Annotated in this window: 45 protein-coding genes, 1 rRNA gene and 2 pseudogenes (2 of these 48 cut by a window edge); 24 read left to right on the plus strand and 24 right to left on the minus strand. The window is 55.0% G+C overall.

All coding sequences use genetic code 11. From position 1 onward, the window contains the following. On the minus strand, positions 1 to 339 hold the start of the coding sequence (locus tag PFER_RS11285; protein ID WP_048152430.1) for a DEAD/DEAH box helicase. The gene continues 2,349 nt to the left of window position 1, outside the view; 339 of the gene's 2,688 nt are visible here — the first part of the coding sequence; it begins with the start codon at positions 337 to 339; the stop codon falls past the left edge of the window. A gap of 265 nt (positions 340 to 604) precedes the next feature. On the opposite strand from PFER_RS11285, the gene PFER_RS11290 reads away from it, so the two are divergent. From PFER_RS11290 to PFER_RS11315, 6 genes are read left to right on the plus strand one after another with little or no spacing between them, the layout of a single operon-like run. Continuing rightward, entirely contained in the window at positions 605 to 988 is a 384-nt protein-coding gene (locus PFER_RS11290) for a DUF2178 domain-containing protein (protein ID WP_048152432.1), read from the plus strand. Continuing rightward, positions 988 to 1,353: a DUF2178 domain-containing protein gene (locus tag PFER_RS11295; protein WP_245612557.1), complete on the plus strand. Its 366-nt coding sequence runs from the start codon at positions 988 to 990 to the stop codon at positions 1,351 to 1,353. The genes PFER_RS11290 and PFER_RS11295 overlap by 1 nt, the downstream gene beginning before the upstream one ends. Beyond that, positions 1,354 to 1,554 (plus strand): helix-turn-helix transcriptional regulator, encoded by a 201-nt coding sequence (locus tag PFER_RS11300; RefSeq protein ID WP_048152440.1) that lies wholly within the window; start codon positions 1,354 to 1,356, stop codon positions 1,552 to 1,554. Next, positions 1,554 to 2,249, plus strand: coding sequence for a CPBP family intramembrane glutamic endopeptidase (locus PFER_RS11305; protein ID WP_048152445.1), 696 nt, complete (start codon positions 1,554 to 1,556; stop codon positions 2,247 to 2,249). The genes PFER_RS11300 and PFER_RS11305 overlap by 1 nt, the downstream gene beginning before the upstream one ends. Further along, a complete protein-coding gene (locus PFER_RS11310; RefSeq protein ID WP_048152686.1) occupies positions 2,236 to 2,991 on the plus strand; it encodes an ABC transporter ATP-binding protein in 756 nt (251 codons plus the stop codon). The genes PFER_RS11305 and PFER_RS11310 overlap by 14 nt, the downstream gene beginning before the upstream one ends. After that, positions 2,991 to 4,262 (plus strand): ABC transporter permease, encoded by a 1,272-nt coding sequence (locus PFER_RS11315; protein ID WP_048152450.1) that lies wholly within the window; start codon positions 2,991 to 2,993, stop codon positions 4,260 to 4,262. The genes PFER_RS11310 and PFER_RS11315 overlap by 1 nt, the downstream gene beginning before the upstream one ends. Here the strand turns inward: PFER_RS11315 and PFER_RS11320 are convergent, their stop codons facing one another. The 5 genes from PFER_RS11320 to PFER_RS12320 all read right to left on the minus strand — a co-directional run bounded on the left by PFER_RS11320 (position 4,263) and on the right by PFER_RS12320 (position 21,943). Further along, on the minus strand, positions 4,263 to 5,246 hold the full coding sequence (locus tag PFER_RS11320; RefSeq protein WP_048152455.1) for a metal ABC transporter solute-binding protein, Zn/Mn family: 984 nt from the start codon (positions 5,244 to 5,246) through the stop codon (positions 4,263 to 4,265). A gap of 50 nt (positions 5,247 to 5,296) precedes the next feature. Continuing rightward, positions 5,297 to 5,713 (minus strand): DUF371 domain-containing protein, encoded by a 417-nt coding sequence (locus PFER_RS11325; protein WP_048152688.1) that lies wholly within the window; start codon positions 5,711 to 5,713, stop codon positions 5,297 to 5,299. A gap of 79 nt (positions 5,714 to 5,792) precedes the next feature. Further along, positions 5,793 to 8,066 (minus strand): helix-turn-helix domain-containing protein, encoded by a 2,274-nt coding sequence (locus tag PFER_RS11330; protein WP_048152460.1) that lies wholly within the window; start codon positions 8,064 to 8,066, stop codon positions 5,793 to 5,795. A gap of 75 nt (positions 8,067 to 8,141) precedes the next feature. Further along, positions 8,142 to 21,776 carry a CARDB domain-containing protein gene (locus tag PFER_RS11335; RefSeq protein WP_281175731.1) on the minus strand — a complete coding sequence of 4,545 codons (13,635 nt, stop codon included), beginning with the start codon at positions 21,774 to 21,776 and terminating at the stop codon, positions 8,142 to 8,144. Further along, positions 21,773 to 21,943: a hypothetical protein gene (locus PFER_RS12320; RefSeq protein WP_170218370.1), complete on the minus strand. Its 171-nt coding sequence runs from the start codon at positions 21,941 to 21,943 to the stop codon at positions 21,773 to 21,775. Before PFER_RS12320 ends, PFER_RS11335 begins: the two co-directional genes overlap by 4 nt. A 144-nt stretch (positions 21,944 to 22,087) precedes the next feature. Between PFER_RS12320 and PFER_RS11340 the strand changes: the two genes are divergently transcribed. After that, positions 22,088 to 23,374, plus strand: a complete 1,287-nt coding sequence (locus tag PFER_RS11340) for a 2,3-diphosphoglycerate synthetase (protein ID WP_048152464.1) — start codon at positions 22,088 to 22,090, stop codon at positions 23,372 to 23,374. Between the two features lie 2 nt (positions 23,375 to 23,376). Here the strand turns inward: PFER_RS11340 and rrf are convergent. Next, a 5S ribosomal RNA gene (gene rrf, locus PFER_RS11345) occupies positions 23,377 to 23,498 on the minus strand. Positions 23,499 to 23,634: 136 nt separating this feature from the next. On the opposite strand from rrf, the pseudogene PFER_RS12490 reads away from it, so the two are divergent. The 3 genes and pseudogenes from PFER_RS12490 to PFER_RS11360 form a co-directional block, all read left to right on the plus strand. Next, positions 23,635 to 23,910 (plus strand): annotated as a pseudogene (locus PFER_RS12490) (NfeD family protein); the annotation flags it as partial. A gap of 69 nt (positions 23,911 to 23,979) precedes the next feature. Beyond that, the gene (locus tag PFER_RS11355; protein ID WP_048152694.1) at positions 23,980 to 24,408 is read left to right on the plus strand and encodes a CoA-binding protein; all 429 of its coding nucleotides are present in this window, start codon (positions 23,980 to 23,982) and stop codon (positions 24,406 to 24,408) included. A 4-nt stretch (positions 24,409 to 24,412) separates the two neighbouring features. Then, the gene (locus PFER_RS11360; RefSeq protein ID WP_048152469.1) at positions 24,413 to 25,759 is read left to right on the plus strand and encodes an RsmB/NOP family class I SAM-dependent RNA methyltransferase; all 1,347 of its coding nucleotides are present in this window, start codon (positions 24,413 to 24,415) and stop codon (positions 25,757 to 25,759) included. On the opposite strand, the gene PFER_RS11365 is transcribed toward PFER_RS11360, so the two are convergent. The 4 genes from PFER_RS11365 to purB form a co-directional block, all read right to left on the minus strand. Then, entirely contained in the window at positions 25,756 to 26,214 is a 459-nt protein-coding gene (locus PFER_RS11365) for a 6-pyruvoyl trahydropterin synthase family protein (RefSeq protein ID WP_048152473.1), read from the minus strand. The two genes, PFER_RS11360 and PFER_RS11365, sit on opposite strands and share 4 nt — an antisense overlap. 47 nt (positions 26,215 to 26,261) lie before the next feature. Then, positions 26,262 to 26,609, minus strand: coding sequence for a hypothetical protein (locus tag PFER_RS11370; RefSeq protein ID WP_052696246.1), 348 nt, complete (start codon positions 26,607 to 26,609; stop codon positions 26,262 to 26,264). Next, complete coding sequence (locus tag PFER_RS11375) at positions 26,606 to 27,559, minus strand: hypothetical protein (RefSeq protein WP_157255241.1); 954 nt, start codon at positions 27,557 to 27,559, stop codon at positions 26,606 to 26,608. Before PFER_RS11375 ends, PFER_RS11370 begins: the two co-directional genes overlap by 4 nt. Positions 27,560 to 29,465: 1,906 nt before the next feature. Next, the gene (gene purB / locus PFER_RS11380; RefSeq protein WP_048152482.1) at positions 29,466 to 30,830 is read right to left on the minus strand and encodes an adenylosuccinate lyase; all 1,365 of its coding nucleotides are present in this window, start codon (positions 30,828 to 30,830) and stop codon (positions 29,466 to 29,468) included. A 138-nt stretch (positions 30,831 to 30,968) separates the two neighbouring features. On the opposite strand from purB, the gene PFER_RS11385 reads away from it, so the two are divergent. Then, positions 30,969 to 31,436 carry an HIT family protein gene (locus PFER_RS11385; RefSeq protein ID WP_048152486.1) on the plus strand — a complete coding sequence of 156 codons (468 nt, stop codon included), beginning with the start codon at positions 30,969 to 30,971 and terminating at the stop codon, positions 31,434 to 31,436. Here PFER_RS11385 and PFER_RS11390 read toward each other — a convergent pair. Next, positions 31,412 to 31,858: a hypothetical protein gene (locus tag PFER_RS11390; protein ID WP_048152489.1), complete on the minus strand. Its 447-nt coding sequence runs from the start codon at positions 31,856 to 31,858 to the stop codon at positions 31,412 to 31,414. The two genes, PFER_RS11385 and PFER_RS11390, sit on opposite strands and share 25 nt — an antisense overlap. Before the next feature lie 129 nt (positions 31,859 to 31,987). Here PFER_RS11390 and PFER_RS11395 point away from each other — a divergent pair, with 129 nt between their 5' ends. The 4 genes from PFER_RS11395 to PFER_RS11410 all read left to right on the plus strand — a co-directional run bounded on the left by PFER_RS11395 (position 31,988) and on the right by PFER_RS11410 (position 35,293). Continuing rightward, positions 31,988 to 32,671 (plus strand): DUF4152 family protein, encoded by a 684-nt coding sequence (locus tag PFER_RS11395; protein WP_048152491.1) that lies wholly within the window; start codon positions 31,988 to 31,990, stop codon positions 32,669 to 32,671. Between the two features lie 11 nt (positions 32,672 to 32,682). Further along, the gene (locus PFER_RS11400; RefSeq protein WP_245612559.1) at positions 32,683 to 32,967 is read left to right on the plus strand and encodes a hypothetical protein; all 285 of its coding nucleotides are present in this window, start codon (positions 32,683 to 32,685) and stop codon (positions 32,965 to 32,967) included. Between the two features lie 155 nt (positions 32,968 to 33,122). Next, positions 33,123 to 34,958 (plus strand): indolepyruvate ferredoxin oxidoreductase subunit alpha, encoded by a 1,836-nt coding sequence (gene iorA / locus PFER_RS11405; RefSeq protein WP_394297006.1) that lies wholly within the window; start codon positions 33,123 to 33,125, stop codon positions 34,956 to 34,958. A gap of 47 nt (positions 34,959 to 35,005) precedes the next feature. Next, a complete protein-coding gene (locus PFER_RS11410; protein ID WP_048152501.1) occupies positions 35,006 to 35,293 on the plus strand; it encodes a hypothetical protein in 288 nt (95 codons plus the stop codon). A 2-nt stretch (positions 35,294 to 35,295) separates the two neighbouring features. Here PFER_RS11410 and PFER_RS11415 read toward each other — a convergent pair whose 3' ends face one another. Continuing rightward, on the minus strand, positions 35,296 to 35,622 hold the full coding sequence (locus PFER_RS11415; RefSeq protein WP_157255243.1) for a hypothetical protein: 327 nt from the start codon (positions 35,620 to 35,622) through the stop codon (positions 35,296 to 35,298). A 55-nt stretch (positions 35,623 to 35,677) separates the two neighbouring features. Between PFER_RS11415 and PFER_RS11420 the strand changes: the two genes are divergently transcribed. Continuing rightward, positions 35,678 to 36,682, plus strand: coding sequence for an AI-2E family transporter (locus PFER_RS11420; protein ID WP_048152507.1), 1,005 nt, complete (start codon positions 35,678 to 35,680; stop codon positions 36,680 to 36,682). Here the strand turns inward: PFER_RS11420 and PFER_RS11425 are convergent. After that, on the minus strand, positions 36,671 to 37,213 hold the full coding sequence (locus PFER_RS11425; protein ID WP_048152510.1) for a nicotinamidase: 543 nt from the start codon (positions 37,211 to 37,213) through the stop codon (positions 36,671 to 36,673). The genes PFER_RS11420 and PFER_RS11425 overlap by 12 nt on opposite strands. A gap of 72 nt (positions 37,214 to 37,285) precedes the next feature. Next, complete coding sequence (locus PFER_RS11430; RefSeq protein WP_048152512.1) at positions 37,286 to 38,530, minus strand: methyl-accepting chemotaxis protein; 1,245 nt, start codon at positions 38,528 to 38,530, stop codon at positions 37,286 to 37,288. A gap of 163 nt (positions 38,531 to 38,693) precedes the next feature. Here PFER_RS11430 and PFER_RS11435 point away from each other — a divergent pair, with 163 nt between their 5' ends. Then, positions 38,694 to 40,310, plus strand: a complete 1,617-nt coding sequence (locus tag PFER_RS11435) for a DUF4932 domain-containing protein (RefSeq protein ID WP_048152515.1) — start codon at positions 38,694 to 38,696, stop codon at positions 40,308 to 40,310. A gap of 2 nt (positions 40,311 to 40,312) precedes the next feature. Here PFER_RS11435 and PFER_RS11440 read toward each other — a convergent pair whose 3' ends face one another. The 4 genes from PFER_RS11440 to PFER_RS11455 all read right to left on the minus strand — a co-directional run bounded on the left by PFER_RS11440 (position 40,313) and on the right by PFER_RS11455 (position 45,795). Then, on the minus strand, positions 40,313 to 41,464 hold the full coding sequence (locus tag PFER_RS11440) for an MFS transporter (protein WP_048152518.1): 1,152 nt from the start codon (positions 41,462 to 41,464) through the stop codon (positions 40,313 to 40,315). A gap of 42 nt (positions 41,465 to 41,506) precedes the next feature. Beyond that, the gene (locus PFER_RS11445; protein ID WP_048152520.1) at positions 41,507 to 42,679 is read right to left on the minus strand and encodes an MFS transporter; all 1,173 of its coding nucleotides are present in this window, start codon (positions 42,677 to 42,679) and stop codon (positions 41,507 to 41,509) included. Between the two features lie 221 nt (positions 42,680 to 42,900). Next, positions 42,901 to 44,382, minus strand: a complete 1,482-nt coding sequence (locus tag PFER_RS11450) for an S-layer protein (protein ID WP_048152521.1) — start codon at positions 44,380 to 44,382, stop codon at positions 42,901 to 42,903. Between the two features lie 81 nt (positions 44,383 to 44,463). Beyond that, positions 44,464 to 45,795: a leucine/methionine racemase gene (locus PFER_RS11455; protein ID WP_048152523.1), complete on the minus strand. Its 1,332-nt coding sequence runs from the start codon at positions 45,793 to 45,795 to the stop codon at positions 44,464 to 44,466. Positions 45,796 to 45,920: 125 nt separating this feature from the next. Here PFER_RS11455 and PFER_RS11460 point away from each other — a divergent pair, with 125 nt between their 5' ends. Continuing rightward, positions 45,921 to 46,370, plus strand: coding sequence for an Lrp/AsnC family transcriptional regulator (locus PFER_RS11460; RefSeq protein ID WP_048152525.1), 450 nt, complete (start codon positions 45,921 to 45,923; stop codon positions 46,368 to 46,370). On the opposite strand, the gene PFER_RS11465 is transcribed toward PFER_RS11460, so the two are convergent. Then, positions 46,367 to 47,077 carry a maleate cis-trans isomerase family protein gene (locus PFER_RS11465; protein WP_048152527.1) on the minus strand — a complete coding sequence of 237 codons (711 nt, stop codon included), beginning with the start codon at positions 47,075 to 47,077 and terminating at the stop codon, positions 46,367 to 46,369. The two genes, PFER_RS11460 and PFER_RS11465, sit on opposite strands and share 4 nt — an antisense overlap. Positions 47,078 to 47,172: 95 nt before the next feature. Between PFER_RS11465 and PFER_RS11470 the strand changes: the two genes are divergently transcribed. The 6 genes and pseudogenes from PFER_RS11470 (at position 47,173) to pfkC (ending at position 51,651) form a co-directional block, all read left to right on the plus strand. Beyond that, complete coding sequence (locus tag PFER_RS11470; protein WP_048152528.1) at positions 47,173 to 47,781, plus strand: nitroreductase family protein; 609 nt, start codon at positions 47,173 to 47,175, stop codon at positions 47,779 to 47,781. 35 nt (positions 47,782 to 47,816) lie between these two features. Next, positions 47,817 to 48,146: a hypothetical protein gene (locus tag PFER_RS11475; protein ID WP_048152530.1), complete on the plus strand. Its 330-nt coding sequence runs from the start codon at positions 47,817 to 47,819 to the stop codon at positions 48,144 to 48,146. A gap of 28 nt (positions 48,147 to 48,174) precedes the next feature. Further along, positions 48,175 to 49,110 carry a tRNA 4-thiouridine(8) synthase ThiI gene (locus tag PFER_RS11480; RefSeq protein WP_048152532.1) on the plus strand — a complete coding sequence of 312 codons (936 nt, stop codon included), beginning with the start codon at positions 48,175 to 48,177 and terminating at the stop codon, positions 49,108 to 49,110. Next, positions 49,110 to 49,691: pseudogene (locus PFER_RS11485) on the plus strand (7-cyano-7-deazaguanine synthase); the annotation flags it as partial. The gene PFER_RS11480 and the pseudogene PFER_RS11485, both read left to right, overlap by 1 nt. Then, the gene (locus PFER_RS11490) at positions 49,691 to 50,215 is read left to right on the plus strand and encodes a DUF998 domain-containing protein (RefSeq protein WP_048152536.1); all 525 of its coding nucleotides are present in this window, start codon (positions 49,691 to 49,693) and stop codon (positions 50,213 to 50,215) included. The pseudogene PFER_RS11485 and the gene PFER_RS11490, both read left to right, overlap by 1 nt. A 47-nt stretch (positions 50,216 to 50,262) precedes the next feature. Further along, positions 50,263 to 51,651 carry an ADP-specific phosphofructokinase gene (gene pfkC / locus PFER_RS11495; RefSeq protein ID WP_048152538.1) on the plus strand — a complete coding sequence of 463 codons (1,389 nt, stop codon included), beginning with the start codon at positions 50,263 to 50,265 and terminating at the stop codon, positions 51,649 to 51,651. A 76-nt stretch (positions 51,652 to 51,727) separates the two neighbouring features. Here the strand turns inward: pfkC and xerA are convergent, their stop codons facing one another. The 4 genes from xerA to PFER_RS11515 all read right to left on the minus strand — a co-directional run. Continuing rightward, positions 51,728 to 52,567 carry a site-specific tyrosine recombinase/integron integrase gene (gene xerA, locus PFER_RS11500; RefSeq protein WP_048152540.1) on the minus strand — a complete coding sequence of 280 codons (840 nt, stop codon included), beginning with the start codon at positions 52,565 to 52,567 and terminating at the stop codon, positions 51,728 to 51,730. Between the two features lie 11 nt (positions 52,568 to 52,578). Next, the gene (locus tag PFER_RS11505; RefSeq protein ID WP_048152542.1) at positions 52,579 to 53,412 is read right to left on the minus strand and encodes a toprim domain-containing protein; all 834 of its coding nucleotides are present in this window, start codon (positions 53,410 to 53,412) and stop codon (positions 52,579 to 52,581) included. Positions 53,413 to 53,477: 65 nt separating this feature from the next. Then, positions 53,478 to 57,143: a DNA topoisomerase I gene (gene topA / locus PFER_RS11510; RefSeq protein ID WP_048152545.1), complete on the minus strand. Its 3,666-nt coding sequence runs from the start codon at positions 57,141 to 57,143 to the stop codon at positions 53,478 to 53,480. Between the two features lie 110 nt (positions 57,144 to 57,253). Continuing rightward, positions 57,254 to 57,671 carry the end of an ADP-dependent ribose-1-phosphate kinase gene (locus PFER_RS11515; protein ID WP_048152547.1) on the minus strand. Its footprint extends 461 nt past the window's final position, so the window shows 418 of its 879 coding nt (coding positions 462-879); the start codon falls outside the window, past its right edge — the gene reads right to left on this strand; its stop codon occupies positions 57,254 to 57,256.

Raw genomic sequence — 57,671 nt, forward strand, 5'->3', positions numbered from 1 at the left:
CTGGAACTTCTCAAGCTGGTTGTTTATGAGCGCCCTCGTGGGGTAGACCAGCAGGTAGGTCTTTCGGGGGTCGGAGAGGTAGGAGTCGAAGATAGCTAAGCGGAAGATTTCACTCTTACCGCTGGCCGTGGGCGTTGTAACGACGATGTTTTTGCCAGAGTAGAGCTTCTCCAATGCCTCAACCTGGTGGCGGTAGAGGGAAAAGCCCAGCTCGTCAACGAGGGCGTTTATCTCGGGGTTTTTGAACATAAACTCTCCAAACTCGCCCTCCTTCGGAGGGAAAACGTGGACTCTCGCCATCTCTGACTTTAAAGGCTTGAGGGCTTCGAAGAGGGACATGGAGGAATTTTGGAGCTGGAGGCTAAAAAGGTTACCTCTCTCCCAAAGTCTCGGCCGCCGGGCAGGAACTCACTCCCAAATGCTCAAACGCCACTTTAAGTCCACGGAAGGCGGTAACTCGGGACTTTTTTCTTGTATCAGGGAATCCCAAAAACGTGGGAGCTTCGCAAGTGGGGCCTTTTGGGACTTCGCCCCTACACCGCCGAAACACTTATATACATGTAAAGGAAGCTTTACGTAAAGGAAACTTTACACGGTGGATGCCATGAAGACAAAACACTGGCTCGGGTGGGGTGTGATATTCGTTCTCCTCCTCGTACTGTTCGTTGAAGCCTCCAACAGGAAAAGCGTGGCTCTTGCCGTTGGGAGCCTTTTCCTTGGAGCCATCATCGCCACAGCCTACGAACGCTACCTCGAAAGAACTGGAGAGGTAATCGTTGATGAGCGGATTAAGGTGATCGAGGAGAAGAGCTACGCCCTGACCATGCGCGTCCTCGGCTTCACCATAGCGCTCACCTTTGTCTCAACGAGCATAATCTCCCAGAGCGACCCATTCTGGAAGAGCGCCTCCATCGTGAGCGGGCTTTTTCTGGCAATCATAGCCCTCCTCCCGCTTTTCGCGAGGGCGCACTACGAGGAGGTGATGTGATGTTAAAGTACGAAGGCCTGCTCGCGGTTTTGATAGCCGGCATTGTGATCGGCCTGGCCTACTCTACGAAGTCGGGGAGGGGCTTGCTTGCGGTCGGGATATTCCTAATAGGTCTCTCGCTGACATACGCCCTTAACTGGTACTACAACTCTCGGGTGGAGAGGATAGAAGACGAGAGAACCGAGATGATAAACGCCAGGAGCACGAGGAACGCCTACGCCCTGATGAGCGCCCTTCTCTTTGCAGAATACCTCTGGGAGTACAGCAAAGGGAACACTGAAACGGCAACCATGCTCCTCATCCCCCTGGCCGTGGGTGCATTCGTGCTCCTCGTCTCCCAGTACTGGTATGGGCGGGTGATGTGAATGCGCAACAGGCTCCGCGAGCTCAGGGAGTGGAAGGGCCTCACGCAGGAGGAGCTTGCGAAGGCGTTAGGCGTAACCAGGCAGACGATAATAGCGATAGAGAAGGGCAGGTATGATCCCTCGCTGAGGCTCGCCTTCAGGATGGCAAGGTTTTTCAAAGTTAAAATTGAAGACATCTTCATCTACGATGGTGAACCGTGATGCTGAAGTTCCTCCTTGTCGTGTTTGCCCTCTCGTGGCCCCTTCAGTTTATGGGATATCCTCATGCCTCCATGCTCGCGGTGGCCCTGGGGACGTTTGTGGTTGTCCACCTCGAGGGGGGAGTTTATCCGGGCATCACCCTCAGGAGAGGTTCCGAGCTCCTCAAGGCGGCGCTCTTTGGCATTGTGGTATTTCTTCCGGCGTTCTACGCTTCCCCTGCTTTCAGGAGGTGGTTCATGGGACAGGGCGCAATCCACGCTCTGGTGGCTCTACTCCTCCAGATTGCGCTCTACGTGATATACGCCTACGGCGAGGAGGTGGGGTGGAGGGGGTACCTGTTCCCGGTTCTCGTTGAGCGTTTTACCCCCATGAGGGCCCTCTGGATTCACAACGGGGTCTGGGCGCTGTGGCATGCCCCACTCCTGCTCGTGCTGGGGGGAGGGATGGTTGAGTTCATCGCCAACCTGCTTGGGGCATTTGTTCATGCCTCTCTCTTCGCCTACTTCTACCACCGTGGCGGTCTGGCGGTATCGGTGCTTTATCACGCTCTTTGGAGCGGCTTGAGGGATGTTGTGCTGTCCACGGGAGGCGTTGAGGGGCTCTACCTCCCCGGAATGGTGGTTGTCTTCATCGGGACGTACCTAACTCTGATGCCAAACGTATGGATGGGAGGTGGTGAAACTGCCCGCTGTTAAAGTTGAGAACCTTGAGAAGGACTACGGTAAGGTTAAGGCCCTGAAGGGCATAAGTTTTGAGATTAAAGAGGGCGAAATCTTCGGCCTCATAGGTCCAAACGGTGCCGGAAAGAGCACCACGCTCAAGATCCTCGCAACGCTCCTCAAACCAACGGGTGGGAGGGCGGAGGTCTTTGGCCACGACGTTGTTGATGAAGCGGATGAAGTCCGCGCCCTCATAAGCTACCTCCCCGAGGAGGCCGGCGCCTACAAAAATCTAACGGGCAGGGAGTACCTCCAGTTCATGGCTAGACTCTACGCGAAGGACGAGAATAAGGCCAGAAAGATGCTTGAGCTTGGAATGGAGCTCTCCGGCCTGGGGGAGCGCCTCGGGGACAAGGTGTCCACTTACTCGAAGGGAATGACGCGGAAGCTCCTCCTCGCGAGGGCCCTCATGGTGAGGCCGAAGTTAGCTATACTTGATGAGCCGGCGAGCGGCCTGGACATTGTGAACGCCTACGAGATAAGAAAGACCATAAGACGCTTTGCCCGCGAGAAGGGCGTTACGTTCCTCGTCTCCAGCCACAACATGCTCGAGGTGGAGTTCCTCTGCGACAGGGTTGCCCTCATCGAGGCCGGCAGGATAGTGGAGAGCGGAACACCGGCGGAGCTTAAGGATAAATACAGCGCGGAGAACCTCGAGGAGGTCTTCATGACCGTCGTGGGAAGGAAGCTCGAAGAGCCCGTGGGGGGTGCCTACTGATGTCGGACTTCTGGGTGCTCGTGAAGAAAGAGCTTAAGGACATGCTCAGGGACAAGGGCCTCATATTCGGCATACTCATCGTGCCCCTGATAATCTACCCGGCCCTTGGCAACCTCATGCAGGTCGGTTTCGAGCAGGCGCAGGAGGAGACGAAGGTCGTCATAGCGAACTTCGATGAGGGCTCCTACGGCCAGCTGCTCATCAATAGCCTTAAGCTCGCTCCCAACATCACGGTGACGGAGATAGAGGCCTCGACGCTGGAGGACGCGATGCGCGAGGCCGAGGAGCGGCAGTACAACATGATAATCGTCATCCCCTCGAACTTCTCCGCGAGCATAGAGTCCAACAGGAAGGCCGTGATCGAGGCCTACGGAATCTTCAGGGGGATGAGCATGGGAATGCGCGAGAGCGTGAGCGAGGGCAGGATTCAGGCGGTTGTGAATGTACTCAACGAGTACCTCGCCCAGCTCAAGATAAAGGGCCTCCTCGAGGGCGACCCGGAGGCGGTACTCCACCCGATAGAGCCGAAGAGCTACTCCGTTATCAAGGGCAGGGTCGTGGACGTGCCGCCCTCGCTCGTTGCGAACGTCCTCGCCGCGCAGTCCTTCTCAATACCCATAGTCATATTCATAATGATAATACTGGTCTCCCAGATGGCCGCGGGAACCATGGCGGCGGAGAAGGAGAACAAGACGCTGGAAACACTCCTAACTCTCCCCGTGAGCAGGATGGCCATAGTGGGCGGCAAGATGGTCGGGACGGGCGTGATAGGCCTCATAGCGGCGGTGGCTTATATGGTGGGCATGCGCTCCTACCTCGGCTCCCTGAGCGGAGGGGAGACGTCCGTAGGCCTGGCCGACATAGGGCTCTCGGTAACACCCCAGGGAGCGGCCCTCTTCGCCATCATCATGTTTTTGGCGCTTCTCTTCGCCCTAAGCTTCTCCATGCTCCTGGCCATATTCGCAGAAGACACGAAGAGCGCCAACACCGTTGTCAGCGCCGGCATAATGCCCCTCGCCTTCCCGACTTTCGTGCTGATGTTCGCGGACATAAACTCCCTTCCAACGGCGATAAGGTACATCCTCCTCGCGATACCCTTCAGCCACCCGGTAATAGCCTCGAGGGCAATGCTAACGGCGGACTACTCCGGGATGTACTTGAGCGTCCTCTACCTCGGAACCCTCTCCTTTGTGATGCTCTACATAACGGCGAGGTTCTTCACGACGGAGAAGATAATGACGGCAAAGCTGAGGTTTGGAAGAAAGAGGTGATCACTCCCTGAGGAAGGTGCCTATCGCGAACCCGAAGGTGAGCCCCACGATGCCGCCGAGGAGCACGTAAATGGGGCTCAGTCCGCCGCTCCCCCTCACAACCCTTTCCTTTTCTCCCTTCGCGAGGGCAGCTATGACGGAGGCGGCGTTCTCCTCCAGGACGGTGGTGTAGGGTTTTCCACTCCACATGTAGGTAACATCCGCTATGGGTTTTCCGCTCCGCTTTGAGAGCTCAAGGGCCGCTTCCCTGAGGGAATCGGGCGAGGAAGAGGTGTAGACTATCAGGTCCGCTTTCTCCGCCACCGGAAGGAGGGAATCAACCTCCCTCGCCGGTAGCTCCTCCTCGGGTTTGACCGCGGCGACGCTCTCCACCCCCATCCACTCGAGCACGTACTGGTGGGCCGGGAGTTCAACCACCGCGCTTTCCTTTCCGAGCCTCTCGAAGACTTCAGAGTACGCATCCACAATCTCCTCCACCCTCTTCTCGAAGGAGGAATAGGCCTCCATGTAGGAGGGAGCGTTGGAGGGGTCTGCCTCACTCAGCGCCTCCACGGTTGCCCTGGCTATCGCGAGCGCGTTCGTGGGGTCCATCCACGTTCCGTGTTCGTTCCTTCCCTCCATCCACCCCTTGTTGAGGAAGCGGAAGCCGTAGCGCGTGTAATCGTCCAGCCACAGGACTCTTGCCTCGATTTCTCCATTTCCCTCCAGCTCCCTTAGCTTCTTCTCCGCGGGGAGGTGGCCGCCCGTTGTCACTATGACTGCCGCTCTTCTCGCCTTCTCCACCTGCTCGGGGGTGAGCTGGTACTCATGCGGGTCAACGCCCATCGGAACGAGTACTTCCACCTCGACGCTGTCTCCAAGGGCCTCCTTCACTATCTCACCGAGCGGGGCTATGCTCACAATCACGACGGGCTTCTCCGCCCTAGCCCAGGGAATCCCTGACAGTAAGATAAGAACCATCAGCAGAAACACCGCTCTCCTCATTTTAGGTCACCCTAACGAAGGTTCGGGCTTCATCTTAAAAACTCTTTGCACTACTCCACTATGAGCTCGACCTCCACTTGCGTGTCGGGCCTCTTCAGGAGCTCCACGAGGTCTCTCCTTATGTCCTTGGCAGCTTTGTTCGCCCTCAGGGCAAGGGTTCTCCCGTCCACGTACTCGCTCTTTCTCACCACCATCGAGAGAGGGTGGCTTAGGATAAGCCTCTCATCGCCCCACGCTATCACCTCATCCTCAATGTCTCCAGCGCGTATCACTATTCTGAGCCTCCTTCCCTCCCGGAGCGCTCTTTTAAACTCCTCGCTCAGGTCGTCCATGCCCTTATCGGCCTTTATGCAGAGGATGCAGTCTCCCCTTGGGGTTAGGTAGTCCTCCTTCGTGAACTCAAGCGTAGAGCGGTGAGTCGCCCTAACGTTCTCATGACCCCAGCAGGTGATCTTTTCAACCATCATGCTCGCCCCTACCCTCCCCGGCTTATAACCCTTTGGGGATTCAAGGGGCACCTGCGAACTACTCACCCGGCTCCATGGTCTAAGACCTGGACGTTATTGGAATTTTGTCCAGGTCAATGACCTTCCCGAGCTCCTCCATGATGGCGTCGTATAACCAGAGCTTATCTTTTAGGTGCTCCTTTCCGAGTTTGAAGTACTTACCACCGTCTTTTCCTCTAAGGACTTCTATAACCCCCAGAAATATGTAGCCCGCCCATGAGAGGGGGTACCTCGTTGCCTGCCCTATCTTCACCATCTCACGCGCTTCTTTCTCCGCTTCGTCTAGGGCGCGGAGTCCTATCAAGGATACGACGAGGTAGGCGAGCGAGTCCACCGCCCTGCGGTAGTTCCTCACTCTGAGGAAGTACTCTGCTGCATTTCTGGCGAAGTGGGAAGCCTCTTCAAAGCGCCCTAGGTGGTAGTAGGATTTGGCGAGCTCGAAGTACGTTATGTTCGCCCTGAATGATACATTATGTGCCTCGCAGAGCTCCTTTGCATCCAGGTAATACCTGAGGGCCTCCTCGTTCCTTTTAAGGGCGCCGAGGATGTCCCCGATGTGAAGAAGAACCAGAGCTTCTGTGTCAGGGCCGGCTTTTGCCTTCCGGGCAAACTCAAGCTCCCTGAACGCGCTTTCCAGGGCCTCTTCTATACGGCCGGCAAAGTAGAGGTACTTGGTCTCCTCCATCACGTGCCACAGCCAGACAAGGGGCTCGTTGAGCTCTTCGGCAAGCTTTCTGCTCTCTTCGAGGTATTCCCTGGCTTTTTCAATCTCCTCCTTCTCGAGGTACAGGTCAGCCAGAAAGGTCAGGACGTTGGCCTTCTGGATTCCGCCGAGTGCGTCCTTGACACGGAGCCACCTCTCCTCGGCCTTCTCAAAAAGGCCCCTCTGGAACTCTATCTCTGCCTTTTCAGCCTCTATGTACGGATTATCCTCCGCCTCCTGGAGTATTTTCATGTACGTCTTGGGGAACTCAACAACGACCTCTCTGAACCTCCTGAGCCTTATTCCGGTCAGCTCCTTAAAGCGTTCCGCAGCATTGACCCTTACCACGTACCTGAAGGCTCTTAAAAACGCTTCTGGAGAGTCTTTTTCCAGGAGGTAGTCCGCGTAGGAGAGGTAGTAATCACCAGGCGAAAGGCTTGAGGTTTCGCGCGCAAAGCTTCTCACAAGGTCGTGCACGGCGTAGCCCTCGCCGATCCGCTCCACTAGCCCCCTGTTGAGGAGAGAATGGAGTGCGGGAAAGAGCCCCCTGCCAGGGTACAGTCGTTTAAGGGCCTCGTATTCAATCGGGTCGTTGAAAAGCGACATGATTCCGAGAAGGCTCCTTTCCGGTTCGGAAAGGGAGCGGTAGACCTCTTCAAAGAGGAACTCGAAGAAGTTCTCCCTTCCCCACGCTTCCCCTCTGGCGGTGCTCTCGAAGAGGAGGTTGAGCGCCAGGGGGTGGCCCTTCGTTATCCTGTAGGCCTCGGCGAACTCTCCGGGCGTTATGGAGCCCTTCCTGAGAAGGGCGAGGTTATAGGCCTCTTCCGGCCTGAGTCCCCGGAGTCTGAGATAAAAAACACCCTCAACGCCTAGTGGTGGCTTTATCCTCGACGTGACTACAATCTTCCCTCTTCTCATTCTCCTGGCCAGGAACCTTAAAACCCTGAAAAAGCCCTCGTCGTTGCACTGGTGCAGGTCATCCACTGCTATGGTTGCGTTTGTGTTTTCTACCCCCTCCTTCAGAAGCTCCAGAATTGTTTTTTCATCGTTTCCGCCGGTACGGAGGTACTCTATTAGCTCACCACGCCCCAGCGACTGCAGAAACATCCCGGCTCTCCAGAAGAAGTGTTCTACGCCCTCCGTTCCCGTAACGTGGTGCCAAAATGCTCTAGGGAACGCCTTCGCGACTAGAGTGGTCTTCCCAATACCGGCTATGCCGTACACCACCAGCACAGCCTCTCTCCTGTTTTGGAGCTCCTCAATCTCCTCTTCTCTGCCGACAAATACGCCAACACTCGGCCTTTCCTCCTCTAAGGGTAGGGTGTATTCTTCTTCCCTGCCCTCGACATGGATCTCTCCGGGGTTGAAGCGGATCTTCAGCTCATCAACCTTTAGAGAGTACATCCTGACGTTTTTGCCGCCAACGCGGCCCCATCTTCCCTCCACAAGACCGGCCTTCTCAAGAACCCTCAGCCTCCTGGAAACGTCGCTCTCGTCCCGATTCAGGAGCCTGGCCAGCTCTCGGGGGTTCATGGCCCTCGTACTGAGAAGGGATAGTATCCTAAGGTTCGCCTCACTGGAGAGTATGCGGAGGAGTGATCGGAGATCCATGGCTCTCTCCCACCTTAGAAGTTCTGTCGCCATCGTATAAATCGTTTAGGGTCAAAAAGAGGGAAAGACCGACCCTCAGGAGTAATCCATGAGGACTCCGACCGCCTTCTTTTCGAGAATGTAGGCCTTTCTCATGTATATGGCGTAGTACACCGGGTTCGTGGGATAGTAGTCCCCCGCCATTCTAAAGTAATTCCTTGCTTCTTCGTGGAGTGTGATAGCGTTCTGGAGAACGTCTTGCGGCCCCTCAAAGCCTTCAGAGAGCTCCTCGAATTTCTCCATAAGCTCCGAGTACTGGTATTTCCAGTAGAAGCCTAGCCCTATCCACATTTCGGAACGGTACTGAGCGGTTAGCGTCGGGTCAAACTGTCTGAGGACAACCTCCACCACCGGGTCACCCCTAAGCACAATGTAGATGTACCCCCCTGCGGTTCCATAGTAATTCTCCGCCGTTGGATCCCTCCCAAGGTCCAACCTCTTGCCGTTCTTCTCCAGCGTTACCGAGACGACTTCCCTGCCGTTTAAGGGGATCATGAGGACAGTGTATCCTCTCTCTTCAATAGTAACCCTCATCCTTTCCGAGAACATTCTGTAAACTGTGGTCCCGTCTCTGGCGATCCATTCCGAACTTCCCAGTGGGTATATTTTCGCCCTGAACCTCACTAGACTCCACAATCTGCAGTAGGGCCCCGCGTCTATCCACACACTCATGCCTATGGGGAACTCGAAGTTCAGGTTGCCGTTCCCATACCTCCATCCAATCACTAGGGTCCCATTTCCATAGTGTACCTCAGTATTTGCTTCACCGGGGATTACAAAGACCGTGCTGTTGTTCCCATGTATTACCCTGATGCTGGTATTGATGGTGAAGTTAATGAAGGTGCTGCCAACGTTGCCCCAGACATCCGATGCAACGACGGTTAGGGTGTGATTGCCGTCTCCAACGTTCACTGAAGCTACCCACGTACCGTTGAAGGTCATGTTGTACTCGAAACCGTCTACAAGGGCCTTGACCCACCTTATCTCCGACTCGTCTTCCACGGCCGCCCTGATCTCGGTTACGTTGGTGTCGTAGGTGGTGCTCTCCGGGTAGAGTATCATTATTACCGGAGGCTCCGTGTCTGAGATGTGGGTTGCGCTGCCGAAGAGGTTGACCCGCTGGTTGAGAAGCATTCTCGTTTCGTTGTGTCCGATTCTCCCGTGGACTACAATGGTTCTCTCGTAGGTCGCGTTTATCCAGCCTGAGGGGGCGCCATGACTGAGGTTCTCGATGAGGGAAACCCGACTCCAGTTTTCCATGGAGACGCTGTAAACTTTATCAAAGCCTGCCGTGCTGATGTTGATGCCCTTCAGCACCGTCTCACTCCAGTTCTCGAAGTCTTCCCTGAACGGTTCCCATGAGGTGGTGTTGTAGAACCCAAAGTCCCTCTCAAAGGCGTAGTTCTTGTTTCTCGCTATTGTGACGTTCGCAAACACCTCAACGCTCCTGTTAACAGTCGAGCTGAGGTTGTAGACGTCCCAAACGATTAGGGTAACAGTGTAAACGCCGCCTCTTGGGTATGTGTGGACGGGGTTGACTTCATTGCTTATCTCTCCATCGCCGAAGTCCCAGAGGTATCTGACTATGCCGTCCGGGTCGCTGACGTTCGTGGTAAAGCTCACAACTAGGTAGCTCGCGTTCCACGTGAAGTTTACAGCAGGAGGCTCGTTTATCCTGAAGAGGACGGTCTTGCTGACGTTGTGGCTCACGTCCCATGCAATGATAGTTAGGTTGTGCCACCCGTAGTCAAGGGTGACCTTCCTTGAAAGGCTGGCATTCTCGCTCAGCAACTCACCGTCGAGGTACGCCCTGACACCGAGCAGGTCGGTGTTCACCACAGTGTAGTTCACCCACACTTGCTCCGTGTTGTAAACCTCTTCAAGGGGACTCTCTATCGTTATAATTGGGGCACTCGGGTTCAGGTACACCCAGAGGGTCTCGTTTGCCCTGTTTCCGTACTCGTCCTCCGCGAAGATGACAACGGTGTTGTTGCCGGGCGAAAGCGGTAGAGTGCCAGTCCAGATGGAGCAGTTCCCTTCCTTGGCAATAAGGTCAAAATTCCTCGTGGTGTTGCCGACCTCGCCCCATACGGTGACGTTGCTCTCATCACAGGCGGTTACGTTGAAGATCGGAATTGTCTCGTAAATCCCGCTCGCCGGGTTTACGTGAATCACCGGGGGCTCTGAGTCGGCCACCTTAGTGGCGTTCGCGAATACGTCAACCCTCTGATGGATTGTCAAAGTCATATAGTTCCAGCCGGCCGTTCCGGTCACCGTGACGTTCCTCGCGTAGGTCGCGTTTATCCAGCCGTAGGTGTTCCCCAAGTTCTCCGAATAGCTCAGAAGCATCCATTCGGTGGCGTTCATCAGGGTGACGTTCAGACCGCTCGCGTTCACGGGTATTGAGGCGAGACTCTCCGCCGTCCAGTTCGCGAAGTTCGCCTTAAATGCTCCCCATGACGTCGTATTATAATGGCCGAAGTCCCTCTCAAAGACATAGCTTTCGTTCCTCGAGTTCTCTATGGCTCTATAGGCTTCCACAATCTTTTCCATTCCGTTGACTCCAACCCTGTGCTCTCCGGGCTCGTTTATTTCGATGGCCGTAGTTAAGTACTTCCTTTCCCCCGGGAGGGTCTCAATGGTGAGATACTCTACAGTCCTGCCATCGAGGGTAAAGTTAGCGGTGTAGTTTGCGGGGGTGTCGCCGATGTTAGCTATCGTGAGGTTGACCGTCACGTTGAAGGGCACTATTCCCCACTCGGGGCTCACCGTCAGGTTTTCCACGAACTCCGGGCCGAGGTAGACTGTTAGAGTCTTCACAGCGGAGGCGTTGTCGCCTTCATCGTCCCAGACCGTCAGGCTTACGTTGTAGGCACCGGGCTTGGTGAAGGTGTAGTTGAGCACAGGCCCCTCAAAGCTTTCATTTCCTATCCTCCAGAGGTATCTTGTTATCTCCCCATCCGGGTCGTAGCTGAGGGATGCATCGAAGATAACAGTCCTGTTCACTATTATCTGCTCGCTAGGTGTTATAACCGGAACGGGCTTCCTGTTGCCCTTGAGGACGTAGAACTCCGGAGTTCCGGCGTCGAGTATGTGGAGTGCCCCGTTGCTTATCCACTGGGCAACTGGCTCTTTTCCGTCGCTCCTCACTGCCTTCGTGTAGCCGGTAACCGGAACGCTTAGATAGTACCAGTCGGGCGTGGAGATCTGGGGGATCACCTTCATGAAGCCCTTCTCTTCCTCCTCTGTGAAGTTAACGGCCAATACCGCAAAGTTTTCGCCGTTCGAGTCAAGTATCATCTCCGGAATTCCATCGCGGTCATCATCAACGAGGAAGTCCATCATGCCGTCGTCGTTCGCTGTATCGTTGAAGGCCCTGAAGAGCCAGTGGGTTCTTACCTCTTTTATCAGCGACGTCTCGTTGCCTCCGAGTTCATCGCTGTGCCTGAAGGTCGCGTTGTAGTATGTGAAGTCCCCCGTCACCTGAGCCGTCATGAGCCAGGCTGCTGTCGAGCTCTCCCCTGGTTTGAGGTCGCCAAAGTCCACGGTGAGGCTGTTCGGAACCTTCTTCCCGTTGACGAGCGTTCCTATTATCCTGAAGTCTATGTAAACGCCCGGATAGTTCGAGCGCTCTATCTTCGGCTGGGCGGACTCTATCCTCAGCTTCCGCGCCTCCCCGTAGCCTGTGTTCTTAACCCTAACTCCAAAGACGAACGGCACGGACGGCTCTATCTCGGGCGTGTACGGGTCATCGCCGTAGACCTTCGTAGGCATGATATAGTCGAGCTCGAGCTGTGGGACGGGGTCAACCTCTATCACCGCCGGCCAGGTCTCGTAGACGAGCGTCGTGTTGCCGACCCTAGCGGTTATGTTCGCCATGACGTAGTAGCGCGTCCTGAACCTTTCCGCCGCACCAACCTTCGGGATTATGAGCCACCTCATCCTTGCCGTCTCTCCAGGCCCGAGGGAAGTTCCCGTTAGCCCGCTCTCCTCGTCGAGCCTCAGGAAGAACTCCTCGTTCGCTTCGTTGCCCTCGGCATCGAAGAACAGCACAGTTACGTTCACGTTCTCAAGGCTGTAGTTGCCGTTGGTGTTGGTGAACTTCAGAGAAGCCCTGAAGGCCTGCCTCTCGAAGGTCACCCTCTGCTCTATAGTCAGGATTAGGTCAACGCACATGTGGAGGGTGTTGCTCGGATAGTCGCCGTCCTGCTGGAGGGGTTTGAGATCCCGGGGTGAATCGATGGGTCTCAAACTAACGGCTTTGCAAATCTTTCCACCGGCAACGCTTCCGGTCTTCCCGAAGGCCCGGACAGAGCATGATGGACAGCCTATTGATTTGGTCGAGCCTCCCGAGCCGCTTGAGGACTTGTGGACCGTTGGAAGGCCCTTACAGTCGAAATGTCCCACGCTGGTTCCGCCGCCACCTCCACCGCCGCCACCGGCGTAGGTGACGGTGTATCCGTAGAGGGAGCCGCTCGCTATGATCTGGATGGGTTTGGGAGCGGTACCGGTCGGTGGGCTACAGTCGTTGTGCATCAGGCAGATTGCGCAGTTCAGTCCTGCCTGGAGTAGGTAGGGCGTCAGGTCGCTTACGGCCTTGTCAATAAGCTGGAGGACGTTGAGGGCACCCACAACGCTTGACCCGACGCTTCCGAGCTTTGAGAGCGCTCCTGAGAGCAGGTTGGTGGCGATGCCAGCGGCCTTCTTACTGTCAACCTTGATCTGGCCGTTCGTGATGCTGACGACCCCCATTCCATAGACGTAGGTCGGGTTGGCGCTCATCGTTGAGCCGAAGCCGATGACGTTCCCCTTCGAGTCCTTCACAACCGTGAGCTGGTAGGAGGATATCTCGTTGTATATCTGCCTGTACACAATTGGATTGGTGGCGAACGGGCCGGCCAGGAGCTGGGCGAGGTTGTTCTTGACGGAGTTGAAGGTTTTGGCGAAGTTCTCGTAGTTCTTCGCCGTCGGGTTCATTGCAAACTGGGCATAAGCATCGTAGAGGCTCTCAAGGTTGTTCATTGATTCGCCGGCCACGGTGTTCGCGAGGTTCGTGTCGTCTATGTTGCCAAGCGCGTTCCCTATCTTCTGACCGATGAACAGAAAGGCCAGCTTTCCGCTCAGCAGGGCCATGGATTTCCAGCAGCCGTCGCACGTTGGTTTGACGACTATCTGATGCACCTTCTGGGCCTTGAGGGTTATCTTCCCCGCTTCCTCGACACAGACGACACCCGCCTTAAGCTGGAAGACCTTCGTTTCGTGGAGGCACGGGTTCATCGGCGGAGAGCGGTGGTGGTATATCCTCACCACGTACGGAACCACGACCGTCTGGCCAGGCTTCAGCTCGTCTATCCTGCCGACAGCGAACTTGACGTCTATGTAGTGGCTTCCGCTGCTCTCGAAGGTTACATTGAATACCGAGACGTAGGGGTGGGTGTTGGTTACCACCAGCTGACCCCTAAGCTCGACGACACCCGCCTCAGCCAGCTTTTCGTAGTCTATGTAAACCTCCATGTCGCCGCCGTAGCTCTTTATCTCCGGCGCTGGGACGTGGGTGGAGTAGCCTATCTCGTGTCTGACGTAGTATACATCCTGAATCGTTACGGGCACTACCTCCCACTCGACCTCGAGGATCGAGGGCATTAGAACGACGCTAACGTTCTTCTCGATGCCGGCATCTACAGTTACCGTCTTACTGCCGGTGTAGTAGCCCTCCTTCGAGACGAAGAGCTTGTAGTCTCCCATAGGAACGTCGGTGAAGGTTATAGTACCGTTTTCGTCCGTCTCCCCCTGGAAGTGGGCATAGCCGTTGTAAATCTCAACTTCAGTGTTGGCTAATCTCGTGGCGTTCGGGTCCATCACGATTACCCTTATGATTCCGGTGGCGTTGGGCGTGACCGTGACCCTGATGGGGATTTTAATCGTCCGGTAATCGGTGGAGTTGATGGTTATCTCGCCCTCGAAGGTCCCCGTGAGGTTTGCCGGTGGGGCGACGTAGACGGAGATAGCCTTCTCCTCCTTGGGATTGAGTTCGGTGAAGTTGGCAACGACCCTCACCCATTCTATTGAAGAGCCAACGCTCACGTTCCTCAGCGAGTCAAAGCCCACGTTCCTGACGGTTACGGATGTACTGACTGTCTCGTTCGTGAGGACGCCTATATCGAGAACCCTCGGCTCGGTAACTACCACCGGTTCCGGCGGGAGAACATTCAGCTCAATGGTGAGGTTCTTCTCTATCGTTAGGCCGAGCTGGGTCGTCCTGAAGGTGATAGTTATCGTGCCGTTGACCGCGTTCGTGCTCGCCAGCCCTATATCGAGCCTGTTCGTACCGCTCTTCAGGAGAAGTCTTGAGGGGACGCCCACGCTGTACTCCGGCGGGGCCGAGACCGAAACAGAGACGTTTGAGTCCTCCCAGTAGTTGATGAGCCTAACGCTTATGGTGCCGTTGAACTCCTTGGTAACGGTGAGCCTGTAAACGTCTGGAACCACCTTCAGGCCCACGACGTCGAACTCCGCGTCGTTTTCTATGGCGACAACGCTTGGATGTGTTGCGCTAACGACGAAGTGTCCAGCCTCTCCCGGGAAGGGCGTGAGGGTGAGGTTGAAGTGCCCTGTGTCGTCGGTCATAACCGCGTACTCCCTCACGAAGCCGCCCCTAGCTATCGCGACCTTGACTAGGACGTTTGGCAGGTAGCCGCTGGAGTTGTAGGCGAAGCCAGTGATGGTGATCTCTCTTCCCTCCTCGAAGACAGGACTTACCGTTACGTTGGCGTTGTAGGGAGGCTTTTCGGTGGAAACTATCGCGGTTCTCGTGAACTCTCCGACATCGGTTATCACGGTGGCGTTGAAGACCATCTCACTCGGGGCATCGAGCGGGACGACGTAGTCGAAGGACGCTGTAACGGAGAGGTTTGCCGGGAGGACTATGGAATATCCCTTCCTCATCCCGAGAACTTCAACCGCGTTGACCCTCAGCGGGGCCGAACCCGTGTTCCTGAAGGTCACGTAGATTCTCGCCCTTGCTCCTCTCACGAAGTCCCTCGTTGAGACCATGACAGGATTGACGACGGGGTCCCTCACCTCAACGCTCTTCTCAACAGTTATTTCTCCGAGGGTGAAAGTGAGTACGTGGGTTCCCCTCTCCGAGGGCACGACGCGGAAGCTCAGCGTGGCTTCCTCATCGGGCAGCAGGAGCGGAAGCGGACCTATGGCTTCTCCGGTGGTGTTGTCGAGCTTGATAATCGCTCCAAAGGTGTCGAGCGGGGCCGAACCCTGGTTCTTGATGGTTACCTCAACGAGCCCCGGAAGCCCCGTTCTGAGGTCGTGGACTGTTATCACGGGCTCTTCGGCCTTGTCCAGCCTCACCGGAAGAACGGTCTGGGTAGATGAGCCCCCAACGGTTAGCACTGCCCTCAGAGAGCCTAGGCCGTCTGAGATGGTTATCGTAAATGCCTTGCTCGTCCTTCCGGGGGTCAGGGTTACGTTCCTCTCAACGGCCCCCATAACCTCTCCAAAGATGTCCACGAGCTCTAGGACCAGCGTTCCGTTCGCTGCACCATCTAGGTTCTCGATAGTGACGTTCACGAGCGCTGGATAGCCAGTGACGAGCTTTCCTGTGCCTATGGTGAGCCTTGCGGGGAAGAGGTAGGCAGGATCACTCTCCAGGCCGGTGAAGTCCACCGCCGTTACGCTGTAGTTCAAGCTCCCCGCGTAGAGGTCGCGGAAGTGGGTGACCTCAACCGGCTCGTCGTTGAGTTTCTTCCCATCGCGGTAGACGTAGTAGCCGGCTATATCTGAATCTCCACTTGGAAGCCAGCTCAGCTCCACGTAGGAGCCGTTTATGCTGGCCGTTAAGCCGCTCGGCGGGTGCGGGATTCCGTTCACCGTGAACCTCAGGGTAAGGTTGGCCCTGTTTCCAGCTTTGTCAACGGCTTCAACTGTTAGCGTGTAGGTTCCGTCAGTCCTTATGACCCCTCCGCTGAAGGGCTCGCCGTTGACTTCCACCCTGTACCCCCTGAGGTTCTCGTCTGTGACGCTCACCCACGGGACAACGCTTCCGTTGTAGAGGGCTCCGTCGGTGATGTTCGTCTCTATCACAGGTGCCTTCCTGTCGAGGACGAAGCTCCAGGTGTAGAGCTTTGAGTTTCCAGCCTTGTCTAGGGCCGTAACCACCGCGGTGTAGTTGCCGTCCACGAGCGGGCTTGAGTTCTGAAAGATGAGCCAGCCCATTATGAACCCTGAGGTGCCGTCAATCGGGCTTCCGTTGAGGTAGAGCTCAAGCTTGCTCGCCGAGGTGTCAACACCGGACCCCTCGTCCCTCAGGAAAGCTCCAACAGTTGCTTCGTTCGTGAAGCTGCCGTTCTCCGGATAGAGCTGGAAGATGTAGGGTGGCTGGTCGTCAATTATGGTTAGGTTAAAGCTCGCCTCGTTGTTGTCCTCACCCCTCTCCTCAACCTCGTTAAAGGGATCAACGACAGCCCTCATGGTGTATCTTCCGTAGTTGGCTTTCCATCTCAGCTCTACCGTTGCATTTTCTCCTGAGTCGAGGCCGTAGAGCCTCTTCAGGGCAACTAGGGAGTTGTTGGCGTAGACTCCAACGTAGAACGGTAGCCCGGTCTTCTCGCCTATGTTCTTCACGGTGATCCTGAAGGTGATAACGTTTCCAACTTTGAGGTCTCCGGAGTGGGTGACGGTTACGACCGTGAAGTCCGGTGCGGGGACATTTACCAAAGCTATCGCGATGTTGTTGCCCTCGTCCAGCTCGCGCACCGCGTTACCCGGGTCGGCAACTGCGCTCAGGTTGTAGGCACCGGGTTTTGCCGTCCAGTTTACGGTAACGTTCCTTTCCTCTCCAGGCGCTAGGGAGGGGACGTAGATGCCACCGAGGGTCTCGGAGTCTTTCCTTATGGCGAGGTAGAACGTCCCCGTTGATGAGTCTCCGGAGTTCCTGATAAGAACCCTTGCACTCACGGTCTCTCCGGAGTAGCTCGGGCTTCCCGGTGAGAGGGAGACGACCTCTATGTCCGGGGCCTTAACGTGGACGTTAACGGTGAGCTCGTTGTTGTCTTCGTTCGACTCGAAGACGGCATTGTAGTAGTCAACCACGAATCTCAGCGTCCCCTCCCCCGGATATGGCCTTACGGTTATGCCGACCGTTCTGCTCTTTCCGGCCCCCAGCGACTCAACGTAGGCCCCTCCGATATACCTATCCCCGTCGAAGACCGCTATGAAAAAGCTCCCCTCAACACTTACGCTCCCACCGTTCTTCACCGCCACGTTTATCGTTGCATACCTGTTGGCATCGAGCTCAGGGATTGAGACGTTATCAACGGTGAGATCAGGTAGGGCTATGTTGACCGGAATCGTAACCTCGTTGTTGCTCTCGTTCTTTTCCGGGATGTAGTTCCAGGGATCAACCTTTATCGTGACGTTGTGCCTTCCACCAACGTTGAAGCGCCATCTCAGGGTTACCTCCCTGGTTTCTCCCTTCATGAGGGAGCCGATCCAGGCGGAAGCTTTTGCCGAGCTCCCGTTGTCGAGGAACATGGAGACGTAGAAGGGCCTGTAGTCGTCTCCTCCAGTGTCCGTGACGTTCACCCTGAAGGTCAGGTAGCCCTTGGCGATGTCCTCGCTCACCCAGCGGTAGGAGGTTATGTAAAACTCCGGCGCCTCTACGTAGGCCCATCCGGAGACCTCGTTGTTACTCTCGTTTGACTCAACTATCTGGTTGTTCGGGTCGGCTATGGCGGTGAAGGTGACGTTTTCGAGCTGGTAAATGTAGAAGCTCCACCTAATCTCCTTAGTTTCGTTTGCTTCTATTCCGTAAACCGTCGTCCAATAGAAAGTCCCGCTGACGTTTAGAGCGACGCTGAAGGGTCTGTAGATGGAATTCCCGAGGTTTGTGAGGTTCGCTCTCACCATGATGTACTTTCCGTAGGCAGGCTCGTCAAAAGTCAGGCCATAAACGTAGAAGTCCGGCGTTCCGATGGAGCCTATCTCCGCCGTCATGTTATTGTTCCCCTCGTTGGCCTCAGGAATGTTGTCGTAGTAGTCGGTGATGACCTTGAGGGTGAGGTTCCCCGGTTTGGCGTTGTACCATGTCCACGTAAGCTCCTTTGTGGCGTTCTCACCGAAGTACCAGTCTCCTGGATATGCCCAGCCGTACGCTATTCTGCTGCTCCCGTTCCATACCTCAACCCTCGTCGAGAAGCTCCGGTAAAAGGCCTGTCCGTGGTTCTCTACGTAAACCGTAAATCTAACGTTCTCTCCGGATGTGAAGTTGTATGGCTCCCAGGTTACTCCTAGGGGTTCAAGCTCGGGATTTTCGAAGGAGGTGTTGAAGGCCTCCTCATTGTTGCTCTCGTTGACCTCCACCCACCCGGTGTTCCTGTCGAGTATCACCCTCACGCTGTGGTTTCCTGGATCGGGGTAGTAGGTTAGGGTTGCGGTCTTGGTTTGTCCCTTTGCAAGGCCGTTTATTGAGGTTCCTGACTCGTAGTGATTATCTTCGTAGAGGTAAAGGTAGAGCGTTCCCGTGAAGTTTCCACCAAGGTTGGTGACGTTCACCTTTAGCGAATAACTCTTCCACAGGTAAGCGGTGCCGTCCAGAACTTCATCCGGGATGGAGATGCCCGTTATCGTGAAGTCAGGCTTCTCGATCGTGAAGTTGATCTCGTCAGCGTTGTTGGTCTCGTTCAGTTCCTCCCACTCGTCGTTGTAGTCTGCGGTAGCGGTGATGACATTAAGGCCCCCCTGGACATCGAGGTTGTAGGTCCTTGTCACGTTCCCCCCCGGCGGGATCAAGCCGTAGTAGGAGAGGTAGGAGGAACTGTCCCCAGCTTCACTCGTATAGTTGAGCCTTACCCAGACGTTTGCATCCCAGTATGTGCTGTTAAAGGTGGCGTTCCCCCTGTTGTAGAGCACGACCGTTACAGGTACTCTGTCCCCGGCCTCAATCTTCTCAGGAAGGAGTACCTTGGGAACAAAGTCCGGGTGGCCGGTGGTGTAGTTGAAGACCACAGAGTTCTCGTAGGATGACTCCAATGCCTTCCTCTCCGGGTTCACGGTAACGTTGACTTCCCCTCCCGGCGGGTGGACTATGGGGTAGAAAGCCGTCTCAAAGACCTCACCTGTCTCGAAGACATCACCCACGTCGTAACTCCCAATGTAGTCGTAGTAATTTGAGCCGGCGAGACCGAGGACGATAGGTAGAGAGTAGCTGGTCACGTTGAAGGGCGCACCTCTGTTTATGACCCTAATCCTAACCGGAATCCTGCCAACAGTGTTGTTGGGTACGGTGACGTTCGCTATGACGAAGTTCGGGAGAGGTACGTCAAGCGGATAGAGGTAGTCGTTGTTGCTCTCGTTGGACTCCATGATGTAGTCGTAAACGTCGGCCCTGAAGGTTAGGTTGTAACTCCCACCGTTGAGGGCCGGCTTGAGTAGAACCCACGTGCTCTCGTTTTCACCGAGGCCGCTGGAGATGTACCGGGAGTCGTCCCAGAGCGCTCCCCTCGTCCCAACGTAAAAACCGGTGGTGAAGGCCTTTCCACCGTTCCTTACAGTTACGTTGAAGACCGCCCTGCTCCCGGCGATGCCGTCGAAGCTCACTAATGTAACGTTATCTATCACCAAATCCGGTCCCCTGACAAAGACCATCTTCGTGAGCCCGTTATTGAAGTAGTTGGACTCTGGAATCTCCCCATAGGGGTTGATCCCTGCCGTTAGGTTAACCAAGCCGAGGTGGGATGGGTAAAACCTTAATCTCACGATTCCGCTCTCGTTTCCAGGAACATAGGCTGAGTCCTCGGTGTAGCCGTTCTCGTAGAGCTTGAGGTAGACGTCCCCAATGTAGCAGGTGCCGAGGTTGGCATAGCTCACGTTGACCGTGTAGGTGTTTCCGCTCGTCAGGTCGGCGGGAACCGAGATGTTCGTTATCACGAAGTCTGGATAGCCTATATCAACCCCGTAAGTCCTGTTGTATGTGTTGTCGTCCTCTCTACTCTCATCCACCCTGTTGGATGGGTCTGCGATTACCCCTATCCATTCGAGCCTTCCGGGCTTCAGCTTAATGGCCACCGAAACGGTGGTGTTCTGACTGGCAGGAAGAGAGCTGACGTATGTACCCACTCCACTTGTTGTGTCATTGTAGGCGACTATGAAGCTCATGTAGAAGCCGTCGCTCCAGTTCGCCTCCCCGTCGTTTATAAGGGTGGCGTTGACTATTAACTCATCATTGATACAGCTCGGGATTGAGGCTGTTATTCCGATCACCCTGAAGTTAGGGCTCGGGAAGGAGAAGGTGCCCATGAAGCGGGAGTTGTCGGAGAGGTTGAGGTCGTGCTCCGGCAGGATGGCGAGGGTGAGGTTGTAGTTCCCCCCCTGGACGAGCCAGCGGCCGCTCCAGAGGGCGGTGCCGTTGACGAAGTCCTCAGGATAGAGCCAGTCCCAGAGCACCGGGCTTTCGTTCCTCAGCAGGACTATTTCCACCTTTTCTGGGTGAAGGGAGGTCGTTGAAATGGTGGCGTTTATCTCAACACTCTGCCCGACCACCATCTTCCCGATGGAAACGTTCTCAATCCCGTAGTTCCCGGGCCAGACGTGGAGCTCTTTGACGTTGTCCCCCCTGTAGGTCTCGTTGAGCTTTTCCTCCCAGTCTGCCCTGACTTCCGCGTATAGGTTCTGGATAGGGACGACCACATAAGGCTCTACCCAGCCACTGGAGGCCAGGGAGCCTATAGGGACCTTTGCGAAGGACGGTTCAACGCTTGGAATGGTGAGAACAAAGGTGGAATCCTCGGTTGCGTTTATCTCCACCTCGTCCATGGAGACCTTAGAGTAGTAGCCCGAGAAGAGGTCGTAGTCATAGCCAGAGTACCGGAGGAGGCGGTAGCTGAAGGTTATTGTACCGTTCTTGAAGATGACGACCTGGAAGTTAATGGGGTTCGAGGACGGATCGCCATCTGCATACGTGCAGCCGAACCACTCAACGACAACCTTATCTGGAAAACCTACCACCGCGAGGTAGCCATCGTTGGTCTTAAGATCGTCGTCGAGAGGGAAGAGAACGTCCGAATACCTATAATACCCATCGTAATGCGTTCCGTAATAGTCCTTAATCCTGGCCTTTTCCCACTTCTCAAGGAGCTCAACGTTCCCGTTCGTGCTTACGGAAATTCTGGTTATCTCCCTGCCGAAGTAGTTGAGCGTGAAGGGGAGCTCGTAGATGAAGTAGCCGTCGTCCTCCTTTATCACGGCACTCCCGTTGTGGACGACCTCGCCTGAAGAGACAAGTGTGGCGTTCTCTATCTCGTCCGAAACGTTGAGCCAGCTGAAGGCCGTCTTCGTGGGCGTTGGCAGGGATTGAATTGGGATTAGCGCGAAGGTCACGTTGAAGGGGCCGGAAGAACCGCCGTGGTTTGTAACGTTGGCGTATACCCTCATGTGGGTGGAGTTTACGAAGGCGTAGTCGAGGGTATGAACGCCGATGTCGGGAGAGGGAGCGGAGTTTTGGGCTTCACTTAGAGCTTTCGGGTTTGGAGGTGAATTTTTAGGGGGTGTGGTAGGACTATGCTCCAGGGGGTAAAGGTTTCCGGCTGTGACAATAGGGTATGAGAACGTGGAGATCACAAGGAGAAAGACCATGAAAATGGCCTGAAATTGCCTTTTCATGGATATCCCCTCCTGTCTTTCCCGCTACCTGGCCTATTCAGGGCATTCTCAACCTCTCTCGCGAAAAACACCTCTTCCGCTTTGAGAACCCTAATTACTGTCTCCCTGTCAATCTTGGTGTTTTCCACTATGAATTCAACGAGCTTGCCGTTTATCCTCCCCATCATCCAATCCCCCTTTCAAAGCTCATTACTAAGAACGCCACCCCACTACTTACAGAGTGGGTTTGAGGAAAATTGTCAAACCCCGAATCCCATGGGACATCAGCCAATCTTTTATACAATGGGAGCCCACTGATTATGGGGAGGGGCATGAGACTTGCGCTGATTGATGGGGAACACTACCCGGAGGTTACGCGGTGGGCCCTCAGAAAGCTGAACGCAAAGATCGCGGTCTTTCTCGGCGGGAGTGAGAAGATAGGCTCCCTGGAGCAGCTTGAGAGAGAACTCGGCGTCATAGTGCTCCACGGTGGGGACTACCTTGAGACCCTAAGGAGGGCCCTTGAGAGCTTTCCCGTGAGCGAGGTCGTTGATTTGAGTGATGAGCCGGTTCTGAGCTATGAGGACAGGTTCAGGATAGCTTCGCTTCTGATGCGGTACGGCGTCCCGTACAGGGGGGCCGACTTCGAGTTCAAACCCCGGAATTTCAAAAAACTCCTCAACAAGCCATCAATAGCGGTCATAGGCACGGGGAAGCGCGTTGGAAAAACCGCCGTGAGTGGCTTTGTAGCCAGAACCCTACGGGAGGTGGCCAAACCCATAGTGGTCACCATGGGGCGCGGCGGGCCCGAGAGGCCGGAGGTGATAGAAGGCGATAAAATCGAGATAACCCCCGAGTTCCTCCTTAAGCTCCTCGAGGAGGGGAAGCACGCTGCTTCGGACCACATAGAGGATGCCCTCACCTCGCGTGTCCTCACCATCGGCTGCAGAAGGGCCGGCGGCGGGATGGCGGGCTTTTCCTTCTTCGACGTTGTTGAGGAGGGCGTTAGAATAGCCAACGAGCGCGAGGGGGATGTAGTTATCCTCGAGGGCAGCGGGGCCACGTTTCCGGCCGTGAAGGCGGACGCTTACATAACGGTGGTTGGGGCGACCCAGCCCATCGAGTACGTGAGGAGCTACTTCGGCCCCTTCAGGGTGGGGATGGCCGACCTAGTCGTTATCACCATGGCGGACATGGCGGAGGAAGAGAAACTCCGCGCCCTAAAGTTGGAAGTTGGGGGGATAAATCCGAACGCGGAGATTCACGTAACCATCTTCCGCCCGAGGCCCCTCGGTGAGCTTGAGGGAAGGGTCCTGCTCGTGATGACCGCTATAAAGGAAGCGGCCGAAAGGGTGGCGCGCTACATCGAGGAAACCTACGGCGTGGAAGTGGTTGGCATAAGTCCAAACCTCTCCAACAGGCCCCTCCTTAGGGAAGACATGAGGAGGTACGACTTTGACACCGTTCTCGTGGAGCTGAAGGCTGCCGCGGTTGACGTGGTGACTAGGGAAGCCCTCGCGAGGGGCAAAAACGTTGTGTACATGGACAACGAACCCGTGAACGTGGATGGAAAAGACCTCGCTATAGCTGTGAAGGAACTCTACAGAAGGATTGGTTGAGTGGCCGGCGGCGTCCCCGGGTTCCCGCCCCCTCTCGGAGGGCAGTACAACCGGGATCGCTGGCGGGCTTAACTTCCGGGGTCGAAACGAGTCCGGGTGTGACCCCGCCGCTATGACCGCCGTGCCAACCACTACTCTCCAAGGAGGGTTTATAAACTTTACTCATGGTGGCCCCCATGTGGAAGAAGATACTCGCGGTGCTGGGGATACTCGCGGATGAGATGGCGGTCCTGGTTATCCTCGCCTTCATCCTTCCGGCCATGGGGATAAGGGTTCCGCCCAAAATAATCGTCCTCGTGATCGCAATTCTCCTAATCAAGGACATAGTGTTCATCCCTCTCCTCCTTCCGGTGCTTGAAAAGAGGGCCACCACCGGCAGGGAGGCCCTCCTCGGGGAGAGGGCGAGGGTCGTCGAGGAGCTCTCCCCCCAGGGCCTCGTCAAACTGGGAAGCGAACTCTGGCGGGCCGAGTGCCTCAACGGAAGCGCTCGAAGGGGAGAAGAGGTCGTGGTGGTCGGAGTTAGGGGGAACGTCCTGCTCGTGGAGCGCCGTGCCCGTAGGGAGATGTTTAAAAAGGCAGCCCCTGAGGGGAAAGGGGGTGTGGTTATGGTAAGGATAATGCCCGTTGACAGGATGGATGACGAGGAGGTTAGGGAAATACTCACAAATTACCGGAAGATAGCGCTCGTTGGGGCCTCACCGAAACCGGAGCGCGACGCCAACAGGGTCATGCGCTACCTCCTGGAGCACGGCTACGAGGTTTACCCCGTGAACCCGCGCTACGACGAGGTGCTCGGGAGGAAGTGCTACCCGAGCGTGCTTGAGGTTCCCGATGAGGTGGAGATAGTTGACCTCTTCGTTAGGCCCGAGTTCACGATGGACTACGTCGAGCAGGCCGTGAAGAAGGGGGCGAAGGTGGTGTGGTTCCAGTTCAGGACGTACGACAGGGATGCCTTCAAGAGGGCCAGGGAGATGGGGCTGACCGCCGTGGCCCACCGCTGCATAAAGCAGGAGCACGAGAGGCTCTTAGGGTGATTGGATGGAGATAACGATAAAACTCACCCTCCAGGAGTTCATAGCCGAGATACTCACAGAGATAGAGGAGCTCAACCTCTCGGCAAAGCACGCCCTTGAGAGGGCCTTTCGCAACGTCGTCGAGAGGGAGCGCTTTCGCCCCATAGTCCACTCCTACGTCTTTGAAATCCTGAAGTGGAAGAAGAGGATAGACTTCACCATAAATTCCGTCCTCAGGGGCTCCACCCTTGAGAACCTCCCTCCCTTCTTGGCGAACCTCATGAGGATAGGCGTCTACGACATGAAGTACCGCAAAACACCGGCCCCGATAGCCACGGACTCCGTGGTCAGGGTGGTTAGGAAGCGCTACGGTAGCAAGAGGGCCAAGTTCGTCAACGCAGTCCTACGCTCCGTCGAGGGCTTTAACGAGGAGAAGGCGCTAAGGAAGCTGAAGGAGCGCGACCCGATAGAGTACCTCAGCGTCAAGTTCTCCCATCCAAGGTGGTACGTGGAGTACGCGATTGAGCTCCTCGGGCGGGACAGGGCGATAGCCCTCATGATAAGCAACAACCGCCCACAGCGCTACTACGTTAGGGTGAACCCACTGAAGACGGATATAGACTCCCTCAGGGACTACCTCGAGGAGAACGGGGTCAGGACGGCGCTAACGCCGCTGGATGACGTGCTAAAGGTTCTCGACTACGATACTCCCCTAACGAGGCTGAAATGGTATAGGGGGGGCTACTTCGTCATTCAGGACCTCGCGAGCGCTTACGTGGCCCACGTCCTTGCTCCCGAAAAGGGAGAACTCATCCTCGACCTCGCCGCCGCCCCTGGGAGCAAGACCTTCCACATGGCCCACCTCATGGAGAACACGGGGAAGATAATAGCCGTTGACTACTCCCGTGACAGGCTCGAGAGGATGAGGGAGAAGATGAAGCTCCTCGGCATTAAAAACGTCGAGCTCGTCCACGCGGACGGGCAGAGCTTCAGGTGGAGGGAGAAGTTCGACAAGGTTCTCCTCGATGCCCCCTGCTCCTCCTCGGGCACATACAGGCAGTTCCCGGATGTAAAGTGGAGCTTCGACGAGGAGAAGATAAGGAAGGTCATAAGCGTTCAGAGGAACATGCTCCTCAACGCCTACGAGAACCTCCGCGAGGGAGGCGAGATGACCTACTCAACCTGCTCCATAAGGGTGGACGAGGATGAGGAGAACGTGAAGTTCGCCCTCAGAAAGGGCTTCGAGCTCGTTGACTACCCCTTCTCATGGGGTTCCCGCGGCTTCACGGAAATAGGGGAAAGGGTCTTCAGGGCTTGGACCCACGAACACGACTGCAACAGCTTCTTCATAGCCAAGCTGAGGAAGCCCTAACACTCGAGGGTCACCTCGGCGTAGCTCCTTGGGTCCTCCCATACCTTTACCCTTATCCTCCTCACGTTCTCCCCTGCCTTCTCCGCTATTCTCTCCGCGAACCACTCCGCTATGTACTCGGCAGTGACGTTGGGCTTGTCCAGAACAACGGCCTCGTCCTCTGGGAGCTCCAGTCTCTTCCCGTTCTTCTCGATAACGAGAACGCCGTCCTTCCTCTTCGCTACCCACTCCCCGCTCACGAGTATCCTGTGGTCGAGGAGTTTTATCAGGTTGCTGAGGTGGTTGAAGTCAAACACCATACCGTTCTCGTTGAGCTCGCCCCATATCTCAACGTCCACGTTGTAGGTGTGCCCGTGTATGCGGAGGCACTTGCTCTCATAGGGGAGGACTAGAAAGTGTGAGCTGTCAAAGTCCTTGTGCCATCCTATCTTTCTCTCCGTAACCTTGAACCCCATACACCTCACCACCCGTGGCTCTTCAGGGGACTACTTAAACCTTCCCTTCATCCCTCAAAGGCCTCGTAAAGCCTCTCATTCCCCCTCTCTTCCACGAGCCTCGCCTCGTAAGTCCTGACGCGCCCGTTGGTGCTGACCTCCACGACAACCCGGCTCGGATTACTCTTTACCTTCTCCTCGAAGGTTCTTGTCTCTATGGCCTGGGTGAAAACATCACCGACGCGCTCGAACTTGAAAACAATCGTGTCCCCTTCCAGCTCGTAACCCCTATAAACCGCTCCGCCCATGCGGAACGTCATCCGTAGCTTTATCACACGCTCACCCCCGTACGTGTAGATCATCCCCACAAGCAGGACCGCCAGAACCAGCCCCGCGACAAGTGCAATCCTCCTCATACATCTCCCCCCAGCACGCTTATTATCTCCCCGTCTATTGGGGCATAACGCGCTATCCTCGGCCCGTCCCTCACCTTGAGGTACCTGAGCCCGAACTCTCCGAAGACCCTCCCCAGCACTTCCGAGCCCTTGTCCTCGTGGCCTTTAATGAGCTCCTCCACCCTTGCCTCGTCCACTTCCACTCCCTTCTCGCGGAGAACCATCGTCACTGCATGCGCGTCCAGCAGGTAATCCTCAATCTCGCCCCGCTCCCACACGTGTACCCCTTCCATAGGCCCATCGAAGTCCCCGTCCACGACCGCTTTTGCTCCCCTGGGGAGTTCGCGAAGGGATCTGAGCACGTCCTTCCCTCCCAGCCGTACGAAGCCAACCCTGAGCCCGAGCCTCCCCGCGAATACCTCCAGGATTCTCTCGTCGGACTCCCCCTCCACGAGAACCACCCTCTCAGAGAGGGATTTCATGAGCTTCACCTTCCTATCGAGCCCCAGGGAGTCAACGAAGACCAGCTCGCTTCCGTTGAAGAAGTACGCCCTCTCTCCTTCGGGCACGGAGTTTACGTCCACCTCTACGAACTCCTGAACCCTTCCCTTGTGCTCGATTTTGAGGGTTTTCTCTTCCCTAACCACGGCCATTTTCCCAAAGAGGGCCACCAGCTTTGGCAGATCCCTGATGATGGCCTTGCCCCTCCGGCTCACGAGGGTGAATCGGGCCCCCCTCTCTGCCAGCTCTACTACAATGTGCCCAGGAACCTTCGTGCCCGTCAGAAACTCCACCTCTCTTGGGCTTAATTCAAAGCGCAAACGTGCGTACAACCCAGCTTTCCGCCGCCTTTTGACGAGCGCCTCCAGTGCCTCCTCTATGTGCGCTAAAACGTCCTCCTCCGTTGGGTTTATTATGTAGTTTCTTCTACCGATAATCGGGAGGGACAGTGTGATTTTACGCATTGGCATCCCCTACTTAGTTACACCCGGCCCCTTTTATCGGTTTCTTTGGATAGAAAAAAACGACGTATTTGGGGCTAATTGGCAATATCCAACGTTTTAAGCCTCGATTGGGCAAAAAGTTCCTTTATCTTCCTCCTTAATATTTTTAGGTTGGCCTAACTCCTGCGCGGGTTGTCTCTCAGATTTTTCAGAGATTTGTTACGTTTAATCGGAATATCGTATTTTAAGTTTATTAATAGTATTAACATTGAATTATAAAATCATTAGAAAAATTACCTATTTAACTACTCAATATTGTAGTACCTTATTTTGTTTTCATCTCCTGTATTGTATTTTTATCCAATTAATATTAACTAAAATAGTAAAAAATAATGATTTTTTACCACTGCATTTGATGGATGCTCCCGGGGAGATGCCCACGGCCCTACCTTTTGCGCCTTTTCGCCTAGTGTTCTATGAATAGTCGGGCTTTTATCCTCAAATTGGCCATTACAATTAACAGTGGTAGCTCACCGGGATACGGTACGGTGATCGGAGGCAAGCTCCTAGGAGGGAACGCCTTTAAGGCTTGCAGTTTTCACTTGTTAACGACCAGGGAACCAGTTCCTGAAGGTGGCTAACCGGGGCAATGTCCTCCGAGGAGCTCAACGAATCCAAAAATGGAGTGGGACCTTTGAGAACCCCTCAAACCCTGCATCCATCGGCGGGTGTTCCAACAAATAGCCGACCCTTAGGAGGGGAGGAAGCCAGCGGTGGAATTCATACCCTTTATGGGTAGCTCAACGCAAATTGTGGGACCCTCAAAAAAGATTATGCCTCCCTCGATTCGCTTTCTAAACCCCAAGGTCTTCACGTGCCTTGTGAGCCTCTAGCGTCTCTTCTCCCTGCTGGTAGATTGTCCAAAAAGGTTGGCGTATAGGGAGTTAAGGGGCATTGCGCGGGAAGACAAAACAACACTCCACTCTCTTTCGGCCTGTTGACGTTGACACCCCTTTGTGAGGGCACCTCATGATGGCCTTTTTAATGTACTAAGATATACTCCAGTTTTAGATATAATGTTGATTATATCTAAAATCCGTGCACAAAAAAGAGCACCCGCAAGCCCTCAGCCGGACAACTTGCACCCGGCTCTTAGGCTCCACTATAACGAGGGTAGTATCTTTGGAACACCCTCTATGAAACCTGATCAGGAGCAGTATAAACGTGCTTTTAGTTCCTTACGCAACTGGTTTATTGACTTCGGCTGAAGTGGGCTACGGCGTTCTGCTTCGGCCTTTAGGGGATAGTAGGGAGGATTCTCGGATGAGGGAAGTTCATACTGAACATTCTGGGAAGATCTTATCGCCCGCCTCGCCTTTCCATTATTTCGATGGGTGCAGTAGGTTGCTCAATTCGTATAGTCCTTTTTTGCATTTGGCTTATGGGCCGCTCGGGAGGTATGGCGGAGGGCACCGATAGTAGGGACGCTTCAACCAGAGCCGTATGGACGGACATCATCGGACTGATAACTACCTTTCATTGTAATGGCAAACTGGTTATGGAATAGCAGGACTTCTCGCGTGAATACTCTCCTTTTGATGCACCACCCGCATTTTTGAAAGATTGAGTGATCAATTCTGTCCATTTAACGTACTAAAGTAGTATAAATTTGCAATTTTCTACTTTTTATAATTGTTTTAAATACATTTAATTATATGAGGGGCATTTGAAACTTGATTATTTAATAAAAATCACATTTTAATATTTTATAATTAAATGATTTTTAATAAGATTAATAAAAACAAATAAAATAAAGTTATTAAATTTAAGAATATGGTTAGTAGCAATTCACCGAAAAATCCAGGAGATAAACTGCAGCAAAGACAGCAAGAGGGCACCCAAAGAAAAAGCATTAGAAAGGCAAAAAAAGGAATTAATAGTCTGTAGGGGCTTCTTTCCGCTCTTTCTCCTCTATAAATACCAGAACGCTGTCCACTATCCGCGGTGCAAGCCCAATGTAGTTCTCAGGCTTTAGCGCTTTGAAGTCCTCTTCACTCAGGAACTCCCTCGCGGTCTCGTCCTCCCTCACGACCTCAAGGAGGTCCCTGCCCTCGCTGAAGGCCCTCATCGCCAGCCCCCTCACCAGCTCGTGCGCCTCCTGCCTCCCCATGCCTTTCTCAGTCAGCTTCAGCATCAGCGGCTCGGCCATTATGAGATTCTTCGTCATGTAGAGGTTCCTCTCAATGTTCTCCGGGAAGAACTCAAGGCCAGAGAGCACCTTTATCATGTTCTTCAGCATCTCGTCCAGGAGAACGAAGCTCTCCGGCAGAATGACGCGCTCGACCGAGGAATTGGTGAGGTCCCTCTCGTGCCAGAGGGGGTTGTTCAACAAAGCGGGAATCACGTTGGAGTAGAGAACCCTCGCTAAGCCACTAACCTTCTCGCTCCTTATGGGGTTCCTCTTGTGGGGCATGGTTGACGAGCCCACCTGCTTCTTCCCGAAGGGCTCGCTGACCTCAAGGATTTCAGTCCTTTGGAGGTTTCTGATTTCAAGGGCGATCTTGTCGAGTGTTGAGGCAACGATGGCAAGGAAGGCCATGAGCTCCGCGTAAACGTCCCTCTGGATAATCTGGTTGCTTATCCTGGCGGGCCTTAGTCCGAGGTCTTCCATCACCAGCTCCTGTATCTCAAGCCCCTTATCGCCGAAGCTCGCCATGGTTCCGACGGCTCCACTCATCTGCCCCACGAGGATCCTCTCTTTGAGCTGGTTGAGCCTGTCTATGTGCCTCTGCACCTCGTCGAGCCATATCGCGAACTTCATGCCGTAGGTCGTGGGCACACCGTGCTGGCCGTGCGTCCTTCCTATGCAGACGGTGTACTTGTGCTCCCTCGCGAGGCGCTTGAGGACTGAGCGGAGCTCTTTCAAGTCCCTCTCAACTATCGCGAGGCTCTCCTTTATGAGGAGCGCGTTGGCGGTGTCTATAATGTCGTTTGAAGTCGCCCCAAGGTGGACGTATCTTCCATGCTCGCCGCAGACCTCACTTAAAGCCTTGACCACGGCCATTATGTCGTGATGTATCTCCGCCTCAATCTCCTTAACTCTTTCAAGCTTCACCCACTTTGTGTTCGCTCTCTCCGAGATAACCCTCGCGCTCTCCTCAGGGATGTTGCCGAGCTTCGCATGAGCCCTCGCGAGGGCAGCCTCAACGTCGAGCAACTTTTGCAGTTTGTTCTCCTCGTCCCAGATTCTTCTCATCTCCTCGCTCCCGTACCTGTAATCAATGGGATGAACTGCCATTTTATCACCACTTGCGTGTAAGTTTTGCCCTTAAAATAGTTTTCTTTTTACATAAATCTGTCTAAAGTTCAGGAGAGGCTATGCAGTGTTGACATCACCTTTTTAACTGAGGGGGTGTAACATTTAGGGGTGGTTTCCATGAGGTGTCCCTTCTGTCGGCCCGATGAGAGTGCCGTGCTGTACTATGATGAAGAGATTAGGATACTGCTCGACTCGTATCCCGCGAACAGGGGGCACGTCCTGGTAGTCCCGGCGAGGCACGTCGAGAGATGGGAAGAACTCGAGCCCGGGGAGAAGATGGCTCTCCTCCATGGTGTTGAATTGACCATGGGAAAGCTTAAGGAAGTCCTCGCGCCGGACGGCTTCAACGTGGGTATAAACCTCGGGGATGCCGCGGGTCAGACGGTGAAGCACCTCCACGTCCACGTCATTCCCCGCTATAAGGGGGACTGCGGGAGGCCCAGGGGAGGGGTTAGGAAGGCTGTGCTGGATGTGGAGGACGAGAACCTGAACATGCGGGAAAGGTGGCTCAAAAACCGGTTTGGGGAGGATGAAGTAAAAATGTTAAAGGAGGCGTTTGCTCAGAACGAGAAGAGCGATGAGTGAACGTAGGACTCCTCCTTTTCGGGTTCCTGTCTCTTCCCAAGCGCCAGTGCCGTGTGGAGGAGCTCCCTGAAGCCGCTGTCGCAGTAGATGAGGAGCAGGAACTCGCCATCCACGTTCCCCATTTCCCCGTGGGGCTGGATGGAAAAGAGAACGTAGTTCGTACCCTTCTTGATGATCTTCATCCTCTTCGTTGAGAAGCGGGCTATGCCGTACATCGTGCGCGCGTGTTCCCCCCATACCGCTATCAGCTCTATGTGGCCATCCTCGAAGAAAATATCCAATAGGGGTGGCACGTCCGCCGAGATTATTGGGTACTTAAAGCCGTCGCTCACGAAGTATAGGAGCCCCCTGGCAGAGCCTATGACTTTCCGCCTGGCGAGCATGTCAACGTATTTACCTATGACTTCAACATAATCAATCACAAAACCATCCTCCCGTGGGACATTCAATTCCTGGTTCAAGAAAAGCTGATTTCACTGGTCACCTACGTTATTATGTATGTATACTCAACCTTATTAAACTATAGTTCCAAAAACAAACCGGTGGTATGGGTGAGGATAGTTTCCGCGGACACAGGGGGGGCGCTCCTCGACAGGAACTACACTCCCGTGGGGCTCATAGCCACGGCCGCGGTTCTCGTGGAGAAACCCTATAGGACCGCCTCCATGAGCATTGCACGGTTCTCCGACCCGTTTAACTACGATATGCGGGGCAGGCAGGCGATGAGGGATGAGGTTCTTCTGGCCCTCAAGCTCGCGAAGAAGGTAAAACCCGACGTGGTGCACATAGATTCGACCCTCGGGGGGATAGAGCTTAGAAAGCTCGATGACCCGACCATAGATGCGCTTAGGATTTCGGACAGGGGGAAGGCGATATGGCACGAGCTCGCGAGAGAACTCCAGCCCATAGCGAAGCGGTTCTGGGAGGAGAAGGGGATTGAGGTGGTGGCCATTGGAAAGGAGAGCGTTCCCGTCAGGATAGCGGAGATATATGCGGGGCTGTACTCGGTTAAGTGGGGGATTGAGTTTGCACGTGAGCACGGGAGCGTCCGCATAGGGCTTCCGAGGTACATGGACGTTGTTCTCGAGGGGAAACGCCTCGTTGGCCGGAGCCTCGACCCGAGGGAGGGTGGCCTGTACGGGGAGGTGGAGGCTGACTCCGAAGGTCTGGAGTGGGAGGTCTACCCCAACCCCGTGGCGAGGACGTTCATGGTTTTTGAGGCGCGGCGGCGTTAGGGTTTTATACTATGATGCGGAGTATAATGCTGGTGGTGGGAATGGACTTCGACCTCTTCATGGAGCGCTACGGGTACAAGCTCTTGTTTCTGCTGTTTGGGTTGGTCTTAGCGGGGATACTTAGCGTCCTCGGGCTGGCGGTGTACTCCATGCTCAAACTGTTCGGTTATGTGGGGGCAATAGTTCTGGTGATGTACATGACCTACGCTTTTCTCGTCCAGCGCAGGGTTCTCGACGCATCAGCGGAGGCCCATGGCAAGTATTTCTATGACCCCAAGCAGGGTAAGAGGCCGTGATTCCGAAAAATTTTCGAAATTTTTTCCCCTCTTTCGAGCCATAAGTTTTATACCCACAAAACGAAGCTTTTCCGGTGGTGAACGTGGAATCGGCTAAGGCTTATCCTTCTAACTCAGCCGACATAAAAGGGAGAAAGCGTGAAAGGAAGCTTCTCATGGGGAACGAGGCCATAGCCTACGGCGCACTTGAGAGCGGCATAGCTTTTGCCACCGGCTATCCCGGAACGCCCTCGACGGAGGTTATAGAGACGATAGCCCATCTCAAGCCGGGGGTCTTCGCGGAGTGGGCGCCGAACGAGAAGGTTGCACTGGAGGAGGCGGCAGGTGTTGCCTACACTGGCCTTAGAGCCCTCGTCACGATGAAGTGCGTTGGGTTAAACGTCGCGGCCGATCCTCTCATGAGCCTCGCCTACTCGGGCGTTGAGGGCGGTTTGGTCGTTCTCGTGGCCGACGACCCCGGACCGCATACCTCCCAAACGGAGCAGGACGATAGATACTACGGCAAGATTTCGCTCCTCCCCGTTCTTGAGCCGGCCGATCCCCAGGAGGCCCACGATCTCATAAAGTACGCCTACGAGCTGAGCGAGCGCTATAAAGTTCCGATAATCTTCAGAACTACAACGAGGGTGAACCACACCACCGCCGACGTTGAGGTGGGGGAGTTCGTTGAGCTTGACAGGAAACCCGTCTTCAAGAAGGACATTGAGAGATACGTTAGGGCGAGCATGCCAGGGAACAGGAAGAGGCACCGCTGGTTGAACGAGACACTGGGAAAGATAGAGGCAGAGTTCAACTCTATGCCCTTCAACTGGATCGAAGGCGAGGGAAAAATCGGAATAATCGTCGAGGGCGCCCCCTACAACTACGTAAGGGAGGTTCTGCCCAAAATAGGCGCGGACTTCAAGGTTCTCAAACTCTCCACACCGCACCCGCTCCCGAGGAAACTCGTCGTTGATTTCCTCAAAACGGTTGACTACGCAATTGTCATAGAGGACGGCGCGCCCTTCCTCGAGGAGGAGGTCAAGGTGGTGGCCTACGAAGCCGGGCTGAAAGTTCCGGTCTACGGCAAGAGAACGGGGCACTTCCCGCTTGAGGGCGAGCTAACGCCCTCCCTCGTGAAGAACGCCCTGCTGAAGATCATCGGCGAAGAAAGTGAAGAATACACCAAGCCTGAAGAGGTTGCCTATGCCGAGAGCTTAGCTCCGAAGAGGCCGCCCGTTATGTGCCCCGGCTGTCCGCATCGCGGTTCTTATAGGGCGGCGCTCGACGCTTTGAGGGACCTCAAGCTCGGCCGTTATAAAGTTCCGATACACGGCGACATAGGCTGCTACGCCCTCTCGCTCCTCCCGCCGCTTGAGGCCATCTGGACTGAATACGTTATGGGCGCTAGCATAAGCTTAGCGAACGGCCAGAGCGTCGTCATGGACAAGAAGATAATCGCTACCATTGGCGACTCAACCTTCTTCCACAACGGAATTCAACCGCTCATAGATGCCGTCTACAAGAACCTGAACGTCCTGGTGATGATACTCGACAACAGGACGACGGCGATGACCGGCCACCAGCCGCACCCCGGAACGGGAGGAAGCGAGACCGGAAGGAAGTTCAACGAGATAGACATAGAGGCCCTCGTGAAGGCCCTTGGAGTCAAGTACGTCAAGACCGTTGACCCCTACGACCTCAAAGCCACGAGGGAGGCCATAAAAGAGGCTATGCAGGTTGAGGGGCCGGCGGTGATAATAGCAAAGCGCGAGTGCGTCATTCCGGTCATAAGGCGCGGCGAAATAGGCGAACTGCCGGTGGTCATCGAAGATAAGTGCACCGGCTGTAAGGCATGCATCCTCATGACGGGCTGTCCAGCTTTGGTTTACGACCCGGAGACGAAGAAAGTCAGGATAGACGAGCTCATATGTACGGGCTGTGGCGTCTGCAACCAGACGTGTCCCTTCGATGCCATAAAGTTCCCGAGCGAACTGAGGAAGGGGGCTTAGGCCCCATAATTTATTAACCCTCATGCGTATTAATAACCGGTGAAAAAATGAAGGTCAAAGAGCTTCTTGAGATGGTTGATGAGGCCATAATGAAGGTGAACCTGAAGATAGTCGAGTCAACGGCGAGGATATTTGAGAGCCCCTACACCTCATGGGAGTTTAACAGGAGGAGCGTTGACCTCGAGGAGGAGCTTGAGCGCCTGAAGAAGCTTAAAGCGTTTCTGGAAAAGCGGGACCCCGAGGAAAACGCGGAGGCCCTTTTCAGGGACAGGGAGTTCGAGGAGCTCTTAAAGTACCTCAAGTACATGCGAACCCTGGACAGGTACGAGCCGTGAGCTCACCTTTTAATCTCTTTGTAAAGCTCCAAAACCTCATCCCGCATCTCCTCGACGACTTCCCTTGTGACGGAGCTTATTGAGAGGCCGTACCTCTGGTAGTGGAGTATAACCCCATGCAGCGCGGGATGCCTCGCTTCCAGCACCCCCATGGCCGCCTCCGGAGGGTACAGAAGCCCGAGCTCCCTGTAAACCACGTACGAACCCATCAATGTGAGGGCCTCGAAGTAGTTCAAAAAGGCCATCCTGTAGTCGCCCCGGCCGTAGCTAGTCTCGGCGATGTTGATGCTATCCTCTATCTTTTTGAGCAGTTCCGCTTCCAATACCATCCCCCCTCAATGCTCCCCCGATAAGTTTTAATCCTTTGTGCACAAAATTTTCCCCATGAAGCGCACTAACGTTGCCGTCTGGGCCGTGGTTGCACTCGTGGTACTCTACCTTGCCTGGGCTATGATTAGGCCTATGCTCTCGGCCCTGTTCTTCGGTGCGGTCGTTGCCTACGCCTTTCTCCCCGTCCACAGAAGGCTCTCAGGGAAGGTGGGCGAGTTCTGGTCGTCCATTCTCCTCGCTTCCCTGCTCCTCATCTCCATAGTTGGGGTCGCCATCGTAGCCGTCATGACACTCAGCGATGTTCTATCGTCCGCCTATGCCTACACCACGGACGTTTTCGAGTGGCTCTACTCCATTGGGCTCCCTGTTTCCGTCGAGACATCCATAAAGAACTTCCAGGTTCAGCTCCTACCCCTCCTCCAGGAGAGGCTGTTGAGCTACACCTTCTCCCTCCCGGGCTACGTGATTCAGTCGCTGGTGTTTCTCGTGTTCATGCAGTACCTCCTCGTGAATTCCTCGGAGATACGGCGCTATCTTCGCGAGCTGATACCCACGGAGGAGCGCGAGCTCGCGGAGGATTTAGTGTCGGGGATAACGAAGACCCTCGATGCTCTCGTGCGTTCTTGGCTTCTCCTGAACCTCTTCAAGGGCCTGGTCATGACCGCAGGGCTCATCATATTCGACGTGACCGACACGGGGGGAGCCATAGTCGGAGGGCTCCTCACGGTTTTCTTCAGCTTCATACCCCTCTTCGAGGGCTGGATGATATGGGCCATAGCCGCGTGGGTTCTTGTGCGGGATGGGTTCCTCCTCAAGGGGGTTCTGCTCGCCGTTTACGGCTTTGTCCTCGTCTCCCCATTGCCCGACTACACGATAAGGCCAAGGCTGGTGGCCAAAGAGGCGAGGCTCGACTCCACGATGGTTCTCCTCGGTATGATAGGGGGCGCGATGGCCTTCGGCATAAAGGGGATAATAGCCGGCCCGATAATCTTCAACCTGCTCGCTTCCCTCGTGAGGGAGTGGAAGAGGCTCAACAGGAGAAGAAGGTCAAAGGGTTAGCACCGTAACGCCCCTATCATCCATCTCCTTCAGGGCCCTCTCCTCGTCCTCTGGTTTTATGCCCTTCACGGCATCCTTAAGTAGAAACACCTCGAAGCCGTGCCTAGCTGCATCGAGGGCCGTGGCCCTCACGCAGTACTCGGTGGCCACACCGCAGACGTAAACCCTCCTAACGCCCTTCTCCTTGAGAATTTCCGCCAGGTTGGTGCCCTCAAAGCCCGAGTAGGCCTCTTTGTCCGGTTCGTCGGCCTTGGAGATTATTATTGCCTCCTCCGGGAGTTTCACGACGAGCTCCGCTCCAGGGGTCCCCTGCACGCAGTGGGCCGGCCACGGACCGCCTCTCTCCCTGAAGCTGATGTGGTTTTCGGGATGCCAGTCGCGGGTGGCCACGATGAGGGCCCCTCTCTTTCTGAACTCCTCTATGTACTCCTCCACCCTCGGGATTATCCTGTCACCTTCGGGCACTGGGAGTGCTCCACCCGGCATGAAGTCCCGCTGCATGTCAACAACTATGAGCGCCTCCTCCGGCATAACAACCACCGGTTTAAACTTTGACATTGGGCCTATTTAGTCTTGTGCCGCCGGGGATTAAAAGGGGGAGATCTATCCACGAAGCCCCTCTCTGAGTATTGTAACAACGCGTTTAATCTTGCTTTGCAGCTCCTCCAGATTTGCGGTGATTTCTTCGGCGGATGCGGTTATCTCCTCAATGGCGGACGTCTGTTCTTCCATAGCGCTCATTGTGGAGTTAACGTTGTCGGTAACCTTTTGGAGGGAGTTCTCGAACTCTTCAAGCGTACGAGATACATCCAGCAGGGAATTAAGGAACTCCTCCATCTCAGACGAATGGAGGCTGAGCTCCCGGGTTATCGTTGAAATATTCTCGATAGCGGGCAGAATCTTTTCGATATTCTCCTCTATTGTTCTGGCGGTCAGTTTCGTGGTGGCCTCCGATGCCAACGCTATTGCTCTAATCCTCTCCGCGACCTGCCTGCTGTCTTCCGCAAGTTTTCTAACTTCGTCGGCGACTATTCCAAAGCCCCTCCCAGCCTCACCGGCACGCGCTGCCTCAATGGCAGCATTAAGGGCTAGAAGGTTTGTTTGTTTGGCTATGTCGGATATGACGTTCACGTTTTTTGTGACCTCGGCATTCTTTTCAAGCATCTCATTGAGATGTCCTCTGAGCTGTTCAAGCTCCTCTTTGAGGCCCTGAAGGGACGTGCTCTCCCTTTCACTTCTCCGGGAGATTGCTCCTAGGCTTTCACTTATCTCTTTTCCACGGTTCATTATGCTATCAAGCTCTCTCATAGTGTTTGAAAGCTCAACAAGTGACTCATCTCCCATTCTTGCTATTTCCTGTGTCTCGAGCGAGATGGTCTGTGTACTCTCAGATATCTGAGATAGGGCCTGGGAGACCTCGCTCATTGAAGTGTTGATCTCCCCAATGTTTCTCTCAGTTGTCATAAGCTCGTCAACAAGAGCCTCAACCCATCCTTGCTCCATGTACGAGTTCCCCTCGACAAGTCGTTTTATGAATTCATGCACAAGGGTGGCGTCTCCACCGGAAGCACGTATCATGAGGGGAATAATCTTGTTGAGTACAGGTTCGTAGTGTACCTTTAGAAAGTGTCCAAAATCAAAATTGTACTCCTCTAGATGTACTCTCCCGGAGGTTATCAGAGCTTCCTTATCAATGTTCCCGTAACACAGGTTTTTGATGTACTCCTTCATCGCCTGTGCATGGGCTCGCCTGACGTTATCTGGAACCCTCAGTTGCATGTGGATTTCGTCTATCACTCTGTCCACATCGTCATGGATTTTTTTGTATATCTCCACAAGAGACTCCATCCTTATTACCTCCAGTCATATCCCTGATATATCCATCTTTACTTTTAAGCATTTATCCTTCGCAATGTTTCCGGGTAAATCACGAGAGCATCCGACTACAAAGCATGAATTCAATTTCATAAACTTTTTAACGTTTGGGAGATTAGTACCTCTGGTGGTGTCCATGGCGAAACGTCCAATAGTTCTGTTCCTCGTAATCATCATTGTCATCGGGGGTGGGTGCGTATCCTCCCCAGTATCCCAACCCTCCAACGCCACCCATGAGAGTTTGCACCTCGTGAGAATAGGGTTGTCTGACAACGTATACGTTTCAGTGGACCCGAGGGTGGAGCTTGTGGAGGTAATATACCGCATCTCCAGCTCGGAGTGGTACCAAAAGCAGGTGGCACCGGAGAAGGTGGGTGTATCGCCCGAAAACTATGAGTATCTAAGGGATATAGACGAGTACTTTGGAAAGTACAGGGAGTTGAGAGCGGTTAAGATAGCGAGGGAGCTATCCAAAAAAGGTTTGACCTACGACGCGGTTCCAAGGTTCGCCGTTCATCTCAATCCAGACACCTTTAAACTCGAGAGGAACTGGAGTGACATGCTCAGGGACAGGCCGTGGCTGGATGAAAAAGAGTTAAACGAATTCGTGGAGGCGGTAGAAGAGTTTGCAGAGGAGACCGACTTCTGGAGGTTCTACAATGAGCATGTGGAGCTCTACAACGCCACCATCAACGAGTTCGTAAGGGAGAACCCTGATCTCGCTGGAATTCCCAAGTTCGAGGAGGAGTTCTTTGGCGAGAAGGCGGCCTCATGGGATATAATCCTCCAGATGGGACTTGTGCACCACAGCTTCGGCGGTTGGGTTGAAGGGAAAGAAGGAAAGGAGATTTACAGCTTTCTCGGGATATGCCGTTTTAAGGGGAACCTTCCGGAGTTTTGTGGTGCATCCGTCCACGAGTTCGCCCACAGCTTCGTGAATCCTGCAGTTGATAGAAACTACGAGCTCTTTGAGCCTTACGAGGCTCTGTTCACCCCGGTCAGAGAGAAAATGTCGGACATGGCATATAAGAACTTCAAGACAATGCTGCACGAGACGCTCGTCAGGGCGTTTGAGGCTTATTACCTAAGGGAAACCAGAGGGGAAGCGGCCGCGAGAGAGAGTCTCCTCGCCGATAAAGCGAGGGGCTTCTATTTCATTGAGGAGGTCTACAACGCGTACGTGAACGAGTACGTTCCCAACAGAGATAGGTACAGAACTTTCGATGACTTCATGCCGAGGCTCGCCGAGATCATAGGGAATGTGTACAAAAAGACCAACGGTGGGAAAAACGTTGAACTGCCCGAATGGCCAACCGTAAATGATTTTGCGGAGAGGCTCTCCGAAAAAGGCGGCCTCGTGGTTTATCATGGGGGTACCACTACGCGTTACCTCGCGGAATGGATAGGGAATAAGTTCGGGTTGAGCGTGAAGCGGGAGGATGAAATTGAGGGTGACGACCTCAAAAACAACCTCGTCCTCATTCTCCTCCCGGACAGTGAACTCCTGAAGGAGCTTGAGGGGCGCATGCTAATAAGGGCGAACGGAACTTCCGTTTACAGCAATGTAACTGGAAAGACCTACACGGGGAGCATCAGGGCCTTTGAGGTCATCAAAAACCCGTGGGATGAGGACGGGCTGATACTCCTCGTGGTTGGCACGGAGGATGGAGCAATGAGGAGCATTCACGCCTACAATAATATGCACTACAGCATAAGGGACGCCGGGACTGATGAGCTCCTCGAGGGCTGGTGACTCTATTCCTCCCCCTTGAAGAAGGCCCAGAATGTCGCCATGGAGAGCCCGTAGAGGGATCCCGTGAGGAGGAAGGGGATTACGAGGGAGCGGTCAAAGATAAGGCCGCCCAGGTACTGGCCCATTCCAAAGGTGAGCGTCCACGCGAGGTTTCTGAGAGCTAAAGCGGTTGGTCTTTCGTCAACGGAGAAGAAGCGCATCATGAATGCGTCCCATATGGGGTTAACGATGTTCATCAGAATCGTTCTGACCGTATAGACGATGGCAGCCAGGGGGAAGGTGGGGATGAAGGGCATGCCCGCTATAAGGGCACTTGCACTCCCGTTGAAGCCCACTATCGTCCTGACGCTCCCGAACCTGTCCGCTATCATGGGAAGGAGGAATGTGAGGAATCCCATTATGAACTGTTGAAAGGCAAAGAGGCCTCCTATGCTCTCGAGACTCGTCCCGAAGCGCGCATTGAACCACAATCCCATGTATGGAATCGTTATCCCGGCTCCAAGCCCTATGAGAGCACTCGGAAGGGAGAACTTGAGGAGCTTAACGGCCATCTCGCGCTCGAAGTGCACCCTCTTCGCCTCCCGCTTGAGCACGGGCGAGACGAGGGCTATCGCCATTAACTGGATGAGTATGAATAGAGCCGCCACCTCAAGCGTGCCGCGGTAATCGAGAGTCTTCGGCAAAAATCCACCGAGGAGCATTCCTGCACCGGCTCCAATCGTCCCGAGGGCGGAGTTTAGGGAAAAGAGGTAGTGGCGGTTCCTCTCACTAGCCTCCTCACTGAGGAGGGACATCAAGGCCGGCCCCTCTAGGGCCATGCCCACGCCGAGCAGAACCGAGGCGATGGCTAAAAACATGAACTCCGGGAAGAGTATCTGGAGGAGCCTTCCCGCGAGGAAGAAGGCGAGCGCAGTCATTATGGTTCGTCTGTAGCCGATTTTAACGCTTAAGGGCCCCGCTATAAGGAGCAGGGCCGCCTGTGAAATGGTTGAGAGTGAGAAGAGGAGCCCCATCTGAGAGTAGCTCATTCCAAGGGAGCGATAGTAGAAGGGGAGCACAAACCACGCTATGTTACCCCCTAACCAGCCGAAGAATGAATAAACCACCACCAGATAAGCGTCCCTGCTGAAGCCGAGGTAGTTCCTGAGTCCCATGGTCGGGCCTCTGGACATCCGTTTATAAACCTATCGAAGCGCTTAGACACGATTGTGCTTTGAGAAGAAGCCGTAGAATATCAGCGTCGCGAGCACGTAGAGGCCAGCGGTCGTGTAGAAGGGGTAGCTGAGGGAGATTGAAAAGAGGAAGCCCCCAATGTAGTTGCCGAGACCGCGCATGAAGGTCGAAAAGGCCCTTCTTATGCCAGCGGCGGTGGCCTTTTCCTCCGTGGTGAAGAAGCCCATCATGAAGGAGTCGTTTATGGGCCACACTATGTTCATCAGGATGGAGCGGACTATGTAGAGGGCGGCGGCAATGAGAAAGAACCCGATGGAGGGGAACGTGGCGAAGAGAATAGCGGCTGTTAGCTGGAAAGATGCTATAACGTTGACCGAACCGATCTTCTCGACGAGCTTGGGGAGGATGAACGACCCAAGGCCCATCACGAGCTGCTGGAAGAAGAACACCCCGCTTATCGCCGCGAGCGTGGTTCCAAAACGTATGTTAAAGTAGAGGCTCATGTAGGGAATCGTTATCCCTGCCCCGAGGCCGATGAGGGCGCTCGGAAGTGAGAACTTGAGTATCTTGACCACAAGCTCCCTCCTCCAGTTGATGCGGGGGTTCTTAACCGGAACATCGCGTATTATTGCCAGCGCGGGTATCACGAGGGCGAACTGAAGGAGTGCCATCGAGACGACCAAGCGGTAGGCTATACCCTCCGTTATGCCAAAGGTTCTCATGAGGAAATCGGGGGAGGAGCCGGCAACGAGGACGCCGAGGGCGTTGAATATCGTGCCGAGTCCGAAGCTTATTGAGAAGGCATGGTGCCTCAACCTATCCCCCACCTCCTCGCTGAGCAGTGCCGAGAAGTTGGGCTGCCTTATGCCCATGTTCGCCCCAACGAGGAAGAAACCGAGGAGGAGGACGTACCTGTTTATCGCCAGCACCTGGAGGATTCGCCCCATCAGGCCCAGCAGAGCCCCGAGTATGAGCGTTCTCCTATAGCCGAACTTGAGGGAGAGTTTTCCAGCGATGAGGAAGAACAGCCCTCCCACGAAGGTCTGGGTGGAGAAGAAAAGCCCCATCTCGTCCATTCCGTAGCCCAGGGCCCGGAGATAGAAGGGCATTATGAAGACGGAGAACTGGAGGAATAACTGGCCTATTGCATTGGCCCCTATGAGTATCTTAGCGTCCCTTCCGTACTGGCCCAGCATGTTTGAACGTATATCGGTGCGTTTATAAAATTATCGAAGCGTGCGCCCCTGCATATCATCTCCGAAAAACTTATTAGTGAGAAAAAGAAGCATTACGTCGTGTTTAAATCGGCTGGATAATCGTTCTGCAGTGAAATAAGACAAGTGAAAATAAGAGTCCCTTTCACTTTTTGTCCATCAACCTTTTCAAAAATAGGGAAAAGGGGCGCTCGGTTTTGGGCTCATGCGTTCTGCATGAACTCCTCAACGGCCTGCGCCGTCTCCGGATAGCCCCTTCCGGCGAGGATTATGACCTTGTACGTCGGGTTGTCGGGGTTGTCGAGTATCTTGACCACGTAGCCCTCGCTCAGGACCTCGTTCTTTATCCCGTCTATGGTTGACTTGCCATAGACCTGCTCGAGGAGCGACCAGGCCTTGTTGCTCACCCATCCGCCAATTATTATGACGTTCTTGTTGCTTGGAAGGGAGGTCAGCTCCTCATCGCTCATGATGAGCTTGTGGACGTCGTCTATAACGTTGGCGTTGATGGTCTGCACCTGCACCTGGGTCTGCACCTTCTGGGTCTGGGCCCACTTGAAGGAGTAGTCCACGACGTTTCCATCATCGTCCTTTTCAATCTCCACGTAGAGGCGGAGGTTTCCGAAGGGAAGGGTTATCCACTGGTTGTTGACGAGCTCAACGCTCGGGAACCCGTTGTCGGGGTCAACGTGGAGGTAGAGCGTGAAGAGGTTGTTTGCAGGGTCAATGTCCCACACCCACTGGCCGGTGTAGACGTCTCCATCGCTGTACTCCTTGAGCTTTTCGTAGTAGTCGTAGGAGTACTGCACCTGCTTAGTGCCGCCGATTCCCACGAAGAAGCCCGTTGGTGAGAACACGAATATCTTTTTGGCACCGGCCTCCTGAAGGGCCTGAACCCTCGCACTCGCGTCGTTAAGCTCCTCGGAGTCCTCGTTGTTGTTGGCGTCAATGTAGAAGACGTAGTACTTGTCCTTTGATAGTATCCTGTTCTGGGTGTACCCGCTTGGGTATGTGACTTTCACGAAGGTGTTCTCCTGGTTGACGTCTATGTCCTGGAACGTTAGCTTCCATCCACCGACTTCGAGGGTCGCCCCGAGGGCGGCCGTATCGCTCTCCTCATCGTGGGAGTATATGTACATTTTGTCCTTGCCGTCAACCTGGGTTGAGACGGTTACAGTTTTTGAGTCCCCGAGGCTCAGGGGCGTACTGTTCTGGTTGAAGATTATCTCAACCGCCCTGTCCTCAAAGACGACCTTCTTCGTGGAGGTGTTGAGATAGACCTTTGAGAGGTTTGCCCTGACAGCGACCTTCTTCCCAATCGGGGGCGCCGTCGCGAAGCCGTCTATGCCAAGGCCCTCGGTGCTGAGGTCGGGCATGATTGAGCCTTCCACGTAGTGGAGGGCATTGTCGTCACCAAAGGGCAGGCTGTGGTACTCAACAAGCACATCCACCTTGTCGGTGTACGTTGAGGGTTTTATCCCCTGGAGGACGAGGAATGCACCGAGCTTTGCTCCGGCTATGGCGTCCTCGTTTATGTGGAGCGGGGTGTTGTTGACGACCTTGGTGGTCGGGAGCACTATCACCGAGTTGGTGGAGTTCACTGAAAAGCTGTAGGCGCTTCCAAACCCCGCGTAGGCGAGGAACACAAACGCCACCACAAGCGTGGCAAAAATTTTCCTTCTCATAGCTTTCACCGGATACTTACTGGTGCTTGGAGTTTTTATACGTTTGCTTAATGGTTGTGAAAGTGAGGAACGTAAGGAGGCTTACCACCCCTGTATCTTCCTCAGGACGTCGTCCCCCACCTTCCCCTCCTCAACATCGGCTATGGCCCTCTCGAGCCGATCAAGCCCTTCATCGAGGACTTCTTCCTCTATCGTCAGGGGAGGCTCGATTCTGAGCACGTTGCCCTGCAGGAACGCGAGTATCAGGCCAAGTTCGTAAGCCCTCCACACGACCTTCTTGGCCTCATCATAGGCCCGCTCCTTGGTTTCCCTGTCCCTAACGAGGTCAACGCCGATCATAAGGCCCTTTCCGCGCACGTCCCCTATGAGCTCGTGCTCCTCCTTCATCCCCTTAAGCCTCTTTTTTGCGTGGTTTCCAAGCTTTTCTGCTCTCCTCAGGAGGTCCATTCCCTCTATCTCCTCGATGACCGCCAAAGCGGCCCTGCTTGCCACGGGGTTCCCGCTCATCGTGAAGGTATGGCCTAGGGGCGGGAGGGAGTCCATAATCTCTGCCCTCCCCAGTATCGCGCTTATCGGCAAACCGCCACCTAGGGGCTTGGCCAGGGTTATTATGTCCGGGACAACCCCGAAGTGCTCGATGGCGAACCACTTCCCCGTCCTACCCATGCCGCTCTGCACCTCGTCCATGACGAGGAGAATTCCATGCTCGTCGAGAATTCTCTTAACGCGCCTGAAATAGTTCTCCGGTGGAACCACCATCCCCGCGTCTCCCTGAATCGGCTCCGCGAAGAGGGCAGCGGTGCCCTCCGCGTAGACCTCCCCCTCGAACTTGGCCTTGATGAAGTCCACGCACTCCATTTTGCAGCTTCCCGGCTCCTTCCCAAAGGGACAGCGGTAGCAGTTGGGGTAGGGGATGTAGTGAATCCCGCTGAGCTCCCCCACTATGGAGCGAACCTCGAAATCGAGGCCCGTCACGCTCATGGCACCGTAGGTGGCCCCGTAGTAGCTTCTCAGGTAGCTCAAAACCGCCCTCCGCCTCGTGTATGCCCTCGCGAGCTTCAGCGCCCCATCGTTCGCATCGCTCCCGCTGAGGCCAAGGAGGACTTTGGTGTCCTCTATGGGTGAAATCTCGGAGAGCTTCTCCGCTAGAAGGAGCGGCTCCACGGGGAAACCGTAGATGAACGTGAAGTGGATCAGCTTATCCGCCCCTTCTTTTATCGCCTTCACCACGCGGGGGTTGTTGTGCCCCACGTTCTGAACGGCGGCATCGGCAAGGAAGTCTATGTACTCCCTCCCTTCAATGTCCCACACGCGGGCGTTCTCCGCCCTCACGCCGACTATGGGAGCGTAGCTTACGCGGGCTGCCCTTGGGAAAACCCGGGAGTATCGCTCCACAACCTCTTCCTTACGCACGTTATCACCTGAATGCTATACGCGTTTGAAACTAATAGAATTTTCGCCTCGATTTTGCGAATTCAGCAATATAATACCGAAAAAATTTAAAATTTCGTATAAGACTATTTAAGTTGGTGGTGAAGATGAGACTGGATGATCTGGACAGGGATATCCTCCGCCTCCTGCAGGAGGACGGGAGAATGAGCTACACGGAGCTGGCGAGGCGCCTGAAGGTTCCTGAATCGACGGTGAGGCTGAGGGTGAAGAGACTCGTGGAGAAGGGGGTTATAAGGAAGTTCGCGGCGCTCATAAACCCTTTCAAGGCCGGCTACGGGATTATAGCCTTCATCGCGGTGGACATAGAGCCCGGGAAGGTCAAGTCCGCGGTCGAAGAGCTCTCCCGCCTCGGGGAGGTTGACGTTCTGGGTATAGCCACGGGTGCCCACGACGTCCTCATGCAGGTAACCGTGAGAGACCTCCAGGAGCTTGAGAACTTCCTCCTTGAGAAGCTGGGCAGAATAGAGGGAATAAAGAGCACCGAAACCTCCATCCTCACAAGTGTGAAAAAATGGGGGTACGCGAGGGTGTTTTAGTACTCAAAGAGGCTTCCGAGGCCCGGGATGACATCGTGTATGTCCAGCTCCCTGAGTGCGAGCCAGAGCGAGGCCTGGTTGCTCGTGATCACGGGAACTCCAAAGTCCTCCTCGAGGAGCTCGATTATCTCAAAAGTTCTGAAGTTGGTGCAGCTGATGAATATAGCGTCTGCCTCGTCCATGAAGGTGGCCTTGGCAAGGCGGTAGGCCTCGTAGGGCTCCAGCTTTCCGATTTGGGTGTTGTCCTCGATGCCGAGGCCCCTTATGTCGAGCACTTCGAACTCGTTGGCCTCAAGGAACTCCCTCTCCCTCTCGTTTATCTCGTCGGTGTAGGGCGTTATCACGAGAACCCTCTGCGCGTCAACAGCTCCCAGCGCCTCAAGAACGGCCGAGCTCGTGCTCACAACCGGAAGGTTTACTTCCCTCTCTATCTTTGCCTCCAGCTCCTTCTCAAAGTTCTTCCCGCCAATAAAAGAGCCGCTGGTGCAGCCGTAGAGTATTATGTCCACGTTGGCATCCTTCAGAAGCTTGGCACCCTCGACGGCGAGGGCCTCCATCTTGAGGAGCTCCTCCTCCGTCACGTTCCTCAGCGGCATTCTGGACGTGTGAAGTGAAACACCCTCCGGGAGCGCCTCGTGGAGCTCCATCTCCATTGTTGTATTTGACGAGGGCACGAGAAGCCCTATCCTTCCCCTCCATCCGTACATATTCTCACCTACAAAGGCTCTGCAGGAGCCCTATTAAACCTTTGGTTCCGGAAACTTTGATAAGCTCCAACGCCCAGCTTTTTCCGGTGGTGCGTGTGGAACTCAACGAGGCCATAAACCTGAGGACGTCGGTGAGGTACTTCATGGAGGAGCCTGTGAGTGACGGGGAGATAAGGGCCCTAATCGAGGCGGCCATAAGGGCGCCGACGGCGAGCGGCCTTGAGAACTGGCTCTTCGTGGTCTTTAAGAGCGACGAGGCGCGGGAGAAAATCTACGAGCTCATAGGCGAGGGGATGGAGGAGTACTACCGCGCCGTTAACCTGCCCGAGGAGAAGATAAAGAAGCTCAGGGGGCGGATTTTTGAGGGGGGCATGTTCAGGGCGCCCGCCTACATCGCGGTCTTCATCAACAGGGACGTTCGCTTCCTTAAGGGGAAGGAGTTTGACGATGTGGAGTTCCTCTGGAGCGCTGAGAGCGCCGCCCTGGCGATAGAGAACCTCATGCTGAAGGCCGTGGAGCTCGGCCTCGGGACGGTGTACATCGGCGTCACGAACTTTAGGGGCATAGAGGAGAAAGTCAGGGAGCTGGCTGGGCTGGGGGAGGAGTGGGCCCTTGTTGGGGTCATCCCCGTCGGCAGGCCAAGGGGCGAGGTAAAACCCCGGAAGAGAAAGAAGTCTGTGGATGAGGTTCTCAGGTTTGTTTAGCAAAGCTTTTATCTCCCTTCTCCCTACACCGACCCATGATGGAGTTCGTCGTGCTCGCCGGAATCGTGGGTGGCTGGCTCGTGATGACGTCCACCCTCTTCCTAATGCTGGCTTTTGGACGTGATTGGGGGATCCTGGGCGTTTTTCTCCTTGTTGCAGTGATAGAGATTAACAAATGGCTCAAAAACAGATATCTGGGAAGCTTTAGAGGTGCAACGACAAGGGAGGAAGACCTGGCCCTTCACATGTTCGAGATGAACGAGCTGATAGCCATGTCCTCCTACGCAACCTCCCTCTTCCTCTACTACGTGATTCAGAAATACATCGAAATTACCGTGGTCTTCCCGGGCAGGCAAGGTTTTTAACGACCGGAGGATAGTCGGGGTGATGGCGATGTACAACGTAATCATAGTCAGGTATGGCGAGATTGGGACCAAATCTGCCCAGACGAGGAGATGGTTCGAGAACCTTCTGGTAAACAACGTTAGGGAGGCTCTCCTCGACGACGGGGTGAGCTTCAAGAAGGTCGTGGCCAAAAGGGGAAGGGTATTCGTGAAAACGAACGAGGCCGTCAGGGGGGCCGAAACTTTAACGAGGGTCTTCGGGATAGTCTCCCTCTCCCCCGCGATGGAGGTTGATGCGGAGCTCGAAAAGATAAACAAAACCGCCCTCAAGCTCTTCAGGAAGAAAAAGCGGGAGCTCGGAATTGAAAGGCCCCGCTTTAGGGTCACCGCGCGGAGGATAACCAAGGAGTTTCCCCTCAAGAGCCCGGAGCTCCAGGCGAAGGTCGGGGAGTACATCCTCGAGAACGAGGAGAGCGAGGTCAACCTGCACGAATACGAGGTAGAGGTCGGCGTTGAGCTCATGGAGGGAAAAGCCTACGTGTTCACGGAGAGAATCGCGGCGTGGGGCGGGCTCCCGATAGGCACGCAGGGAAAGGTAGTTGCACTGCTCAGCGGGCCGAATTCCGCTTTGGCTTCCTTCCTCATGATGAAGCGCGGGGTTGAAGTTATCCCCCTCCACATAAAGCGCTCGGAGGAGGAGCTCGAGGAGGTCAGAGCCCTCTGGGGGAAGCTCAGGAAGTACGCCTACGGCGCCAAGGGTGAACTCGTGGTGAGCGAGGGGGAGATGGTTGAGGAGGCCATGAAGCTCGTGAGGGACTTTGGAGCCAAGGGCATCGTGATGGGCCGCTACGTCGAAAGGTTCACGGAGGAGCTCGGCGAGGAGCTCGTTAGGGAGAACGAGAAGGTTGACGTCCCGATTTTCTATCCGCTTATAGGCCTTCCGTGTGAGTACGTTGAGGAAGTGAGAAGGAGGGTTGGGCTGTGAAGGTGGTTGCCCTTTTGAGCGGGGGCATTGACTCCCCCGTGGCAGCTTATCTAATGCTCGCGAAGGGCGCGGAGGTTATTCCCGTTCACATGCACGTTGGAGAGAAAACGGACGAGAAGGTGGGGCTCATAGCGAAGAAGTTAGCCGAATACGGCCCTGTGGAAGAGCCGATCATAGTGGAGCCCAAGGAGAGGAACAGGGTCATACCGAAGCTTAGGGAGATGGGGAAGGAGAAGTACACCTGCGTCCTCTGCAAGTTCAGGATGGTCAAAGCGGCTGAGAGCGTCGCGCTCGAGAGGGGCGCCAAGGCAATAGTGATGGGCGACAGCATAGGGCAGGTGGCTTCCCAAACGCTCGACAACATCCTCATAGTGAGCCGCGCCACGCGTCTCCCCATAATCCGCCCGCTGGTTGGCCTCGACAAAGAGGAGATAGTCCGCATAGCGAAGGATATTGGCACCTTCGAGCTCTCGGTCCTTCCCGAGGATGAGTGCTGGTGTGTCCCCAGGCACCCGGTAATAAGGGGCTCGTGGGGCGAGTTCGTGAAGATACACAGGGCGCTCTTCGGGAGGGAGCCGTAGTGAGGAGGTTCTACGTTTACGCCTCCCTCTCCATTCCCCTGCTTTTCGTGGTGGGGCTGCTCTTCGTCATAAGCCAGAACCCGTGGTTCTCGCTCACGGACAACGCCCTCAGCGATATGGGCTCCCTCCACAACCCGAAGGGCTACCTCTTCAACGGCTTCATCATGTTGCTCGCCACGGTGATGTTCGTGGTCTCAGTCGGGATGGCGAGGGAAGGCTACTCCTACCTCATGCCCATAGCTTCCCTTTTCCTGTTCCTCGTGGGCGTATTCCCCGAGGAGAAAGCTCCCCATGCGCCTGCGGCCATACTGTTCTACACCACCGCTCTGGCGGATATAGCGCTCGTGGGAGGGAAGAAGGGGAAGAGGGGATGGAGTGCCCTCGCCGTTGTGACCTTTGCTCTCATGCTCGTCCTGCCCCTGTTAGTTCGGGGGCTCGCGATTCCGGAGCTCGTCGGGGCGGCCACAATAACCGGGTGGTTCCTTTACCTCGGGCTCATGTTTCGCGGGCAAAAACGTTTTTAAAGGGCCACACCAACCTTTGAATATCCTACTCACCGAGGGTGATACATATGGACTGGCGCGAGTTTACCGGGGCCTTCAAGGACATGAGCTTTTACCTCGCCTACAACACCAACGTTGACGCGATAGTTTACCTCACACCCGAGAAGGTTCAGGCGCTTATTGAGGAATTCGGGGCGGATAACGTCAGGAAGAGAATTGAGGAGTACCCAAGGCAGATAGACGAGCCCCTTGACTTCGTTGCAAGACTCGTCCACGCCCTCAAGACGGGAAAGCCCAACGCGGTGCCTATGTTCGACCAGAGCCTCAACAACTGGTTTGACGGACACTTCAAGTACGACGTTGAGAGAATAGGGGGGCAGGTGGGCATCATAGCCAACATCCTCGCCAGCCTCGACTTCAAGAGGGTCATAGCCTACTCCCCTCTCCTGGGAAAGAAGCAGGCGGAGATGTTCGTTGACAGGCCGAACCTCTTCTACCCTGTCGTCGAGAACGAGATGCTCGCCTTTAAGCCTCCACGGGAGGCCTACCGCGAGGACGACCCCGTTAAGATAAACCGCATCTTCGAGTTCCGGAAGGGGATGCGCTTTAGGCTCGGGGAGGAGGAGATAGAGGTTCCCTTCTCGGGGCGCTTCATCGTATCCTCGAGGCCCACGGAGCTGAGAATCGAGACGCGCGATGAGCTGAGGCCTTTCCTTCCTCAAATCGGCGAGAGCGTTGATGGCATAATCCTCTCGGGCTACCAGGGCATAAAGCGCCACTATCCGGACGGAAAGACGGACGATTACTACATAGCGCGCGCCAGGAGGGACATTGAGCTCCTTAAGAAGAACCACGACGTCAAGGTGCACATAGAGTTCGCTTCAATCCAGGACAAGGAGCTCAGAAAGAAGGTTGTGAGGGAGCTCTTCCCCATGGCGGACAGCGTCGGCATGGACGAGGCGGAGATAGCCCACGTTCTCAACGTCATGGGCTACCCCGACCTGAGCGACAGGATATTCAACTACAACCGCATTGAGGACGTCGTTCTTGGAGGGAAGATCATCCTCGACGAGGCCAACCTCGAGATACTCCAGATACACACCATTTACTACATCATGTACATAGCCAGAAGCTCCAACCCGCTGAAGGAGGAGGAGCTCAGGAGCAGTCTTGAGCTTGCCACGGTTCTCGCGGCTACAAGGGCTTCACTTGGCGATATAACCCGTCCCGAGGACCTGGCCGTCGGGGAGAAGGTTCCATACAACGAGCGGGGAGAATACGTGAAGCTCCGCTTCGAGGAGGCCAGAAAGAGGATAAGGACGAGGGGCTACAAGATCGTCATAATCCCCACAAGGCTCGTTAAAAATCCCGTCTCGACGGTCGGACTCGGCGATACGATATCCGCGGGAGCCTTCGCGAGCTACCTGGCACTGCTGAGGAGGAAAGGGGTCCTCTGAGGCCTCATCTTGTTCGTTTTTCTGGTTTTTGTCCTTTTTCAAACGTCGTGCCCCTCTGGAAGTTCTTCCTTGGGTTTTAGTCCTCAAAAAGCCTCTCCACAAGCCTCGCCTTCTCCTGGGCCTTTCTCAGGTGCTCCACGGTAACCCTCGTGTAGATTTGAGTCGTCGAAAGGCTCGAATGCCCCAGGAACTCCTGTATTGACCTTATGTCCACGCCGTTCTCGAGCATGTGGGTGGCGAAGCTGTGGCGGAGCATGTGCGGTGTAACCTTCACCCCGGCCCTCTCGCCGTATTTGCGGAGGAGGTACCATACGGTCTTGGGGGAGAGCCTGTCCTTGCTCTGTCGCCTGTCCTCAACGAAGAGGTACTCGCTGTCGTCATCCCTACCATTGAGGTAGCGCTCTATCAGCTGGAGCGTCGCCTTCGGAATGGGCACGACCCTGTCCTTGGCGCCCTTTCCTCCCCTCACGTGAAGCAGGGAGCGCTCGAAGTCAACGTCCTCCTTTTTCAGGTTGCAGAGCTCGCTGACGCGCAGACCGCTCGTGTAGAGAAGGAGCACTATGAGCCTGTCGCGTTCCCGCGTGGGGGGTATAACGTTCAGGAGCTTCCTCACCTCGTCCTGTCTGAGGCTCTTTGGGAGGCTTTTGGGAACCTTGGGAGGTTTTAGCCTCTCCGCCTCCTCGTCCATCCCCTCGAACCGGAAGTAGGCCTTGATGGCCTGAACCACGAGGTGGAGGCTCTTAGTCGAGTAGCCCTTGCGCCTCAGTCTGGCCAGAAAACGAAGGGCAGAGCGGGCGTTTAAATCCCCGCCCGACTCAAGGAAGCGCTCCACGTAGTAGGAGTACATCCGCACCGTGTGGGGACTCTTCCCCTCCAGTTCGAGGTAGGTGCGGAACTCCTCTATTACCTCGTCCATACCCCTTCACTTCACTCCTCGAGCCTGAACTCCTCCTCGGGCTGAACCTCAGGTTCCTCCTTGGGCTCCTCCTCCTTGAAGTCCTCGAGGAGGCCGAGGGCCAGGTAAACCGTCTTGAGGAGCTGAGACACGAGCTCTTCGTTTTCGGCGTAGATGTAGCCCTGTCCCACGATGACCTTTCCGTTCAGGCCGAGACCCTCAACGGCCTTCGCGAGGTACTCCTCGTCAGGCGCTTCGCCGCCGAACGCCTTCTCCCACACCTCGCTTATCCTGTACACCTTCTCGGCCCTCTTCTTGAGGAGTTCGTTGAGGTTCTCGTTCTCCGCCTTGACGCGCTGGTACTCGTTGTAGAGCTCCTGGTAGCGGGCGTTTAAATCGTCAAGCTGGGCCTCTAGGTCCTTTTTTTCGCTCAATATTGCATCGCAGCGCCCCTTGAGGTCGAGGAGCTCGTTCCTTAGGCCCATGTACTCGGGGAGAACCTGGAGGCTCTTGAGGCCGGCCCTTATAAGGGCGTTCCTGAGTTCCTTCTTGACGAGCTCGACATCAACGTGCTCAAGGTCGTGGCCGAGCGGTATCTTCATGCGCTCTATCCTTCCTACGAGCCCTTCGAGCTCACTGAAAAAGCGCTCCGCAAGCTCCCTTCCAACCCTGTCCGCGTCGGTTGCGATTATAAGAAGATCGGCACCGGCAACGGCGCTCTTGGCTATCTCAAGGTTCGTTGTCGGGATTATCGCGGATATCGTTATGTTGTACTCGCTACCGAGGGCAAGGCTCTGGAGGGCCTTGCTCACGACCTCAACGTCGCTTGCCCCTTCAACCAGAATTCTAACATCAACTATGGCCATTTTTCACACCTCACAGCGGGTCGTTACCCATCTTAATCTCCACCTTGCGCTTAAAAAACCTCCCCTCACTTCCTCCAGTTCCTGCAGTTCATGTCGAGGCAGACCTCGTACTCCCTTCCCCTCTCGCGGATTTTGACGACGGGTGCTCCATCGCAGCAGGTTTTGTCCGTGGGGATTATCTCGCCGCGCTGTAGGAGGGGGTAGGTGACGTTGCAGTTGGGCCAGTTGGAGCAGCCGACGAAGCGCTTTCCTGTTCTCCTGTTGTAGCGGACGACCAGATCGCCGCCGCACTTGGGGCACTTGCCAACGACGAGCGTTTTCTTCTTTTCCTGCTCCTCAACGGCGCTTTTAACTCTCCTTTCCTCCTCCTCGCTCAGTTCCCTCACCTTGCCCCTCGAGCGCGGCTTCTCCTCTGAGACGAACTGTGCCGCGAGGTCCTTCCCGATTTCAAGCTCCTTGGCCTTGAACTCCTCGAGTATCTTTGTGAGGCCCGATTTGGCTTCCTCTATGACCTCCTCCTTCTTCCTGCGCCGCCCCATAATCTCCTCCATCTTCTCCTCAAATGCCTTGGTGAGCTCAACGCTCACTATGCTGGGGACGTGCTTCTCCAGGGCCTCTACGACCTTCATTCCAAGGGGGGTGACCTTTATCTTTCTCTTGCCCTCTATGTAGCCGCGGTTGTAGAGGGTCTCGAGTATCTGGGCGCGCGTCGCTTTGGTGCCTATTCCCAGATCCTCCATGCGCTTGATGACGGATGCGGGGGAGTACCTCGCTGGCGGTTTGGTTTTCTTCTTCTCGCGCTTTATCTGAATGACCTTGATGGGCTCGCCCTCCTTGAAGGCCGGCAGAATCACTTCGTCGAACTTGACGTACTTGCCGTATACCTTCAGCCAGCCTTCCTTAACGGTTCTCGCGCCGCTCAGGATGAAGCGGTGGTTGTTGGAGTTTATGACCACCTTCATCGTCTCCCTCACCGCGGGCTCCATGAAGAGGGCCAGAAAACGCCTCACAACGAGGTCGTAGATATTCCCCTCGTCCTTACTCAGATCCCCGGGCTTGGGGAGCTCTCCCGTTGGGTAGATTGCCGGGTGCGCAGGGTCGTCCTTCTTGCCCTCGACCGGTTTGAGCGTCTCCTTTCCCAAAAGCTCGTGGGCGAAGGGCTTGTACTCTGGCAATTTGGCGAGGTTCTGGAGTATGTTGCGGAAATTGAGGTTTTTGGGGAGCTTCTGGGAACTTGTGCGGGGATAAGAGCAGTTGTGAACCACAACGCCGTTGGCGATGAAGTTGTGATAGTTATCGACCACGAGGTCGTACACCTTACCGCGGTAGTGGAACTTCTCAATCGACCTTATGCCGAGAATGTAAACATCGCCCGTGGCTATCCTGCGCAGATCAGTGTCCGTGAGGTAGTCCACTATTCGCTGGAGCTTGTCGAGGCTTATTCCCCTCCCGTGTGCGGCTTGGTTGGACATGTCGAACTTTTTCCAAAGGGCATTGCTGGATTTTATCTTTCCTTCCCAGCTTTTGACATTAAGAACGCTGTAGTGGTGCGAGTACGCTTTTCTTTTCCTGATGGCAACTTTCTTTACGTGCTCCAAATCTTTTCTTTTGATCCTGAGGTGATTTTTCATCACTTCATAGAACCTCGGGGCATCGCGGGAGTACACCTTAAGCTCGTAGGCCATAAAACTTCCTTTTTTGTCCTTCTTTTCCCATAGGTACGTTCCAACCCCCAGAAGCTGCCACATCTGCTTAGCAGTGTACACAGCCATGCGGTTCTTAGAGGTGAGGACTATCTGCGGGGAGTGGGATTTCTTCCTACCGGTTGGTTTCGTTCCTATGTGGCCGTCTGCATCGTAATAGCCGGCCAGAAACGCCGCCATCCACTCTGGCTTAGTCATCACTTCTCCTGGGATCCTGAAGATTTCGGTTTTATTGCCATAGGGGCAACCGAGAAGCTCAAAAAGCCTCGTTAGTGACTTGCTACGAATGATTATTATCTTATACTTTCCATCGAAGGCAAAAGGAACTCCAAGGTACTCAGTTATCTCCTTAACAGCCCTCAGGGTGTCCTCCGTTCTATCCTTTGCGGGTATTGTTATCGCTCCCTTCTTTGCGAGATGGCCGTCTCCCACCACAAGACCAAAAAGGTACCAGAATTCCTCACCGAACTCAAAGGAAATCGGGGCCAGTGATGTGCTGTAGGAGAATCCCCTAAGTATCTCCCTTAACTCGTCAATGGATACAATGCCCCTCTCCAGCAGGAACCTAACTATCGGAACGGGCATCTTGCCCCGCAGGTATTTGTAATAGGTAGGCTCTTTTATCCTGAAGCGCCACATTATCTCAGATTTTAAACCGGCGCCTTTTATTCTGGCTTTTAGGACACCGCCAAATTCTGGGTCATAGAGGATGTAGTCCTTCATTGAAGTGGCGTTTTCAAGAAGGAAGCTTAAGAGCGTTGGGGGCTCGGCCCTTGAAGAGTATCCATTCCTGTTTATGAAAAGAACGGCCTGATCATCCTCCCTCAGCTCTCCCGCCGGGACAAAGATCAACAGGTCATCCCGGTATACTAGGACGGGATGGTCCGCCGTAAGGTAGAGTTCGGTTCTATCTGTGAGAGTGACCTTGTACATCGGCTCATCCGCGTCCCTCTCCAGGAGTCTGTATCCAGCCCTCGATAGTTTCAGGTCAAAGTCAAGCGCAAAGACCTCGCCCTTCTCTGGAAGCTCCTTTATTCTCTTAACTCCCTGAGGAGTGGGTATCAGTGAATCGGGATGCAGGCAATAACCCTTCTCGTACAGTTTCTGGGCTATCTCAAGGGTCTTCTTTGGGGAGTAACCGAAGGCGGAATAGGCCTCCCTCTGAAGGGTACCGAGGTCGAAGGGCACCGGTGGGTGCCTCTTCCCCTGCTTCACCTCGACTCTCTCAACGAAAGCCGGCCCCTTCCTGGCTTCCTCGACTATTCTCTTGGCCTCTTCCTCGTCGAGGATGCGCTCCTTCTCGTAGGTTGCTGTGTAGTTCTCCCCGTTCTTCTCGAGGAGCATTTTGATGACCCAGTAGGGGGTGGGCTTAAAGTTGGCTATCTCCCTCTCCCTGTCGGCCAGAAACTTTAGGGTGGGCCCCTGAACCCTTCCGGTTGAGAGAACCATCCACTTCCCGCTGGCGCGCCTTATTGATGAGCTCAGGGCCCTCGAAAGGTTCACGCCCCAGTACCAGTCGAGAATGTGGCGCGTTACTCCCGCGTCGGCCATTCCGAAGTTTATCGTTGGCTCGAGGTTGTACCATGCTTTGAGGAGGTCCTTCTTGGTGAGCGCGGAGAACTTCATGCGCTTTGCCTTTGACGGGTCAACGCCGCAGGCGTACTTCAGGGCGGTGTAGCCTATGACCTCACCCTCCGTATCGTAGTCGCAGGCAACCACGAACTCATCGGCCTGCTTCGCGAGCGTTGCGAGGGCCTTAACGTAGTCCCTTGCGTAGCTCTTCCCCTTCTCCGCCTCGTAAACGGGCACCCAGTGGATGTCGAATATTGGATAGCCCCAGGTTTTAACCTTCGGGGCGAGGGTGAAGAGGTGACCGACAGCTGGAGCTACGATAATCCTCTTCCCGTCCCTCACAAACTCGTAATAGGGTACTTTGCCTATGCTCTTTCTCGTGGGCTTGCCCTCAGCCAGGGCATAGGCTATCTTTCTCGCGACGTTGGGCTTCTCGGCGATTATCAGTACGGTCATGATTCACCCCATACCGTATGTGCGGGTGGCTTTAAAGGGGTTACCCCAACACCGGGGTTGAGGCTCCCACCCGTTTACAATTGGTACGTCCGGTTCTCCAGTAGAAGATGTTAGAAGGGGAGCTCAAGCCCAAGCTCCACGGCCTTTCTCTTTATCTCTTCCAGGGGAACGATGGCGCTCCTCGCCCCGACCTTCTGAACGGTAAAGTACGCCAGCAGGGCGCCGAGTGTGGCGGCTTTCTCCAGCGACCATTCATTGAGGATACCGTATATGAAGCCGGCATCGAAGGAATCGCCGGCTCCAGTGGTGTCAACCGCCTCGGCGTGGAGCTTTGGGGTTGTGATTACCTCGCCCTTCTCGCTCCTCAGCATCGCGCCGCCGCCGTTGAGGGTAACTATGACGTTTTTCGCTCTCACCTCAGCTATGGCCTCCAGACTTCCGTACTTGCGTTTGAACTCGTCCTCGTTCATCAGGAGGTACGTGACCTTCTCCACGGCCTCTTCCGGGAGTTCAGCCTCGCCTATGTCT

Origin of the sequence: Palaeococcus ferrophilus DSM 13482 (assembly GCF_000966265.1) — an archaeon.
In the GTDB taxonomy this organism is placed as follows: domain Archaea; phylum Methanobacteriota_B; class Thermococci; order Thermococcales; family Thermococcaceae; genus Palaeococcus; species Palaeococcus ferrophilus.

Bases quoted from the DNA above. Each gene is read 5' to 3' on its own strand.
- PFER_RS11290 (WP_048152432.1), top strand. From the start codon at position 605: ATGAAGACAAAACACTGGCTCGGGTGGGGTGTGATATTCGTTCTCCTC.
- PFER_RS11295 (WP_245612557.1), top strand. From the start codon at position 988: ATGTTAAAGTACGAAGGCCTGCTCGCGGTTTTGATAGCCGGCATTGTG.
- PFER_RS11300 (WP_048152440.1), top strand. From the start codon at position 1,354: ATGCGCAACAGGCTCCGCGAGCTCAGGGAGTGGAAGGGCCTCACGCAG.
- PFER_RS11305 (WP_048152445.1), top strand. From the start codon at position 1,554: ATGCTGAAGTTCCTCCTTGTCGTGTTTGCCCTCTCGTGGCCCCTTCAG.
- PFER_RS11315 (WP_048152450.1), top strand. From the start codon at position 2,991: ATGTCGGACTTCTGGGTGCTCGTGAAGAAAGAGCTTAAGGACATGCTC.
- PFER_RS11320 (WP_048152455.1), bottom strand. From the start codon at position 5,246: ATGAGGAGAGCGGTGTTTCTGCTGATGGTTCTTATCTTACTGTCAGGG.
- PFER_RS11325 (WP_048152688.1), bottom strand. From the start codon at position 5,713: ATGATGGTTGAAAAGATCACCTGCTGGGGTCATGAGAACGTTAGGGCG.
- PFER_RS11330 (WP_048152460.1), bottom strand. From the start codon at position 8,066: ATGGATCTCCGATCACTCCTCCGCATACTCTCCAGTGAGGCGAACCTT.
- PFER_RS11335 (WP_281175731.1), bottom strand. From the start codon at position 21,776: ATGAAAAGGCAATTTCAGGCCATTTTCATGGTCTTTCTCCTTGTGATC.
- PFER_RS12320 (WP_170218370.1), bottom strand. From the start codon at position 21,943: ATGATGGGGAGGATAAACGGCAAGCTCGTTGAATTCATAGTGGAAAAC.
- PFER_RS11340 (WP_048152464.1), top strand. From the start codon at position 22,088: ATGAGACTTGCGCTGATTGATGGGGAACACTACCCGGAGGTTACGCGG.
- PFER_RS11355 (WP_048152694.1), top strand. From the start codon at position 23,980: ATGGTAAGGATAATGCCCGTTGACAGGATGGATGACGAGGAGGTTAGG.
- PFER_RS11360 (WP_048152469.1), top strand. From the start codon at position 24,413: ATGGAGATAACGATAAAACTCACCCTCCAGGAGTTCATAGCCGAGATA.
- PFER_RS11365 (WP_048152473.1), bottom strand. From the start codon at position 26,214: ATGGGGTTCAAGGTTACGGAGAGAAAGATAGGATGGCACAAGGACTTT.
- PFER_RS11370 (WP_052696246.1), bottom strand. From the start codon at position 26,609: ATGAGGAGGATTGCACTTGTCGCGGGGCTGGTTCTGGCGGTCCTGCTT.
- PFER_RS11375 (WP_157255241.1), bottom strand. From the start codon at position 27,559: ATGCCAATGCGTAAAATCACACTGTCCCTCCCGATTATCGGTAGAAGA.
- purB (WP_048152482.1), bottom strand. From the start codon at position 30,830: ATGGCAGTTCATCCCATTGATTACAGGTACGGGAGCGAGGAGATGAGA.
- PFER_RS11385 (WP_048152486.1), top strand. From the start codon at position 30,969: ATGAGGTGTCCCTTCTGTCGGCCCGATGAGAGTGCCGTGCTGTACTAT.
- PFER_RS11400 (WP_245612559.1), top strand. From the start codon at position 32,683: ATGATGCGGAGTATAATGCTGGTGGTGGGAATGGACTTCGACCTCTTC.
- iorA (WP_394297006.1), top strand. From the start codon at position 33,123: ATGGGGAACGAGGCCATAGCCTACGGCGCACTTGAGAGCGGCATAGCT.
- PFER_RS11410 (WP_048152501.1), top strand. From the start codon at position 35,006: ATGAAGGTCAAAGAGCTTCTTGAGATGGTTGATGAGGCCATAATGAAG.
- PFER_RS11415 (WP_157255243.1), bottom strand. From the start codon at position 35,622: ATGGTATTGGAAGCGGAACTGCTCAAAAAGATAGAGGATAGCATCAAC.
- PFER_RS11420 (WP_048152507.1), top strand. From the start codon at position 35,678: ATGAAGCGCACTAACGTTGCCGTCTGGGCCGTGGTTGCACTCGTGGTA.
- PFER_RS11425 (WP_048152510.1), bottom strand. From the start codon at position 37,213: ATGCCGGAGGAGGCGCTCATAGTTGTTGACATGCAGCGGGACTTCATG.
- PFER_RS11430 (WP_048152512.1), bottom strand. From the start codon at position 38,530: ATGGAGTCTCTTGTGGAGATATACAAAAAAATCCATGACGATGTGGAC.
- PFER_RS11435 (WP_048152515.1), top strand. From the start codon at position 38,694: ATGGCGAAACGTCCAATAGTTCTGTTCCTCGTAATCATCATTGTCATC.
- PFER_RS11440 (WP_048152518.1), bottom strand. From the start codon at position 41,464: ATGGGACTCAGGAACTACCTCGGCTTCAGCAGGGACGCTTATCTGGTG.
- PFER_RS11445 (WP_048152520.1), bottom strand. From the start codon at position 42,679: ATGCTGGGCCAGTACGGAAGGGACGCTAAGATACTCATAGGGGCCAAT.
- PFER_RS11450 (WP_048152521.1), bottom strand. From the start codon at position 44,382: ATGAGAAGGAAAATTTTTGCCACGCTTGTGGTGGCGTTTGTGTTCCTC.
- PFER_RS11460 (WP_048152525.1), top strand. From the start codon at position 45,921: ATGAGACTGGATGATCTGGACAGGGATATCCTCCGCCTCCTGCAGGAG.
- PFER_RS11465 (WP_048152527.1), bottom strand. From the start codon at position 47,077: ATGTACGGATGGAGGGGAAGGATAGGGCTTCTCGTGCCCTCGTCAAAT.
- PFER_RS11475 (WP_048152530.1), top strand. From the start codon at position 47,817: ATGATGGAGTTCGTCGTGCTCGCCGGAATCGTGGGTGGCTGGCTCGTG.
- PFER_RS11480 (WP_048152532.1), top strand. From the start codon at position 48,175: ATGTACAACGTAATCATAGTCAGGTATGGCGAGATTGGGACCAAATCT.
- pfkC (WP_048152538.1), top strand. From the start codon at position 50,263: ATGGACTGGCGCGAGTTTACCGGGGCCTTCAAGGACATGAGCTTTTAC.
- xerA (WP_048152540.1), bottom strand. From the start codon at position 52,567: ATGGACGAGGTAATAGAGGAGTTCCGCACCTACCTCGAACTGGAGGGG.
- PFER_RS11505 (WP_048152542.1), bottom strand. From the start codon at position 53,412: ATGGCCATAGTTGATGTTAGAATTCTGGTTGAAGGGGCAAGCGACGTT.
- topA (WP_048152545.1), bottom strand. From the start codon at position 57,143: ATGACCGTACTGATAATCGCCGAGAAGCCCAACGTCGCGAGAAAGATA.